Genomic DNA, 55,399 nt, shown 5'->3' with positions numbered 1-55,399 from the left:
ACGCCGGTTGCCCCGCCAGCTCCCGGCAGGTGCCGTTGAGGTGCGACACGGAAATGCCCAGGCGGTGGGCCAGGTCTTCGACCTTGACGTGCTCGCGATAGGTTTCTTCCACCAACTGAATGAAGCCGTTGAGGTATTCCCGGGCCCGTTGCGGGCGCTGGGCCTGGGTGTGTCGCTGCATCACCTGGCGGCTGACCCAGACCATGATCACGCTGACCAGCGCGTGCATCAGCATTTCCCGCGCCGGTTGATGCCCCACGTACTCATTCTGCAAGGCGCTGAACAGGCTGTTGAGGTACTCGGCATTCTCAAGGGCGGGGTAGCTTTCGGCCTGGGCCAGGACGTTGACCGAATGCCCCAGTTGCGCTTGCAGGTGCGTGACCAGCGGCGCCGCCAGGGTCACCACGTAACCTTCCACATCCTCGGAAAAACGAAAGCCATGGACCGACAGCGGCGGCAGGATCTGCACGGCCGGCTCGGTGAGCAGCGTGTGCCGGCCCTCGATTTCCAGTTCCGCCTGGCCCTTGAAGACAAACAACAACTGGCACAGATCAGCATGCCGATGAGGCTTGATTTCCCATTGATGCTCGCGGCTGCGCTTGGAGATGGTCTCGCAGTGCAACAAGTCCGGCGTCGGCCATTCCTGGCTCTCGCCATAGAGCTTGAACACCGGGATCGGAGGCAGGTCAGGTTTTTTCATAACGTGGATCCGGGCCTGGGGTTGCGGGCGATAATCGCACCAATTGGCGAAAAGAACAGGTATCGGCTCAGTTTTCCCCTTCAACTGACAGCTCCGCAAGCGAAAAATGTAGGCACTCGATTTCTAATAATCAACACCGACCCTGGTCGCGTGCTTCGTGCGAGTCATAACAACAATGAAAACCCTCAAGACCCAAGTCGCTATTATCGGTGCCGGCCCCTCTGGCCTGCTGCTCGGCCAGTTACTGCACAACGCCGGGATCGACACTGTCATCCTCGAACGCCAGACCCCGGAATACGTCCTGAGCCGCATCCGCGCCGGTGTGCTGGAGCAAGGCATGGTCGAACTGCTGCGTCAGGCCGGCGTTGGCCGGCGCATGGACGCCGAAGGCCTGCCCCATGATGGTTTTGAACTGGTGCTCAACGATCGACGGGTGCACATCGACCTCAAGGGCCTGACCGGTGGTAAAAATGTCATGGTCTACGGCCAGACCGAAGTGACCCGTGACTTGATGGCCGCCCGCGAAGCCGCCGGCGCCCGGACCCTGTACCTGGCCAGCAACGCCCAACCCCACGACATGCAAACCGAAACCCCTTTCGTGACCTTCGAGCATGAAGGGGAAACCTGGCGCCTGGACTGCGACTACATTGCCGGTTGCGACGGTTTCCACGGCGTGGCGCGACAGTCCATTCCTGCGGAAAAACTCAAGGTCTTCGAACGCGTCTACCCGTTTGGCTGGCTCGGCGTGCTGGCCGACACCCCGCCGGTCCACGAAGAACTGGTCTACGCTCGCCATGCACGCGGTTTTGCCTTGTGCAGCATGCGCTCCAAGACCCGCACCCGTTATTACCTGCAAGTGCCCGCCGAGGAACAAGTGGCCGACTGGCCGGACGAGCGCTTCTGGGATGAACTGAAAAACCGCCTGCCCGCCGACCTGGCCGCAGCCCTGGTGACCGGCCCGTCCATCGAGAAAAGCATCGCCCCGCTGCGCAGCTTCGTGGTCGAGCCGATGCAGTACGGGCGGATGTTCCTGGTGGGCGATGCGGCCCACATCGTCCCGCCCACCGGCGCCAAGGGGCTGAACCTGGCGGCCAGCGATGTCAGCACGCTGTTCAACATCCTGCTCAAGGTCTATCGCGACGGCCGTGTGGATCTGCTGGAGAAGTATTCGGCCATCTGCCTGCGGCGCGTCTGGAAAGCCGAACGGTTCTCCTGGTGGATGACCTCGATGCTGCACCGCTTCGACGACGACGCCTTCAACCAGCGTATCAGCGAAGCCGAGCTGGAATATTTCGTCGACTCCGAGGCCGGTCGCAAGACCATCGCGGAAAATTACGTCGGACTTCCTTACGAGGCTATCGAATAGTCGCCTATCGACTTAAACTGCGGGTTTCGTCCATTTTGCCTCTCCGGCGCGATGCCCGCAGGTTCTGCCTTGACTCAGTTCAATACGCTCCACGCCCCAAAACCGGCCATCCGTAGCGTGCTGGCAGCCCTGATGCTGGCGATTTTCCTGGGTGCGCTGGACCAGACCATCGTCGCCGTCTCGATACCGGCCATTTCCGCACAATTCGCCGACGTCAGCCTGCTGGCCTGGGTGATTGCCGGCTACATGGTCGCCATGACCGTGGCGGTGCCGATCTACGGCAAGCTTGGTGACCTCTACGGTCGCCGGCCGCTGATGCTGTTCGGCATGGGCCTGTTCACCCTGGCCTCGCTGTTCTGCGGCCTGGCCCAAAACATGGAGCAACTGGTGCTGGCGCGGATTTTCCAGGGCATCGGCGCCGGCGGGATGATTTCGGTGAGCCAGGCGATCATCGGCGACATCATCGCGCCCCGCGAACGCGGTCGCTACCAGGGTTATTTCAGCAGCATGTACGCGGTGGCCAGCGTGGCGGGACCGGTGCTCGGCGGCTACATGACCGAGTACCTGTCGTGGCGCTGGGTGTTCTGGATCAACCTGCCACTGGGCCTGGTGGCCTGGTGGGTCGCCCGACGCAGCCTGGTCGGGCTGCCGGTGCCGCAACGCACGCCGATCATCGATTACCTGGGCACCGTGTTGCTGATCATCGGCCTGACGGCGCTGCTGCTGGGGATCACCCAGGTCGGCCAGGGTCATGCCTGGCACAGCCGTGAAGTGCTGGGGTTGCTGGGTTGCGCAGGAGCAGCGCTGGGGGTGTTCGCCTGGCACGAGCGCCGGGCGCGGGAGCCGTTGTTGCCGATGCACCTGTTCGCCAACCGCGATGCGGTGCTGTGTTGGTGCACGGTGTTCTTCACCAGCTTCCAGGCGATTTCCCTGACAGTGCTGGTGCCGTTGCGCTTCCAGAGCGTGACCGGCGCCGGTGCCGACAGTGCGGCGTTGCACTTGTTGCCGCTGGCGATAGGGCTGCCGATCGGCGCGTATTTCGCCGGACGCCGGACCTCGGTCACGGGGCGCTACAAGCCGATGATCCTGAGCGGCGCCCTGCTCTTCCCGTTCGCTATCCTCGGCATGGCTTTCACCCCGCCCGCCGCGCTCTGGCTGAGCAGCCTGTTCATGCTGCTCAGCGGCATCGCCTCCGGCATGCAGTTTCCCACTTCGCTGGTGGGTGCGCAGAACGCCGTACACCAACAGGACATCGGCGTCGCCACCAGCACCACCAACCTGTTCCGCTCCCTTGGCGGCGCGGTGGGCGTGGCACTGATGTCAGCGTTGCTGCTGGCCTTGCTGCAAGATTCAAGCTTCGCCCAGCTCGCCAGCTCGTCACTGATCGGTGAAGGGCATTCCGGCAGCGTCTTGCTGGACGGCCTGAACGCCGCCCCGGGCGAGGCGCAGAACGCCTTGCGCCAGGAACTGCAGGCGACGTTCCGGCATTTGCTGATGATCAGCGCAGCAGTGTCGTTGTTGGGACTGGCGGCCGCGGTGGCGATGCCCAATCGCCTGTTGCGTGGGCGAGATGACAAGGCTGGATAACCTGTAACACACGGCCTTTGTGGCGAGGGAGCTTGCTCCCTCGCCACAAAAGCATCATTGCCACAAAATTTCTTTAGGCCGTCGCCACGACACCTTCGGGCAGCACCACCGCGCTCATCCCGTCCTTCATGCGCTTGGCATCGCGCACAAAACAACGTGACGCCAAAAACAGGAACACCATGGTCAGGAACAGCGCCACCGGGATCAGGTACATCGCGTCATGCAGGCCGATGGCCTTGAACGCTTCGGTCATCTGGTCGACTCCGGCTGCGGCCATGGCCGTGCGGGCGAAGTAGTCGGACAAGCCGCCCACCACCACCGGCCCCAGGCCGCCACCGAGCAAGTACAGGCCGGCGAAGAACAGCGCCATCGCCGTAGCCCGCAGGCGCGGCTCGACCACGTCCTGGATCGCCGTGTACACGCAGGTATAAAAGGTATAGGCGAACAACCAGCCGACACTGAACACCGCGACGAACACGCCGATTTCAATTCGCCCGGCGTGCAATGCCCAGGCGGTGGTGAGCGTCGAGATCACCAGGCTGAACGCGGCGAACAGCAAGCGACCGCTGGGCACGCGCTGGTGAATCTTGTCGGCGATCCAACCGCCGAGGGTCAAGCCGAATAACCCGGTCACGCCCACCATGATCCCGGTGGCCACCGCCGCCTCGTGCAACGGCATCAGGAAATAGCGTTGCAGCATCGGCACCAGGAAGGAGTTGCAGGCATAGGTGGCGAAGTTGAAGCACAACCCGGCCAGCACCAGCCACAGGAAAGTGGGAATCGCCAATACTCGACGGATCGGTCGGTCGACCTTTTCCTGGGACACCTGCACGGTTTCCGCCGCGCCGCGCTTGGGTTCCTTGATGAAGAACATGAATAGCGCCAGCACCAAGCCTGGCACCGCCGCGATAAAGAACGGCGCGCGCCAGCTGTCGAAGGCCTTGACCATCGCGCCGATGGTGAAGAACGCCAGCAACAAGCCAATCGGCAGGCCCAGCATGAAGATGCCCATGGCCCGCGCCCGGCGATGGGCCGGGAACAGATCGCCAATCAGTGAGTTGGCAGCCGGCGCGTAGCTGGCCTCGCCGATCCCGACGCCCATGCGCACCAGCAGGAACGCCCAGAAACTGCCCACCAGGCCGTTGACCGCCGTCAGCGCGCTCCAGGTCGCCAGGCCCCAGCCCATCAACTTGCTGCGCGAACCGGTATCGGCCATGCGTCCCAATGGCAACCCGGCAATGGCGTAGACGATAGTGAAAGCGGTGCCGATGATGCCGATCTGGAAATCGCTGAGGCTCCACTCCATGCGAATCGGCTCGATGATGATCGCCGGGATGGTGCGGTCGAAGAAGTTGAACAGGTTGGCCAGGAACAACAGGAACAGAATGCGCCAGGCATTCGCCGCTTGGGTCGAGTTCTGCATGGGTCCGTCTCTTTTATTGTTATGGAGCATTAGCGGAATCTGCAATCTAGACAGCGGCGCGCGGGCTGTCTCCAATCATTCGCAAGGCTGATACCCATCCATGGCGAGCGGCGCGTTTCTTGATAACGGTCAATTTCCTGTAACAATTGCCATCATTTCGCCCATTCTTGATTAAAGATCGTCTCCCGGTGGCCGATTCAACCTATCAGGAAAGAATCTCTCGAGCGGCGCCCAGGCCATAGCCTTGGACGCTCGGGCCGACCTTCGCGCCATCCAGGACGCGAGCTCCCATCCGCGATGGTTCGATGACAGCGCTCGTCGAGCCAACCAGTTCAGGCACATGGCGCACAATGACTTCCAAAAAAACAGCCACTGCGGTATCCGATCTGACCCTGAGCCCGGCCGCCAACGGCCCTGAAGCCTCGAAACCATCGAGCAGCTCGAGCTCGCGTCCCCTGTCGACTCAGCAGTATCTGTATTTCACCGAAACCAACACCGACCGGATCCTCGACAACCTCGATGGCCTGCGCGACGCGGTGTTCCCGCGACCGCCCCATCTGGTAGAAGACGAGAACGACCGCGCCCAACAGGAATTCCCGTCGGTATGCCTGATCGGCCTGGGGCGCTGCGGTTCCAACATCGCCCTGGACGTGGCGGAGCTGGTGTACAACGCCCGCAAGTTCTACCTCAACGAATTCAACGCCGAAGACAAGGCTTACAGCGACAAGGGCTACAGCCCCGCGCAGTGGATCCGCAACAACCTGCGCCTGGGCAACAGCAAGGCCAGCAAACCGGTGTTCCTGGTGGAACCGCTGGTGATGCTCGGCGACCTGGACAAGGACATCGCCGGGCGCATCCGTTTCTCGCGCAAGGGCGAGAAAAGCGGCTTTTTGCGCGACTACAGCAAAATGAAGATCATGGACTTGTCGGAAGTCCACGCCGGTGGCGCCGGTAACGCGCCGATCCTGGGCCAGTACCTGGCCAAGATCATCCTGAACAAGGACACCCAGCGCTTCTCCAGCCCCGACTGGAAAATGATCCACTCGTACCTGATCGACAGCTGCGGCATCAAGGCCAACCAGTCGCGCCTGTACTTCTCGATCTTCAGTGCCGGCGGCGGTACCGGTTCGGGCATGGCCTCGGAGTTCGGCCTGGCCCAGCAATACTCGTACATGAACAAGACGTTCGACACCAAGCCGATGGACGAACACGACAGCAAGAGCGGTCACTCCTTCGTCTTCGAACCGATTTTCACCAGCGGCATCTGCGTATTGCCGAACATTTCCGACCACCGCAGTGAAATGTCCGAGGCCTTGCACATCAACGCCGGACGCCTGCTGTGCAAGTACCTGTCGGAAGAATGGGATTTCTCGTACAACTTCGCCAACGAAGACAGCAGCGAAGCCAGCGTGATGGGCCGTATCCGCCCCTGGAACGCGATGATGCTGATCTCCAACGACATCATGCGCTACGCCGAAGAAAGCGATGACGGCAACATCCAGAACATTGATGTCAATGCCATGGAGAAGCACGCCAACCAGTACATCTCCCAGCAGATCTTCAACATCCTGACGGCCCAGGCGGTTACCACCGACTACGACCAGAACTACTTCCGCCGTGCCGGCATCGACATTGGCGAAACCATTCGCCTGGACGCCAACGACCTGTTCATGAGCCTGGCCGGCCCGGTGGCGATTGCCTACGCCGAGTCCGTCGTTCCGGAAACCCCGGCGCCAAGCGGCGACAAGTTCAAGGTGTTCGAGAAAGAGCCGCCGCGCCTGAACATCGACGACCTGTTCTTCCGCTCCATCGACCTGCCGCACTTCAACAAAGTCACCCAGGCCATCGAAGGCATCAGCCTGTTGCCGATCGAATCCAAGCGCTACCGGGCGTCGCTGGAGCAGTACAAGAATTCCGGCTACGACGCAGCCGCCCTGCATGACCTGCACTTCTTCAAGAATTGTTCGTCGGTGGTGTCCATCGTCTCCCTGCCCAAGGACTACAAGCTGTCCTACATGGACCTGAACCGGCTCAAGACCCACCTCAACAGCCTGTTCCCCAACACCACCCTCAAGCGTTACGCGTTGGTGATCGGTGCGTCGGCCAACCTGTCGCTCACCACCCTGATCGCCAAGAGCCCGTGCCTGTCGGACGATTTCCTGACCCTGATCGTGGCCTTCATCAAACGCTGCTTCGCCCGCACCCCGTACCGCTTCGACGACACCCTGGACAACTCGATCCTGGACTTCATCATCAATGAAGACTTCGACGAAGAACGCATCGACGATCTGCTCAACGAATTCGAAAACCCGGCGAAGATCCTCGACACCAACTGGTACGCGATCAAGCCGATGTACGAGAAGAAATACCGCGAGCTGATCAACGACAAGGACAAGTTCGTCTCGATCAACGACATCCGCCTGTCCCGCGACTGCGTGAAGAAATCCATCAAGTACCTGCGCGAGATCTACCGTCACCGCATTGGCAAGACCAAGGTTATTTCCCTTAATAACCATACTGGCAAGAGTTACTGAGGCTGGCGCAGCAGCGTGTTGCCCCTTTCGCGAGCAAGCTCGCTCCCACAGGGTTTTGTGTACACAGACCCACTGTGGGAGCGAGCTTGCTCGCGATAGCGGCCCTGAATCCTGCACCTGAACAACATCCAGAAACAATTGAGCAGCCCAAAGGCTGCTCCATAAACTGTTCCCGTTACGTATACGTCACCCTCCCCTGTGGCGTTTCGCCACGGCAGGACGCCATCACGCTACTCACCTACACACTTTCTTGCCCACCCGAACGCGAACCAACTTGGTGCATCGATCAGTTCGACGCCCTTTCCTGGATCATAATCCAGGGCGAAACCACCACCGCCCAAAGCTGCGGATCACGCTCCAGAAAATCCAGCGCCCGCGTTTCAGACAGCTTGGCGAGCTGGTCGGCGGCCAGCCAGGCGGCGACTTTGTCGCCTTCGTCCTGGGCGACGGCTTCGGCGGCGGCGATCAAATCCAGTGCCGGATCGACCCACAATAGGGCACCCCTGGCAAAGAACGGCTCCAGCTCTTTCCAGGTGATGGATGCGGTTTCACCAAGCAGTTTGGCATAGAGGGTGCTAGGTTCTTGATTCATGGGACCTGTCCGGAAAAGAAATCGGCGCGAATGATAACGTCGGTGGTCTGGCAGAAAAACCCGGTAGCAATTGCAGTACCGATTGAAAAGCGCAGGAAAGCCAAGGATTGCCGATATGACCGGACAACCCCCGCCGCAATTCTGTCTTTTTCTTTCAATTAAGCGACACCCTCAGGTTTTGCCCCCAAGCGCCAGCTTCCCTTGCCAACAATCGGCGCTCTACACTGTACCGGTACAGTTGCCGGGGGCATTTTCCGCGAGGGTATCCAAGATATCTGACCCGGTTCTGCTGCTACGGCGCCAGGACTATAAAAACTACAACAGCATGAGTGGAGCACTATGACTAAGGCTACTAAGCAGATTTCCAAACTGTTTGCCGCTATGGTTCTGGCCGGGGTTGCCAGCCATTCGTTCGCCGCCGACACCATCAAGATCGGCATCGCCGGCCCAAAAACCGGCCCTGTAGCCCAATACGGCGACATGCAGTTCAGTGGCTCCAAAATGGCCATCGAACAGATCAACGCCAAGGGTGGCGTCAACGGCAAGCAACTCGTCGCCGTTGAATACGATGACGCCTGCGATCCAAAACAAGCGGTAGCGGTCGCAAACAAAGTCGTCAACGATGGCGTCAAGTTCGTGGTCGGCCACCTGTGCTCCAGCTCCACCCAGCCGGCTTCGGACATCTATGAAGACGAAGGCGTGGTCATGATCACCCCGGCCGCTACCAGCCCGGACATCACCGCTCGCGGCTACAAGATGATCTTCCGCACCATCGGCCTGGACAGCGCCCAAGGCCCTGCGGCCGGCAACTACATCGCCGACCACGTCAAGCCGAAGATCGTTGCGGTCCTGCACGACAAGCAGCAGTACGGTGAAGGCATCGCCAGCGCCGTGAAGAAAACCCTCGAAGGCAAAGGCGTCAAGGTTGCCGTCTTCGAAGGCGTGAACGCCGGCGACAAAGACTTCTCCTCGATGATCGCCAAGCTCAAGCAAGCCAACGTCGACTTCGTCTACTACGGCGGCTACCACCCGGAGCTGGGCCTGATCCTGCGTCAATCCCAGGAAAAAGGCCTGAAGGCCAAGTTCATGGGTCCGGAAGGCGTGGGTAACGACTCCATCTCGCAAATCGCCAAGGACGCTTCCGAAGGCCTGCTGGTGACCCTGCCGAAATCCTTCGACCAGGATCCGGCCAACGTCGCCCTGGCTGACGCGTTCAAGGCCAAGAAAGAAGACCCAAGCGGTCCGTTCGTGTTCCCGTCCTACTCCGCTGTCCAGGTGATTGCCCAGGCCATCACCGCAGCCAAGAGCGAAGACGCGGCCAAAGTGGCTGAAGCCATCCACGCCGGCACCTTCAAGACCCCAACCGGTGACCTGAGCTTCGACGCGAAGGGCGACCTGAAGGACTTCAAGTTCGTGGTCTACGAGTGGCACTTCGGCAAACCTAAAACCGAAGCTTCGCCTCAGTAAGGCCTGGCCTGACTGACTGCCAATAAAGCCCACGGCGTGCCGTGGGCTTTGTTTTAAATGTATTGGGCCGCGCTGGCGTGATCCGCCAGTCTCCCCACCTGAAAATCTCAAAACCGTCATCAGCGGTTCGCTGGCAAACCTCGTGTTCGAAGTGGATGCAGATCCACGGGACCCGGGCGGGAAAATGACTCCACCAGTGAAATGCGTATCAGGTTTTTAGGAGCGCTGTAATGCCTGACATCTATCACTTCTTCCAGCAGCTGGTTAACGGCCTGACCGTTGGCAGCACGTATGCCCTGATCGCCATCGGCTATACGATGGTTTACGGCATCATTGGAATGATCAACTTCGCCCACGGCGAGGTGTACATGATCGGCTCCTACGTGGCGTTCATCGCCATCGCCGGGCTGAGCATGATGGGACTCGACAGTGTCCCGCTGTTGATGACCGCGGCTTTCATCGCGAGCATCGTCGTCACCAGCTCCTATGGCTACAGCATCGAACGGATCGCCTACCGCCCCCTGCGCGGCAGCAACCGTCTGATCCCGCTGATTTCCGCCATCGGCATGTCGATCTTCCTGCAGAACACGGTACTGCTTTCGCAAGACTCCAAGGACAAATCCATACCCAACCTGATTCCGGGCAACTTTGCCATCGGGCCAGGCGGGGCACATGAAGTGCTGATTTCCTACATGCAAATCGTGGTGTTCGTGGTGACCCTGGTCGCCATGCTCGGCCTGACGCTGTTCATCTCCCGTTCCCGCCTGGGCCGCGCCTGCCGCGCCTGTGCCGAGGACATCAAGATGGCCAACCTGCTGGGCATCAACACCAACAACATCATCGCCCTGACCTTCGTCATCGGTGCGGCCCTGGCGGCCATCGCCGCGGTGCTGTTGAGCATGCAATACGGCGTGATCAACCCCAACGCCGGTTTTCTCGTCGGCCTGAAAGCCTTCACCGCCGCAGTACTGGGCGGCATCGGCAGCATTCCCGGCGCGATGCTCGGCGGGCTGGTGCTGGGCGTGGCGGAAGCCTTTGGCGCCGACATCTTCGGCGACCAGTACAAGGACGTCGTGGCATTCGGCTTGTTGGTTCTGGTTCTGTTATTCCGGCCGACCGGCATCCTGGGCCGCCCGGAGGTTGAGAAAGTATGACTAGGCATCTCAAATCGGCGCTCTTCAGCGCCCTGCTGGTCTGGGCCGTGGCCTACCCGGTACTGGGTCTTAAACTGACCATCGTCGGCATCGACCTGGAAGTGCATGGCACCAGCCCGGCCATCCTGGCAACCATCGCCGTGTGTTCGCTGCTGATGTTCCTGCGGGTGCTGTTCAGCACGCAGATCAGCGCCATGTGGAAGTCGTCGCCCGGCCTGCCGGTGATCCCGGCCAAGGCCAGCAACTTCCTTACCCTGCCATCGACCCAGCGCTGGATCGTGCTGGGCCTGATCGTCGTGGCACTGGTCTGGCCGTTCTTCGGCTCCCGCGGCGCGGTGGACATCGCCACGCTGATCCTGATCTACGTGATGCTCGGCCTTGGCCTGAACATCGTGGTAGGCCTGGCCGGCCTGCTGGACCTGGGTTATGTCGGCTTCTACGCCGTCGGTGCCTACAGCTATGCGCTGCTGTCCCACTACTTCGGCCTGAGCTTCTGGATCTGCCTGCCGATCGCCGGGATGATGGCCGCCACCTTCGGTTTCCTGCTGGGGTTCCCGGTCCTGCGCTTGCGCGGTGACTACCTGGCCATCGTAACCCTGGGTTTTGGCGAGATCATCCGTCTGTTCCTGCGCAACCTGACCGACATCACCGGTGGCCCGAACGGCATCAGCAACATCGAGAAACCGACGTTCTTCGGCCTGACCTTCGAACGTAAGGCCGCCGAAGGCCTGCAGACCTTCCACGAGTACTTCGGCCTGGAATACAACTCGATCAACAAGGTGATCTTCCTCTACCTGGTTGCCCTGTTGCTGGCCCTGGCCGCGCTGTTCGTCATCAACCGCCTGCTGCGCATGCCGATCGGTCGCGCCTGGGAGGCATTGCGTGAAGACGAAATCGCCTGCCGCGCCCTGGGACTCAACCCGACGATCATCAAGCTGTCGGCCTTCACCCTCGGTGCTGCGTTCGCCGGTTTTGCCGGCAGCTTCTTCGCCGCCCGCCAGGGCCTGGTGACGCCGGAATCCTTTACCTTCATCGAGTCGGCGATCATCCTCGCCATCGTGGTGCTGGGCGGGATGGGCTCGCAGTTGGGCGTGATCCTGGCGGCCATCGTGATGATCCTGCTGCCTGAAATGATGCGTGAATTCAGCGAATACCGCATGTTGATGTTCGGCGCCTTGATGGTGCTGATGATGATCTGGCGTCCTCAAGGTCTGCTGCCTATGCAACGCCCCCACATGGAGCTGCGCAAATGAGCCGCGAGATCCTCAAAGTCGAAAACTTGAGCATGCGCTTCGGCGGCTTGCTGGCGGTCAACGGCGTGGCCCTGACCGTGAAAGAAAAACAGGTGGTTGCGCTGATCGGGCCGAACGGCGCGGGCAAGACCACCGTGTTCAACTGCCTGACCGGCTTCTACCAGCCCACCGGCGGCACCATCGTGCTGGACGGCGAGCCGATCCAGGGCCTGCCCGGCCACCAGATCGCCCGCAAGGGTGTGGTGCGCACCTTCCAGAACGTGCGGCTGTTCAAGGACATGACGGCGGTCGAAAACCTGCTGATCGCCCAGCACCGTCACCTGAACACCAACTTCTTTGCCGGCCTGTTCAAGACCCCGGCGTTCCGCAAAAGCGAACGCGAGGCCATGGAGTACGCCGAGTACTGGCTGGACAAGGTCAACCTCAAGGAGTTTGCCAACCGTACCGCCGGGACCCTGGCCTACGGTCAGCAACGACGCCTGGAAATCGCCCGCTGCATGATGACCCGTCCGCGGATCCTCATGCTCGACGAACCGGCCGCCGGCCTGAACCCCAAGGAAACCGAAGACCTGAAAGCGCTGATCGGCGTGCTGCGCGAGGAGCACAACGTCACTGTGCTGCTGATCGAGCACGACATGAAGCTGGTCATGAGCATTTCCGACCACATCGTCGTGATCAACCAGGGCACCCCCCTGGCCAACGGCTCGCCGGAACAGATCCGCGACAATCCTGAAGTGATCAAAGCCTACCTGGGGGAAGCGTAAATGCTGCAATTCGAAAACGTTTCCACCTTCTACGGCAAGATCCAGGCCTTGCACAGCGTCAACGTCGAAGTCCGCCAGGGCGAAATCGTGACGCTGATCGGTGCCAACGGCGCCGGCAAATCCACCCTGCTGATGACGCTTTGCGGTTCGCCCCAGGCCCACAGCGGCAGCATCTGCTACATGGGTGAGGAACTGGTGGGCCAGGACTCGTCACGGATCATGCGCAAGAGCATCGCGGTGGTGCCGGAAGGTCGTCGGGTATTTGCCCGGCTGACCGTGGAAGAAAACCTCGCCATGGGCGGATTCTTCACCGACAAGGGCGACTATCAGGAACAGATGGACAAGGTCCTGCACCTTTTCCCACGCCTGAAAGAACGCTTCACCCAGCGCGGTGGCACCATGTCCGGCGGTGAACAGCAAATGCTCGCCATCGGCCGTGCGCTGATGAGCAAGCCCAAGCTGCTGCTGCTCGACGAGCCTTCCCTGGGCCTGGCACCGATCATCATCCAGCAGATCTTCGACATCATCGAACAACTGCGCAAGGACGGCGTGACGGTGTTCCTGGTGGAGCAGAACGCCAACCAGGCGCTGAAAATCGCCGACCGGGCGTACGTGCTGGAGAACGGTCGCGTGGTGATGCAAGGCACCGGTGAAGCCCTGCTGACCGACCCGAAAGTGCGCGAGGCGTACCTGGGCGGTTGAGTCTGCAGCAATAAAAAAACGGCCTTCGGGCCGTTTTTTTTGCCCAATGTAGGAGCTGTCGAGCGAAGCGAGGCTGCGATCTTGTCCCGGACAATTGAGTCTAAAGCGAAAGATCAAGATCAAAAGATCGCAGGCTTCGCCAGCTCCTACAGGTCTCAGCGCGAGCTTGCTCCCTCGCCACAGGTTCCAGGATCACTAAAAAAAATCATGCGCCCGCTGTAACGCTTTCCCACCTCCCCTCTCTAGTTCAGCAGACCGGCGCTAACGCCGGTTCATTTCCCTGAATGACTGGAGAATCATCATGACTGCTTCGACCCGCACCCTGTCCGCCACCGCCCTGATCCTGGCCCTGGGTTCTGCCCTGAGCATGACAGCCGTCTCGACCGTCCACGCAGCCGACGACACCATGGAAAAATGCTTCGGTGTCGCCCTCAAAGGCATGAACAACTGCGCCGCTGGCGCCGGCACCACCTGCGCCGGCACGGCGAAAATGGACTATCAGGGCAACGCCTGGAAATCGGTACCCAAAGGCACTTGCACCACAATGGAAAGCAAGACCTCCCCAACTGGTTTCGGCCAGCTCGAAGCGTTCAAAGCCAAGTCCTGATCGCATCTGCCTGAGGCCCGCCACCATGTTGAATAGCCCTTTCCTCGCCACTGATACCCGACTGCCACCAAGGGTGGGGCTGGGGCTCAAGGCCGAGCATTTTCGTGAGGTGCTCCAGACCCGACCGGACCTGGGCTTTTTCGAAGTGCACGCGGAAAACTACATGGTGGCCGGCGGGCCGCTTCATCACTTCCTGGGGCGGATACGCGAACAGTACCCGCTGTCGCTGCACGGCGTCGGCCTGTCGATCGGTGCGGAGGGGCCGCTGGATATCGCGCATTTGCAGCGCCTGGCCGCATTGATCGACCGCTATCAGCCCCAATCCTTTTCCGAACACCTGGCCTGGTCCAGCCACGGCCCGGTGTTTCTCAATGACCTGCTCCCCCTGGCCTACGACGAAGCAACCCTCGACCGTGTCTGCGAACACGTCGACCAGGTGCAGTCCAGCCTCAAACGCACGCTGTTGCTGGAGAACCCGGCGACCTACCTGGCGTTCGAAGCCTCGACCCTCGACGAGCCACACTTCATCAGCGAAGTGATCCGGCGCACCGGCTGCGGCCTGCTGCTGGATGTGAACAACGTCTACGTTTCGTGCATCAACCACTGCCGCGATCCACTGGCCTACCTCGACGCCCTGCCCCTGCAAGCGACCGGTGAAATTCACCTGGCCGGCTTTGCCGAAGACACCGACAGCCTTGGCGAGCGCCTGTTGATAGACGACCACGGCGCGCCAATCGACAACGCAGTCTGGCAACTGTACCTCAAGGTTCTGGCGCAGACCGGGCCGGTAGCCACCTTGATCGAGCGCGACAACCACATCCCCCCATGGGAGGTGCTGCTGGCCGAAGCGCGCCAGGCCGATCAACTTTTAAACGCCGTTGGAGCCCGATCATGAGCGACCAGCGCACATTCGCCGCCGCCCTGCTCGACCCGCGCAAGGCTTGTCCGCCCGGCCTGGTCAGTGCCAACGGCGCCGACCCGCAGAGCCGCTTCGCGGTGTACCGCAACAACGTGCTCAGTTCATTGATCAACGCCCTGGCCGACAATTACCCGGTGGTGGCGCAACTGGTGGGCGAGAAATTCTTCCGAGGCATGGCTGGGGTCTACGTTCAGTCGGCGCCACCGCAAAGCCCGTTGATGAGCGACTATGGGGATGATTTTGCCGGGTTCATCGAACGCTTCGAACCCGCCGCCTGCGTGCCGTACCTGGCGGACGTCGCCCGGCTGGAGCGACTGCACGTGCAAGCCTGGCATGCCGCCGACGCCGAGCCCATGGCCGCAGAACAGATTGTCGAGGCGCTGTCATCACCCACACAGACAAGGCACCAGAAGGTCGGTCTGCACCCGTCACTGCGGCTGCTGCAATCGCCCTTCGCCGTGGTGACGATCTGGGCCGCCCATCAGCACGAGCCCCCCGTGCCGTTCGAGGCATTTTCTGCGCAAAACGCCTTGGTGCTGCGCAACGGCCTCGACGTGCAAGTGTTCGCGATCAATCACGCGGCCCATGGGTTCATCACCGCCCTGCAACAGGGGCTGTCCCTGACCGCTGCCATTGAAGCCTCAATCGACCTCGACCTGGAACAGACCCTGGCGGGGCTCATTCGCCACAGAGCTATCACTCACCTCCTAGCTGAACAGGTATCCCCATGAACGCCCTGATTGCCGGTTCCATTCAATGGCTGGAGAAAATTCCCCACAGCCTGATCGCCTTCATCGCGCGTTTCTCGATTGCCGCGGTGTTCTGGAAATCCGGCCAGACCAAAATCGAAGGCCTGGCCATCGACTTGTTCGACGGCACCTTCCAGATCGGTCTGCCACGGCTGGCGGACTCGACCATTCCCCTGTTCAAAAGCGAATACGCCCTGCCGTTGCTGTCGCCGGAACTGGCCGCACACCTGGCGGCCTCTGCCGAGCATGTGTTCCCGGTCCTGATCCTGCTTGGCCTGGCGACACGCTTTTCAGCGTTGGCCTTGCTGGGCATGACCTTGACCATCCAGCTGTTCGTCTACCCGGACGCCTACCCGACCCATGGCACCTGGGCGGCGGTATTGCTCTACTTGATGGCCCGTGGGCCGGGGATACTGTCCATCGACCACCTGATTGCCAAGCGTTACGCCCACTGACTGCGACTAGAAACTCCTGTGGGAGCGAGCCTGCTCGCGATAGCAATACCCGCTCCAATACAGTTGTTGACTGACCCACTGCTATCGCGAGCAGGCTCGCTCCCACAAGGGCTATCCAATGGGTTGAGCCCCTTATTACTTGAGCCGATCCAACGCCTCGCCGCTGCGCTTGAACCAGTCGATCAGATAGTCAGCCAGCACCTGGGTGCGCTTGGGCAATCCACCCTGGTACGGGTGCACCAGGTACATCGGCATGCGCCGAGTCTGGTAGCCGCGTAGCAGCCAGTGCAGGCGTCCGTCGGCCAACTCCTCATGCAGCAGGTATGACGGCAGCCGGGCGATTCCGGCGCCGGCCAGGGCGGCTTTTTTCAGCAGGCTGTAGTGATTACTGGCGAACGGCCCGGACACCCGGACCCGCAGCAGTTCGTGTTGCTGGTGATAAAGCCATTCTTCCCGGCCGCTGTAGTGGCTGTTGAGCAGGCAGCGATGTTCGGCCAGGGCTTGGGGTGTCTCGGGTTCGCCATAGTGTTCGAGGTAGGCCGGGCTGGCGCAGGTCATTTCGTGCCATGCCAGCAATGGCCGGGCCACCAGCCGCTCATCGATGGCGGCGTCGGAACGGATCGCCAGGTCGAAGCCATCGCGGGTCAGGTCACGGTAACCGTTGTTGAGCTCCAGTTCGATCTGCACATTGGGATACGTACGAGCGAACTCCATCAGCAAGCCTTCGAAGAACGTTTCGCCCAACGAAACCGGCACCGTCATACGCACCGGCCCGGAAATATCGTCCTTCAGCCGAGCCAATGCCTGACGCGCCCGTTCCACCTGCACCAACAGCGCCTGGGCCTGGGGCAACAACGCCGCCCCTGCCGCCGTAAGGCTCAAGCGCCGCGTGGTGCGTTGCAGCAACACCACCGAAAACCGCCTCTCCAACAGACTGATGCGCTTGGACAACTGGCCCTTGCTGCACCCCAACTGCTGGGCCGCCTGGGTGAAGCTGCCGGCCTCCATCAACACGGCAAACGCCGCCAGGTCATCCATTTCGCTCATTGGATTGTTTCCAATTGAAAACCAAAGGTTGCCTATTAGCATGATTATCAATGGAAAGAACCCCTCTAGACTGAAAACTCATTCAACCCATTGGGAAACAACTCATGAAAATCCTGTTGATCGGCGCCAACGGCACTATCGGTTCGGCCATTGATAACGAACTGTCGCCGCGTCACGAGATCATTCGGATCGGCCGCCACAGCGGTGACCTGCAGGTGGATATCAGCGACAGCGCTTCAATCCGCGCGCTGTTCGCAAAGACCGGCCGCTTTGATGCCCTGGTTTGCGCCGCCGGTAACGTCACCTTTGCACCCCTGGCCGACATGACCGATGACAGCTTTGCCCTGGGCTTGAAAGACAAGCTGATGGGCCAGGTCAACCTGCTGCTGATCGGTCGCGAATTCGCCAACGACGGTGCATCCTTCACCTTCACCACCGGCGTGCTCAGCCACGATCCGATCAAGAGTGGTGCTTCGGCGGCCCTGGTCAATGGCGCCCTGGACAGTTTCGTGCGCGCCGCGGCAATCGAGTTGCCACGGGGCTTGCGGGTCAACTCGGTGAGCCCGAACGTGTTGCTGGAAGCCATGGACAAATACGCCCCGTACTTCCGCGGCTACAAACCGGTCCCGGCCGTCGATGTTGCATTGGCCTACGCCAAGAGTGTCGAAGGCCTACAAACCGGTCAGACCTTTCACGTGGGCTAACACCCCTTGTGATGCAGGATCAGTCTGAGTAACGTGGCGGCACTTGTCTGGAGACCCAATGATGCGTGCCGCCCGCTCCCTGCTGTTTGTCGCCCTCCTGCCGCTCTTCACCGGCTGCCAATTGCTCGACGCCCCTCGTCAGAGCGCCTCCCACGCCGGCCAGACGCGCATGCAAGGCGAGCTCACGGCAGCCGATGGCAAGCTGGTGTTCCAGCCGTGCCAGGAACAGCGCCGCTACATCGTCAATGACAGCGGTGGCACCAGCGTGCTGCAGCAGGCCGCCAGCCTGGCCGATGACCAGGGCAAGCTGTTTGCCGATGTGCGCGGCCGTATCGTCTCCAGCGCAGCGGCCGGCAGCGACAGCCAGTTGGACCTGGAGCAGTTGTATCGCCTGGAGCACTCGGGCAGCGCTTGCGATGACGGCAATTTCAAACTGCTGGTGTTGCGTGCCGCCGGTCATGGCCCGCAATGGAACCTCAAGGCCAGCGGCAAGGGCATGGTGCTTGAGCGTGAAGGCCAACCGACACTGGCGGTGCCTTACCTTGAAGAACAACTGGGCGATGGTCGCTTCAATCTCAGCACCGAAGCCAACGGCCAGAAGGTCGAACTCTGGCTGGCCGCCCAGCGCTGCGTCGACAGCACCACCGGCAGTGTGCAACACATGAGCGCCGAACTGCGGGTCAACGGTCAGGTCCAGCGTGGCTGCGCCTACTTCGGTGGTGCGCGCAACGACTGATTCGCCGTTTTTTGGCTTATAATCGCCGGTTCACGCCCTGGTGCAGTTGTGCATCCCGCGAACCGGATCCCACCATGTTACGAATCACCGAACTCAAGCTGCCGATCGACCACCCCGAAGAAGACCTGCGCCCTGCCATCGTGCAGCGCCTGGGCATCGCCAGCGATGACCTGCTCGACTTCACCTTGTTCAAGCGCAGCTACGATGCGCGCAAGAAATCCTCCGAATTGTGCTTCATCTACACCATCGACCTGACGGTGCGCGACGAAGCCAGCCTGCTGCGCAAGTTCGCCGATGACCGTAACGTCAACGAGGCGCCGGATGTCAGCTACAAAGTTGTGGGCCAGGCACCGGCCGACCTGGGCGAGCGGCCGATCGTGGTCGGTTTCGGCCCGTGCGGGATCTTCGCCGCCCTGCTGCTGGCACAGATGGGCTTCAAGCCAATCATTCTCGAGCGTGGCCCGGAAGTGCGCCAGCGCACCAAGGACACCTGGGGCCTGTGGCGCAAAAGCGTGCTCAACCCCGAATCCAACGTGCAATTTGGTGAAGGCGGCGCCGGGACGTTTTCCGACGGCAAGCTCTACAGCCAGATCAAGGATCCGAAATTCCTTGGCCGCAAGGTTTTGCACGAATTCGTCAAGGCCGGGGCGCCGGAAGAAATCCTCTACGTCAGCAAGCCGCACATCGGCACGTTCCGTCTGACCGGTGTGGTGGAAACCATGCGTGAGCAGATTCGCGCCCTGGGTGGCGAAGTACGCTTCCAGCAGCGGGTCACCGATGTGCTGATCGAAGACGGCCAACTGGTCGGCGTCGAACTGGCCAGCGGCGAGCAGATTCATTCGAAACATGTGATCCTGGCCCTGGGCCACAGCGCCCGGGACACCTTCCGCATGCTCCACAGCCGGGGCGTGTACATGGAAGCCAAGCCGTTCTCGGTGGGTTTCCGTATCGAACACCCGCAATCGCTGATCGACAGCGCGCGCCTGGGCAAGTACGCCGGTCACCCGAAACTTGGCGCCGCCGACTACAAACTGGTGCACCACGCCAAGAATGGTCGGTCGGTGTACAGCTTCTGCATGTGCCCGGGCGGCACCGTGGTAGCCGCGACGTCCGAGCCGAACCGCGTCGTGACCAACGGCATGAGCCAGTATTCGCGCAACGAGCGCAACGCCAACTCCGGCATCGTCGTCGGGATTACCCCGGAAGTGGATTATCCCGGCGGCCCGCTGGCCGGGATCGAGTTGCAGGAACGCCTGGAATCCCACGCGTACATACTCGGTGGCAGCAACTACGAGGCCCCGGCGCAACTGGTGGGTGATTTCATCGCCGGCAAGCCGTCTACGGCACTGGGCAGCGTCGAACCTTCCTACAAGCCAGGGGTGTCCCTGGGCGACTTGGCCCTGGCCCTGCCGGACTTTGCCATCGAAGCCATCCGCGAAGCCCTGCCGGCGTTCGAGAAACAGATTCGCGGCTACTCGCTGCACGACGCCGTGCTGACCGGCATCGAAACCCGCACCTCATCGCCCCTGCGCATTACCCGCAACGAATCGCTGCAGAGCCTGAACGTCAAGGGCCTGTTCCCGGCAGGTGAAGGTGCCGGTTATGCCGGCGGGATCCTGTCGGCGGGCGTGGACGGGATCCGGATTGCCGAGGCGGTGGCTCGGGATATCCTCGGCCTCGAGGCCTGAGGGGCCGATGCTGTTCACCCAAGGCAGGATTTGCCCGAGTGAACAGCATGACCCTGTGGGAGCGAGCTTGCTCGCGATGGCGGCCTGGCATCAACACAGATGTTGACTGATCCACCGCTATCGCGAGCAAGCTCGCTCCCACAAGGGACCTCAATGATTCAGATATTGGCCCGCAACACGCTCTCCGGCAGCGCCTCGCCCCGTTCCACACACGCCGCCACGATGCCCATCAGCCCACTCAACTCATACCCCTGGGCCTTGAGCCACGCCGGGTCGTAATAGGTCGTGGCGTAGCGCTCGCCACCGTCACATAAAATCGCCACGATCGACCCCGACTCACCCGCATCCGCCATCTGCCGGGCCGCCATGAGTGCGCCGATCAGATTGGTGCCGCTGGACCCGCCGACCCGTCGCCCCAAGCGCTGGGCCAGGTAATGCATGGCCGCCAATGACAAGGCGTCCGGGACCTTGACCATCGCATCGATGACTTTCGGCAAGAACGACGCCTCGACCCGTGGCCGGCCGATGCCTTCGATGCGTGAACCGCAATCCAGGCGCAGGCTGGCATCACCGCTGCGGTAATAGTCGAAGAACACTGAACGCTCGGCGTCGGCACACAGCACGCGGGTGCCGTGCTGGCGATAACGCACGTAGCGCCCCAGGGTGGCGGTGGTGCCGCCGGTGCCGGGGCTTGAAATCAACCAACTCGGCTCCGGGTGCCGCTCGAAGCGCATCTGCTGGAAGATCGATTCGGCAATGTTGTTATTGGCCCGCCAGTCCGTGGCGCGCTCGGCATAGGTGAATTGGTCGATGAAGTGCCCATCATGCTCGTGGGCCAGGCGTTCGGATTCGGCGTAGATCTGCGTAGGATCGTCCACCAGGTGACTCTGGCCGCCATAGAAAGCGATCTGTGCGATTTTTTCCCGGGAGGTGGTCGCCGGCATCACCGCAATAAACGGCAGGCCCAGCAATCTGGCGAAATAAGCCTCGGAAATCGCCGTCGAGCCGCTGGAGGCCTCGATCACCGGCGCACCGGGCTTGAGCCAGCCGTTACACAACGCGTAGAGAAACAGCGAACGGGCCAGCCGATGCTTGAGGCTGCCGGTGGGATGGCTGGACTCATCCTTGAAATACAGCTCGATACCCGGCAGGCCAGGCAGCGGCAACGGAATCAGGTGGGTATCGGCGCTGCGCTGGAAGTCAGCCTCGATGATGCGGATCGCTTCGCGCGCCCACTGGCGGTGGTCGTTCATGGTGTTTTCTCACTGGCTCGGTTCGACGCGGGGAAACCTGGTGGTCATGCAGGCGCAACGTGGTCTCGGAAAAACCAGTCGCAAGCTTAGGAAAAAACCTACATCACGCACAGGTACAGCTAAGGTCCAATATGGCCCATAACTGCCCGACTGCGTGGAGCATGCGTTGTAACGACATATAACAAAAAAGAATATAACTTTTGTTTTAACAACTAACAGTACGAGTTAGGGTGTGCCATCTTTTTGATTCAATGAATGGAGAGCGATCGTGGCTCTACGCAATTCTCTGACACGTTTTTTCCAACTGGAGGCTGCCAGCGGCCTGCTGCTGATCGCCGCCGCCGTATTGGCCCTGGCCATCAATAACTCGCCCCTTTCCTGGCTGTACAACGGCCTGCTGGACACGCCGGTGGTCGCCCAGATCGGCGCGTTGAAGATCGCCAAACCCTTGTTGCTGTGGATCAACGACGGCCTGATGGCGATGTTTTTCCTGCTCATCGGCCTCGAGGTCAAGCGAGAGGTCCTCGATGGGCAACTGTCGAAACCTTCGCAAATCGTCCTACCGGGTGCGGCGGCGATTGGCGGCATGGTGGTGCCGGCGCTGATCTACTGGTTCCTCAACCGCGACAATCCTCCCGCCCTCGCCGGCTGGGCGATTCCGACGGCCACCGACATTGCATTCGCCCTCGGCGTGCTCGCCTTGCTGGGCAAGCGGGTGCCGGTGTCGCTCAAGCTGTTCCTGATGACCCTGGCGATCATCGACGACCTGGGCGCCATTATCATCATCGCGATCTTTTACTCCGGTGCTCTGTCCAGCCTGTCGCTCATACTGGCGGCAACCTGCATCGCCGCGCTGGTGGCGATGAACCGGATGGGCGTGGTCAAGCTCGGACCCTACATGGTTGTCGGGCTGATTCTGTGGGTCTGCGTGCTCAAGAGCGGTGTCCATGCCACCCTGGCCGGGGTGACCCTGGCGTTCTGCATCCCGCTGCGCACGAAAAATGCCGAGACTTCGCCGCTGCTAACCCTGGAACATGCCCTGCATCCCTGGGTGGCCTATGGCATTCTGCCGCTGTTCGCCTTCGCCAATGCCGGCCTGTCCCTAAGTGGCATCACTGTCGAGAGTTTCACCCATGACGTGCCGATGGGCATCGCCATTGGCCTGCTGCTGGGCAAGACCGTCGGCGTCTTCGGCCTGACCTGGCTGGCCGTGAAAATCGGCATTGCCAGCTTGCCCGCTGGCGCCAATTGGGGCCAGATATTGGGGGTGGCGATTCTGTGCGGTATCGGGTTCACCATGAGCCTGTTCGTTGGCTCCCTCGCGTTCGAGCCGGGTGTGAGTGACTACGCCGGTATGGACCGGATGGGGATTCTCACTGGTTCGATTCTGGCGGCGTTGCTCGGTTATGCGGTGACGGCGGCGGCCAGTCGCAAGCAGCCTGCATTGCCTGGCTGATCCTTGCTTCTGCGTTAGCGTCTTGAGAGCCGTGGGAGGTTAAGGAATGGTGTGTATATCCGTTTCTGCGGTAACGGCTACTTAGGGTTCCGCTCTTACAGCGGGTCACTTTTGGAAGAGCGCCAAAAGTAACCAAAAACGCTCATGCCCCACCACTCGGTGCCTCGCCTAGGCTCGGCATGCCTGAACGAAGGCATTGCTCCGTGGGCCCGCCGCGAAGGGCCATCCATGGCCCAGCGCGGCTATCCCGGCATCCATGCCGGGATACCCACTCCACAATGCCCGCGTTCGGCCAGCGTGGTTAACGGGGCGCCGAGATCAACGTCCGCCACGAGGCGGCCTAACAGCCGACCTGGTTCTGGGTGGGACCGCGTTTCTCCTGTGGGAGCGAGCTTGCTCGCGATGAGGCCAGCAAGCCCAACATCCATGTGACTGGACCATCGCCATCGCGAGCAAGCTCGCTCCCACATTCAATCTTCAGCGGACACAAAATTCATATCCAACACAGAACCACTGTGGGAGCGAGCCTGCTCGCGATGACCCCGGCACATCCAACATCACCGCAAACTGACACACCGCCTTCGCGAGCAAGCTCGCTCCCACAGGAGAAACGCAGTCTCACCAAGAACCAGGTCGGCTGTTAGGCCGCCTCGTAGTGGACGTTGATCTCGGCGCCCCGTTAACCACGCTGGCTGAACGAAGGTATTGCGCAGTGGGTAACCCGGCATGGATGCCGAGCCTAGGCGAGGCACCGAGTGGTGGGGCATGTAGCGTTTTGGTTACTTTTGCGCTTTTCAAAAGTGACCCGCTGTAAGAGCGGAACCATAAGCCGCCGTTACGCAAAAAACGGATATACACCCCGTCCCCCGAAACGAAGCCATAAAAAAACGACGCCTTCCCGTTCAGGAACAAGCGCCGTTTTTTCTCTTACCTAACCAAGCTTAGTGCGATACGCGACTCGTACCATCCACAGTGGAAATACGAACCCGCTCACCCACACGGAATACCTCGTTCTCCTGAACCTGCTGCACATAGGCACGCATGCTACCGTCATCTTCACGAACGGTGATTTCCACACCCTGGGTACGGGTCAGGCCTTCTTCAGTCGCAGAACCAATCAGGCCACCGGCCACCGCACCGATCACAGCGGCGACGATGCTGCCACGGCCACCACCGATGGCGCTGCCACCGACACCACCGACCACCGCACCAGCCGCACCGCCGATCGGGGTCTTGGTGCCTTCGATCTTGACCGGACGCAAGGACTCGATAGTCCCCATGCGAATCGTCTGCACGCGACGCGCTTCGTCACGAGAGTAGGAGTCACCGGTCAGGCTCGACTGACAGCCAGTGAGCAACATCGCCATCGTGGAAAAGGAAGCAACCAGCAAAACAGACTTACGCATAGCATCAACTCCAAAAGACAGGGATTCATTAAACTCCGCAGCTTGACGCCTGTCACGGCCTCGCCGGGATAAAATTGTTTTCATTCAGGTGGGATACAGGCGCACCCGAAAAATTCACCAAACAGTAGCGCCAATTTCCGAAACCTGCGTCATCAACCCGGGGATTTTCATGGATTATTTCATCATCGTCGCGGTCACCGTGGCCGGTTTGTACTTCCACTGGTGGCTGTACGTACGAATCAAACGCTGGATGGACCGCGACCTGGCGCTGTCCCTGGCGGGGCAGGATGAGCAGAAAAAGACCTACATGCTGCAACAATTGGCCCGCGCCCGGGAGCAAGGGGTCAAGCGCCGGGACTTGCCGCAATGGCTTAAAACCGCTGCGGCAGGTTACCCCGATGCTAAGGCGCCAGACGCTCGCGCGTCCAGTTCGCCCCTTGCAGGCGGTAGTTGAGGCGATCGTGCAGGCGGCTCGGACGCCCCTGCCAGAACTCGATGCGCTCAGGCAGCAAACGATAACCGCCCCAATGCTCCGGGCAGTGCGGTTGGCTGTCGCTGAAGCGTTGTTCGGTGGCCTTGAGCAGGTCGTCCAGCTCACCACGCCCTGCAATTACCCGGCTCTGGGGTGAAGCCCAGGCGCCGAGACGGCTGCCCAGCGGGCGAACCTGGTAATAGGCGTCCGACTCCTGCGCGGTGACCTTCACCACTTTGCCCTCGATGCGCACCTGGCGCTCCAGGGCCGGCCAGAAAAACGTCATGGCCGCAAATGGATTCGCGGCCAGTTGCTGGCCCTTGGCGCTGTCGTAGTTGGTGAAGAACGTGAACCCCAGGGCATCCAGGCCCTTGAGCAGCAGGATCCGGCAGTGCGGGCGCCCTTCTGCATCCACCGTCGCCAGGGTCATGGCGTTGGCCTCCACCGGGGCCTGCTCGGTTTTCACCGCGTCGGCGAACCATTGGTGGAACAGTGCAAACGGCTCGGCCGGGGCTTGTGCCTCGGTCAAGCCATCGCGGGTGTAGTCGCGGCGCATATCAGCCAGAGGTTGGGTCATGGCGCGTTCCTTGTGGTTAGCCCATCACTGCTTGGGGGTATCGGCGGCCGCGACTTTCTTGGTATCGGTGGCGGCTTTGGCCGGTTGGGTTTTCTTCGCCGGGGTAGTGGCCTTGGCAGGGACCTTCTTGGCAGGCGCCTTGGCCACGGTTTTTTTGGCCGGTGCTTTTTTGCTGGTCGGGGTCACGGCTTTTTTCGCCGCAGGCACTGGGGCCGGGGCCACGGGTTTCACGTCCTGGGCCGCCACCAGCGTCACTGGCGCAGGGGCCGGCATGTTGTATTTGCTCAGCAGCGCAACCATGGTGTTGGCCGGCGTGACCAGCAGTTCCACACGACGGTTCAAGGCACGCCCTTCCACGCTATCGTTGGCCGCACGTGGCGCCACTGCGCCCATGCCGCGCAGCATCAGGCGATCACGTTGCAGGCCGCTGAGACGGAAAATCGCCGCCACGGACTGGGCTCGCTCCTGGCTGAGCTTCAAGTTGGCCGGTGCGGCGCCCGAGGTGTCGGCGTGGCCGAGGATCAGCACCGCGGTCTTCGGGTCGGCTTCAAGGATCTTCGCCACGCGGGTGAACGGCCCTAGGGTCACGGGCAGCAGCATGGCCGGACGGTCCGGGTTGAAGGAGCCGTCCACGGGCGCGGTGACCACCAGCACGTTGTCGCGGCGCTCGAGTTGGAGCTTGCTGTCCTGGATGGCTGTGCGCAGCTTCGGCTCGTAGTCGTCGAGCCAGGCCTGGGTGACTTTAGGATCGGGCATCGGCACCGCCTTGGCGGTTTCCTGATCCTTGCCGCCAAACGGCCACCACCACTTGCCGTTACTTTCGGCTTCGGCCTTGGCAACGGCCGGCGCCTTGGCTTCAGGCTTGTCCTGGGGTTTGACGTCATCTTTCTTCGCAACGTCGGCCGCATCATCGGAAGAGAACGGCCACCACCAGTGGGTGGCGCTCTCGGCCTTGGCTTGCGGTGCGACGGCGGCCGGTTTCAGAGGCGCAGCTGGCGCCGTGTCCTTGGCTACGACCTTGTCGGAAGAGCCGAACGACCACCAGCTACCGCCGCCCTCGGCATCATTTTGTGGGTTTTGTGCGCAACCGGTGATAGCGAAGCACAGCGCCAGAGCGAGGGTTTTATTCGATGACATTGGATATCCACAAAATGATGTAAATGGAAAATAAAGGCCATGTTTTGGCCACATAAACAGTCGCTTGGAAACTGAAAAGGCCACGAGGTTCCGGTGCCCGCCGCCTTCAATGGCGTTTTATAGACAAGTGGCAAGTACCCTCGCAAGGTTCTGCGCGCGCGGGTCCATCAATACGTAAGGCCCGAGCGTGTTGGTTACGAAGCCAAAAGCCACATCATGCTCCGGGTCGGCGAACCCCATGGAGCCCCCGGCCCCCGGATGACCGAACGCCCGTGGGCCGAGGCCATAGGTCGCATTCGGTACATCCGGCTGGTCGAGCATGCAACCCAGGCCGAAACGGGTCTGGGTCAACAAAGTCTTGTCCTCGCCGAAGCTGTGCTGGCGAGTCAGTTCGTCGAGCATTTCACCTTCCAGCAGGCTGCCATCCAGCAGCCCCGCATAGAATCCAGCCAGGCTGCGGGCGTTACCGTGGCCGTTGGCCGCCGGTTGCTGCATGCGCCGCCACTCCGGTTTGTTGGTACTGGTCATGATCGACGGCGGATTGGTGAAGGCCCGGGTGGTCATGGCCGTCGGCTCGCGCATCGTCACCTGCAGCAGACGTTGGGCCGCGGCATCGCCGACGTTGCCTTTGCCACGGGCGATGTGGGCCACGCGATGAAACTCCTCGTCGGCCAGGCCAACGTGAAAATCCAGGCCCAACGGCTTGGCAATACGGGCCACGATGGACTCCCCCGGGCCACGCCCATCGGCCCTGCGCAACAGCTCGCCAATCAGCCAGCCGTAGGTGATCGCGGCATAACCATGACCCTCACCCGGCGTCCACCAAGGTGTTTCGGCGGCCAGGGCATCGACCATGGCTTGCCAGTCATAAAGCGCTTCGGGCGGTAGCAATTCACGTAGCGCCGGCAACCCGGCCTGATGACAGAGCAATTGGCGCAGGGTAATGGATTGCTTGCCGGCTGCGGCAAACTCGGGCCAATAGCGGGCTACCGGGACATCCAACTGCAACTTGCCTTCGGCCACCAATTGCAGGGCAGTGACGGCGGTGAAGGTCTTGGTGCAGGAAAACAGGTTGGCAATGGTGTCGCTGTGCCAGGCTTCATGGCCATCCTTGTCGGCGGTACCGGCCCACAGATCGATCACCGTGCGACCACCCACCTGGATGCACAACGCCGCGCCGCGCTCCTGGGGATTATCGAACAGCGCCGCGAACGCTTCACGCACCGCCTCGAACTGAAGTTCATAATGGCCTTGAATCTGCACCCGTAACTCCCTTGAAACAAACACTTTTAAGGTGGCTGGCATTGTTTCAGCCATTAGGGTTTTTGGGAACCGTCGCAAGACGGCTGGCTAAGCACGCCCATGGCAAGAAGAACCTGTGGGAGCAAGGCTTGCCCGCGATGAGGCCTGTGAGGTCTTTCTGAGACCGAGGTACCTTCATCGCGGGCAAGCCTTGCTCCCACAAATACATTGCTTCACCGTGAAGTTGCAGCAGCCTCAGGAAATCTCCCGCCGAAACGGCGGCAGCGCGTTGAGGATCGCCTTGCCATAGCGCTGGGTTACCAGCCTGCGGTCGAGCAAGGTGATGGTGCCGCGGTCTTCTTCGGTGCGCAGCAACCGGCCACACGCCTGGACCAGCTTCAGCGAAGCGTCCGGTACGGAGATCTCCATGAACGGGTTGCCGCCTCGGGCTTCGATCCACTCGGCCAGCGCGGCTTCCACCGGGTCATCGGGGACCGAGAACGGAATCTTGGCAATCACCACGTGCTCGCAATAGGCACCGGGCAAGTCCACGCCTTCGGCAAAACTCGCCAGGCCGAACAGCACGCTGGAATCCCCACCATCGACCCGCGCCTTGTGTTTGTTCAGGGTTTCCTGCTTCGACAGGTTGCCCTGGATGAACACCTGCTTGCGCCAGTCACGGTCAAGGCCGTCGAATACGTCCTGCATCTGTTTGCGCGAGGAAAACAGCACCAGGGTGCCCCGCGAGCCTTCCACCAGTTCTGGCAGGTCGCGGATGATCGCGGCGGTGTGAGCGGCAGCGTCCCGCGGGTCGGCCTTGAGGTCCGGCACCCGCAGCACGCCGGCATCGGCGTGGTGGAAGGGGCTCGGGACCACGGCGGTCACGGCTTTCTTCGGCAGGCCGGCGCGCATGCGGAAGCGGTCGAACGTGCCCAGGGCGGTCAGCGTGGCGGACGTCACCAGCGCGCCATAGGCCACGTTCCACAGGTTGCGACGCAGCATTTCCGCCGCCAGGATCGGGCTGGCATTGACCTCGATATCGAACAGCGAACCGCTTTCGGCCAGGGTCAGCCACCGCGCCATCGGCGGGTTGTCTTCCGGGTCTTCGGCGGTGAAGGCCGTCCACAGCTCCCAGTTGCCCTGTGAGCGGGACAACAGGCTGCCAAACAGCGGGTACCACTCCTCGGCCTGGTTGCTGGCGATACCGATGTTGACCTCGCCATCCATGCCTTCCTTGAGCAGGTCGGTCAGGCGCGTGAACAGGTCGGTCAGGCGCGAGAAACCTTTCTTGAGCTCGATGCCCATTTCGCGCATGTGCTCGGGGACCACCCCGCCAACAAACCGGTGGCGTGGCCGATCGCGGCCCTCGACGTCTTCACCAGGCTTGAAGTCGGCCACTTGTTCACAAGCGGTGAACATGAACTGCTGGTTCGTCTTGATTTCCCGCGCCAGCTCCGGCACTTGCTCGATGAACTTGCCCAGGTCACCCGGCAATGGATGCTGGGCCAACAGTTTGGTGAGGTTCTTGGCGGTGGTTTCCAGCCAGTCGGCAGTGGAACGCAGCCGGGTGTAATGGGCGAAATGACCGATGGCCTTGTCCGGCAGGTGATGGCCTTCGTCGAACACGTAGATCGTGTCGCGCGGGTCCGGCAGCACCGCACCACCGCCCAGGGCCAGGTCAGCCAGGACCATGTCGTGGTTGGTGACGATGACATCGACCTTGCCCATGCCTTCGCGGGCCTTGTAGAAGGCGCACTGGCCAAAGTTCGGGCAATGCCGGTTGGTGCACTGGCTATGGTCGGTCGTCAGGCGGGACCAGTCGGCGTCTTCCAGGGCCGTGGACCAGCTGTCGCGGTCGCCGTCCCATTTATTGCCGGCCAGCTTCTCGATCATGCTGGTGAACAGCTTCTGGCTGGCCTCGTCGACTTCGATCTTGAAGCCTTCTTCTTCGAACAACTGGGCCGTGGCGGTCTGCGCGTGGCCTTCCTGGAGCAACATGTCGAGCTTGGACAGGCACATGTAGCGCCCACGGCCCTTGGCCAGCGCGAACGTGAAGTTCAAGCCGCTGTTGCGCATCAGGTCGGGCAGGTCCTTGTAGACGATCTGCTCCTGCAGGGCGACGGTGGCCGTGGCGATCACCAGGCGTTTGCCGGCGGCCTTGGCCGTGGGAATCGCCGCCAGGCTGTAGGCCACGGTCTTGCCGGTACCGGTGCCGGCCTCCACCGCCACGATGGCGGGCTCGCCACTGCGCCGGCCTTCGTCGTCGGTGTCGATGTCACCCAGGACTTTTGCCACTTCGGCAATCATCAGGCGCTGGCCATATCGCGGCTTGAGGCTCTTGGCTTCGAGAAAACGCGAATAGGCGCCCTGGATCGTGGTTTTGAGTTCGGTGCTGATCATGAATGGTCGGGCGCAAAAAACGCTGGATAAATTTTCAGTGGTTCGGATCGGCGGCTATCATACCCCGCTAATGAATCCTGCGCAGAACGGAGTAACCCAATGACATCCTTTGCCCTCGTCTACACCCTGCATTTACTGGCGGCCCTGGTCTGGGTCGGCGGCATGTTCTTCGCCTGGATGATCCTGCGCCCCGCCGCAATGACGGCGCTTGAGGGCCCTGCCCGGCTCAAGTTGTGGGTAGAAGTGTTTCAGCGTTTTTTCGTCTGGGTCTGGGTCGCCGTGGTGCTTTTGCCGATCAGCGGTGTAGGCCTGATCCATGTGCGCTTCGCCGGTTTCGAAACCGCGCCGCGGTATGTGCAGGTGATGATGGGGTTGTACGTGGTGATGACAGCACTGTTTATCCGCATCCAGGGTCTGCAACTGCCGGCATTGCGTAGCGCCGTGACGGCGCAGGACTGGCCGACGGGTGCGGCGGTGCTGGGGAAGATTCGGCGGTTGGTGGGGATCAACCTGTTGATCGGGTTGCTGGTGGTGGCGATTGGCGCGGCGCGGCCGATGTTCTGAACATCACATAAAACCCTGTGGGAGCGAGCTTGCTCGCGATGACGGTGTATCAGGCAACACTTCATCGACTGACACAACGCCATCGCGAGCAAGCTCGCTCCCACAGTTTCAGATCAGGTTTTTCTTCAGAACCGCTGCACCGTCACCGTCCCCGCCGCTCCGGCAGGCCCTGGCTGGCCATCGGCGCCAGGACGGCCGCTTTTGCCGCCGTCAGCCGTATAGACCAGGCAGCCCTTGGCCTTGCCACCGGCCCCGGGCTTGCCGCCGCGCCCTGCCGCGCCACCGGCACCGCCGTCCACCGTCACTTTGATCTGCTCGGCAGGATAGCCGCGGGGCAGCTCAAGGCGTACCAGCGCACCGGCCGCACCCGGCTGGCCATCGCTGCCATTGCTGCCGTCGGCCCCGCGACCGGCCGAACCCCAGGTGCAACCCGGCGCCTGGCCATTGGCACCGTCAAGACCGACGAAACCCGGTGCACCGGTGCCGCCACGGGCATCCACCGACAACAGCGGCGCATTCAAGGCATTGAAACGCAGGTTGAGATCGCGCCCCGACCGCGCGGCCTTGGTGTAGGTACCTGGTGCGCCGCGTGAAGTGATCTGGCTGCCCTCGGCCAGCTCAGCCTGGGCCACTTTCATTTCCAATACCTGCTGCGCCGGCACGATGGCAATCCGTGCTTCACGCCCCAGGTGCAATTGGTCGATGGTCAGTTCCGTGACATTGGAAGGCACCAGCAACGTGCCGTAGTCGGCCACGTCCAGCCGCTCAAGGACCAGCGCGCTGGTGGTGTTGGGCAGGCGCATCAACGAATGGCTTTCGACCTGGACCACCTGGGCCGAAGCCCACGGGCATACGAGTGCGGCGAGCAGACACAATTTACGCATGGGAAGCCTCTGGCGCGGTCGGGAGGGTTTGCAAATGGAAGATACCGAACAGCAGCACTCTGAGGCGATCACGACCAGGCGCGGGGCGGCCACGGAAACTGGCCCTGAACAACAGCAGTTCCAGCAGATGGAGCACCAGCAAAAACGCGCCGGCGACATTGACCAGCAGATGCAGCGGATGGACGAACGGCACGACCAGATTGACCAGCACCACCAGCCAGAACAGCAGGGTCAGCAAGCGCCCCAGCCCCCAAAACACCTTCATACGCCCCCCTGATCGGGAATTATTCTTTGCGCGCACAGTAACGGCTTGCGCGCAGGATAAGCCAGAGGGCCAGGCAAATTTAATCTGACCCGAGCCCCGGATCGCCTTCCCGACGACCCGGCAGCCCTGGCCCGCGCTTCAACGCTGGATATGCAGCTCGACCCGACGGTTCTGCGCCCGCCCTTCGTCGGTCTCATTGTCAGCCACCGGCTCGCTTTCGCCTTTGCCTTCGCTGGTGAGTTTGCCGGGGGCCAGCCCCTGGGTCAGCAAATACTCCACGACGCTGCTGGCCCGACGTTCAGACAGCCCCTGGTTATAGGCATCACTGCCGACGCTGTCGGTGTGACCCACGACCCGGATGCTGGCGACATTGGCATGGCTGAGCTTGCCCATCAGCCCATCGAGCTGGCTTCGAGCATCTGCGGTGAGGTCGGATTTGTCGAAATCGAACAGTACCTTGCCGGCGTCGTTGAGGGTGATGACCTCGCTAGCCGGTGCTTCAGGCTCCACGGGCGGGGCGCTGGCCGGGTATTGCGGCACCGGGCAACCGTGATGCTCGACGGGGGTATTGGCCGGCGTATCGGGACAACGGTCGCGACGGTCGAACACCCCGTCGTCGTCTTCATCGCCATCCTGGGCGTAGCAGATCAAACCACCGCCCAGCAGTCCCAGTGCGGCGCCGCCGGCGGCCCAGCCACTACTTTCAATGGCCCCCAACCCACCGCCAACCAAGCCGCCGATCAGGCTACAGATTGGCCAGGTGCGTTGATTGAGAGGTGCGCTACCGTCGCTGTGAGTGGCGCAACCGGACAACAAACTGCTCGCCAGCAGTACCGGTAAGGCGGCCCTGATTAGAACGTTCATGATGAATGCTCCTGTGTCACCGGCCCATACCGGTCACACAGGAGTAAAGACCCGCATCCGCAACTCTACAAGCCGCGAATGGCAAGGGTTTCAGCGGTTTATCTTGATTTCCGTGCGACGGTTCAGCGCGCGGCCGTCGGCAGTCTTGTTATCGGCCACCGGCTGGCTCTCACCGGCACCGGACACCGAGACAAAACTGGACTGCGGCACGCCGTTGTCGACCAGGTACTTCACCACCGAGTTGGCCCGTTTCTCCGACAGTTTCCGATTGTAGGCATCGCTGCCAACGCTGTCGGTGTGGCCGGTGACCCGCAGTTGCGTGGTGGACGTTTCCTGTTTCAGCCGGGTCGCAACGCCGCTCAGGACATCTTTGTCGGCCGGGGTCAGCGTGGCTTTGTTGAACTCGAAGTGCACATCGCGGATCACGATGGTTTCTTCCTTGACCACTGGAGGTACGTCAGCCACCGGTGGCGGTGGAGGTGGTGGGCAACCGTCGGCATCGACCTGTACGCCCTTCGGCGTACCCGGGCACTTGTCGCGGCTGTCCGGCACGCCATCGCCGTCTTCGTCGCCGTCACCATGGGCCCAGCACCAGCCCGCCGCCACAGTGCCGGCCACCAGCGCTCCCGGGCCGATCCAGGAACTGCTTTCGATCGCGCCCAATCCCGCGCCGACGACACCACCAGTGGCCGCACAGATCGGCCAGTCGGTTTTCTGCAAACCTGCGCAACCAGTCAACACACTGGTTAGCAGAACCAGGGGTAACGCTGTCCGAACTATGCTCATCGGTTTTCTCCTTGAGGGATCGGCTTGTCGCCGATTGAGGGGAGTAAAGACCCGTCTTCGAATCTGCGCCAGCCTGAGCAATCGCGGGTTTTCGCCCCGTGTTTGCGAAGATTTCGCACGTTCAGGGACAAACCGCTCTAGGCCACGATGTCCGGGCAGGCTATCGTTGTGGTTCTGACTGAGGAACTTCGATGACCGTTGCCATTTCTGCGCGTACGCCCCAGCAAGCCCTGGCGGCCGTGCTTGACCGTTATGCCCCGCAAAAACTGCTGTTGATCGGTGCCAGCGGCTTTCCCGCGCTCGAAGCATTCCAGCAGGCCCATCCCGACACCGAAGTGGTCCACGCCGGCCCCGGCGCGCTGCCGGCGGACGTGGCGGCGCGGCGTTTCGACCTGGCCCTGGCGCTCGATTGCCTGGAGCATTTGCCCAAGCGCGAGGGTCTGAACCTGTTGGGCGGCATCCGCAATCTCAATGCCAGCCGCATCGCCGTGCTGGCAGACCTCAACGCCTGCGGCTGGCAAGAGACAGACTTTTTTTCCCTGGCCCTGCAAGCCAGCGAGCGATTCCAGCGCGAAGATCAGGTGCTGACTCTGTTTACCTACGATCTGCTTGAATACAAACAAGTCCCCGACTGGCTCAACTCGCGCTTTTGGGCCAACCCGGAAAATTTTGGAAAATATTGGTGGTAACCGTGAACACAAGCCTACACACACCCATTTGCCCCTGTGGCAGTGGCAACCCACTGGACGCCTGCTGCGGCCATTACCACGACGGTCACCCGGCGCCCTGCGCCGAAGCCTTGATGCGCTCGCGCTATAGCGCCTATGTGTTGGGCCTGGTGGACTATCTGGTCGCCACCACCCTGCCCGCCCAGCAGCCAGGCCTTGATCGCCAGTCGATCAGCGAGTGGAGCGCCAACAGCACCTGGTTGGGGCTGGAAGTGGAAAGCAGCGAAGTGCTCGGTGGTCAGCCGGAACACGCCTTTGTCACGTTCACGGCACGCTGGCACGACGGCCAGGGCGAGCACAGCCACCGCGAGCAGTCCTCGTTCGTGCAGAACAGCGGGCGCTGGTACTTCATCGACCCGACCGTACCGGTCAAGACGGGCCGCAACGACGGCTGTCCGTGCGGTAGCGGGCATAAATTCAAAAAGTGCTGCGCCGGCTACTTCAATCGTTGAATTCAGAAACGTCCGACACTCGTCCATCGGCCCATAGGGCTAGACTGGGGGTAAACCAGAGGCTCGGACATGACCGCCACATCACTCCTGCTGCGCATCACCTGCCTGCTGCTGTTCGTCGGGCTCGGCGGTTGCGCGTCCTGGCAAGGTGAAGAAGCCCCTGAGCCACAGGTGCACCTGGTCAAGGTCGAGGTGGTGCGGGCCCGGCTGCTGGAACAGAAGTTCATACTGCACTTTCGCGTCGATAACCCCGGCGACAGCGACCTGACCGTCCGCGGCCTGACGTACCGCATCCACCTGGGCGACCTGTTGCTGACCGAAGGTGAGCATGAACACTGGTTCACCGTGAGCCCCCGGCACAGCGCCTACTTCAAGGTGCCGATCCGCACCAACCTGTGGCCGCAGGTGCGGCACGTGGTGAAGTTGCTGGAGAAACCCCGGGAACAGATCCCCTATCGTCTGGAAGGTGAGCTGGAAACCGGATTATTCATCGCTCACTACGTGCACCTGGAACGCAATGGCGTGATAATCGCCGCCGATTTTATTGCGGAGTAACCCCGATGACCCAACAACCCCACGTCCATGGCCCTGATTGCAACCACGATCACGACCATCATCACGATCATGACCACGGCCATGTCCACGGTCCGAACTGCGGCCACGCCCACCAGGAACCGGTGCGCAACACCCTGAAGGATGTCGGCCGCAACGATCCTTGCCCGTGCGGCAATGGCAAGAAATTCAAGAAGTGCCACGGGGCTTGAGGGTCCGGGCGAAAAACTTTTTCGCCTGTTAGACCGTCATCGCGAGCAAGCTCGCTCCCACAGGGGATTTGCGGTGAGGCGATATTTAATGATCGCCGAAGAATCAATGTGGGAGCGAGCTCGCTCGCGATGAGGTCAGTACATTCACTGCTTATGTATCAGCCCGCCTCCAGAATCCGCTTCACAGCGACCACCGTCGCATACTCGCCATGCAAATTGCCCAGGGACATGGCATGCACGTCGGCAGCCGAACGGGCGTTGCCGAAGTAATCGCTCTTGTCGAAGGTAAAGCAGGCATCCTCGGCCACCCACGTGTCGAATCCCAGGTTGCCGGCCGTACGCGCCGTGGACTCCACCGAGTTGTGCGTCGCCACACCGACGATCACCAGTTGCCCGATACCCACCCTGCGCAGGTCTTCCTCCAGGCGCGTGCCACTGAACGCATCCGGTACCTGTTTCTGCACCAGCCATTCCCCCGCCCGCGGCTCGAACCGTGGCTGGACCTCTACGCCCGTCTGCCCCGGCCAGAACACCGAGTCCGGCGAGCGGGACAAGTGGTGGACGTGAATCACCGGTCGCGCCGTGCGTCGCCATAACGCCAGTAGCTCCAGCATGCGCAGCTCTGCCTCGGGGTTGTTGCGAGGACCGAGCCTGGGGTGAAGGATGCCTTTTTGTTGATCGATGAGGATCAGCGCTGCGTTGTTTTGGAGCTCCATGCCGGTTTTCTCCTCTCGGTCATTGAATCGTCCACACTTGATCATCACCTCTTCCTACAGGCAAGCCTTCGAGCAAAAGCGATGACCCGGCCCCGGAGTTTCATCGCCAAACCAACAAATAACCCTCGCCCCGCTTGCGCGGCCCCCTCCTGCTCACTAACGTAGCGCCTTTATTGGTGCCACCCCCCTCCCGCAGGAGCTTTGCCATGGCCTCGCCAGCCTCGATTTCCCTTATCCCCCGGCTCGGCGTTGCCGCCGCAGTGGCCAGTGTGCTCGGTTTGAGCGGATGCCAGGCCTGGAATGCCCAGGACACTGTCCCGCCGACTTCCGGTGTGCAACCGCTCAAGGGGCTGGCGCAGAACGTCTCGGTCCGGCGCAATGCCACGGGCATGCCGCTGATCGAAAGCAACAGCTTCCATGATGCCCTGTTCACCCTCGGCTACGTCCACGCCAGCGATCGCATCACCCAGATGGTCACCCTGCGCCTGCTGGCCCAGGGGCGGCTGGCAGAGATGTCCGGCGCCGAACGGCTGGACGTCGACCGCTACATGCGCGCCGTCAACCTGAAGAAAAACGCCGACGAGCTGTACAAGGCGTCTTCGCCACGGCTCAAGCGTTTCTTCGAAGTCTATGCCCGCGGCGTCAACGCCTACCTGTTCCGCTACCGCGACAAGTTGCCGTCGGACCTGGCCGCCACCGGCTACAAACCCGAATACTGGAAACCGGAAGACTCGGCGCTGATGTTCTGCCTGCTGAATTTCAGCCAGTCAGCCAACCTGCCGGAAGAAATCGCCGGCCTGGTTCTGGCCCAGACCGTCACCAACGAAAAACTCGCCTGGCTGAGCCCGTCCTACCCAGACGAACCACTGCCCGTGGCCGAGGCTGACAAACTCCAGGGCTTGCGACTCAACGGCCAGATTCCGGGCCTGAACGAGATCAGCAAGGCCACCAGCCAGTTGGCCGAGCTGAACCTTTTGAGCGCTGCGTCTTCGAGTAACTGGGCCATCGCGCCGCAACGCAGCCGCAGCGGCAAGAGCCTGCTGGCCAGTGACAGCCATGGGCCGCTGGGCATGCCGGGGCTGTGGAGCCCCGTACAGATCCGCGCGCCCAAGTACCAGGCGGCCGGGATTTCCGTGGCGGGCATCCCGATGATCCTGGCCGGGTTCAACGGCAAAGTGGCCTGGAGCATGACCAGCGTACTGGGGGACAACCAGGACCTGTTCCTGGAGAAAATCCGACGCCAGGGCAACGGCCTGTCCTATGAGGTCAACGGCAAATGGCAGCCAGCGATCGTGCGCAACGAAACCTATTTCATCAAAGGCCAGCGGCCGATTCGTGAAGCGGTGTTCGAGACCCGTCACGGCCCGCTGCTCAACAGCGCCCAGGGTCCGGCCATGACCAACGGCTTTGGCCTGGCCTTGCAGACGCCGAGCTTGAGCGACGACAAGACCCTGGATGCTTTCTTCGACCTGTCCCGGGCGCAGAACGTCGAGAAAGCCTCCGACGCCAGCCGGGAAATCCGCGCCATGGCGGTGAACCTGGTATTTGCCGACGCCAGCCATATCGGCTGGCAAGTCACCGGTCGCTATCCAAACCGCCGTGAAGGCGAAGGCCTGTTGCCGTCGCCGGGCTGGGACGGTCGCTACGATTGGGACGGTTACGCCGACCCCATGCTACACCCCTACGATCAGGACCCGGCCCAGGGCTGGCTTGGCACGGCCAACCAACGGGTCATTCCCCACGGCTACGGCATGCAACTGTCCAACTCGTGGGCCGCACCGGAGCGTGGCGAACGCATGGCCGAACTGGCCGGCGCGGGCAAGCACGACACCCGCAGCCTGACCGCCATGCAATATGACCAGGGCACAACGTTCGCGGCCAAGCTCAAGAAAGTCTTCGAAGCGCCGGGCATGGCCCAGCCGCTCAAACAGGCGATCGAAGCCCTGCCGGTGGCTGACCGGGCCAAGGCCCGCGAGGCCTACACGCGCTTGATGGCATTCGATGGCCGGCTCAGCCCGACCTCCGCCGACGCGGCGATCTATGAGCTGTTCCTGCAGGAAAGCATGAAGCAGATTTTCCTCGACGAGCTGGGCCCGGACAGCAGCCCGGCGTGGAAGGCACTGGTCGCCAACGGCCAATTGTCCTACTCGGCCCAGGCCGATCATCTGCTGGGGCGTGAAGACAGCCCGTTCTGGGACGATGTGCGCACACCTCAGAAAGAAGACAAGGCCGTCATCCTCGCCCGCAGCCTGGCCACCACCATCAGCGCCGGTGAAAGCCAGTTGGGCGGTGACCGCAAGGCTTGGCAGTGGGGCCAGTTGCATCGCTACGCGTGGAAGAACAGCAACGGCCAGATCGTACGTGGCCCGCTGCCGGCCGGTGGCGACGCCAGCACGCTCAACACCGCAGCGTTCGCTGGGGGGCAGGATTTCAACACCAACCTGGCGCCAGCCATGCGTTTTATCGTCGACTTCGGCCAGCCTGAACCGATGATGATCCAGGATGGCGCCGGACAGTCCGGCAACCCGGTCAGCCCGAACTATGCCAATGGCATCGATCCGTGGATCAAGGGGCAGTACCAGAGCCTGCCGTTGCAATCGCAGAATTTCGATCGGGGCTATGGCAAGACGCGATTGACCCTGGTGCCTGGCAAATAACTGCAACCTGGGGCTGGAGATAGGTTTTTTTGTGGCGAGGGAGCTTGCTCCCGCTGGACTGCGAAGCAGGCCCCTGCGTGTCTTCAGGCAGAATGCATCAGCCGGTTTACGACTGCTGCGCAGCCGAGCGGGAGCAAGCTCCCTCGCCACGGTTCTGGGTCTGGACTGACGCCATCGCGAGCAAGCTCGCTCCCACATTGGCTTTGTGTCGAATCGCCATACCGAATTCAACACCGCCCCCCTGTGGGAGCGAGCTTGCTCCGGGCGGCGATCCGACGATGGCGCCAGCCCATCCACCCCGAAAACCCGATAGAACTTCTCCCCCCGCCCTCGCCTCTACCTGACAAGCCCATCGCTCCGGTGACTGCATGGATCTTGTCATTGCCCGCCCCGAAGGCTTGTACTGTCCGCCCGGGGATTTCTACATCGACCCGTGGCGTGCAGTGGAACGTTCGGTCATCACCCACGCCCACGGCGACCATGCCCGCAGCGGCAACCAACACTACCTGGCAGCGGCACCCGGTGAAGGCATTCTGCGTTCACGCCTGGGCCAGGACATCAACCTGCAAACCCTGCCCTATGGCGAACGCCTGTCGCATCATGGCGTGACCTTGAGCTTTCACCCCGCCGGCCATGTGCTGGGCTCGGCCCAGGTGCGGCTGGAATATCAAGGCGAGGTCTGGGTGGCGTCGGGGGATTACAAAGTCGAGCCTGACGGCACCTGCACCCCGTTCGAGCCGGTGAAATGCCATACCTTCATCACTGAATCGACCTTCGGCCTACCGATCTACCGCTGGCAACCCCAGGCGCAGATCTTTGAAGAGATCAACCAGTGGTGGCGCGGGAACATCGCCGCCGGCCGAGCCAGCGTGTTGTTCTGCTATTCCTTCGGCAAGGCCCAGCGGATTCTCCACGGCATCGATGAAAGCCTCGGCCCGATCCTGGCCCATGGCGCGGTGGAGCCACTGAACCGGGTCTACCGCGAGGCCGGCGTTCACCTGCCGCCGACAATTTATGCCAGCGACATCGACAAGCATGACCCGATCATGGGCCAGGCGCTGGTCATCGCCCCGCCCTCTGCCGGGGGCAGCAGCTGGATGCGCCGCTTTGGCGACTACAGCGACGCCTTCGCCAGCGGCTGGATGCGCCTGCGCGGTACGCGGCGGCGCCGCGGCGTGGACCGGGGTTTTGTGCTGTCCGACCACGCCGACTGGCCTGGCCTGCTCTGGGCCATCGAACAGACCGGCGCCGAACGGGTGATGGTCACGCACGGTTCGGTAAGCGTGCTGGTGCGCCATCTCTGCGAGCAAGGCCTCGACGCCCAGGGGTTCAGCACCGAATACGGCGATGACGAAGAAGACCTCGCCACGGCCACCGACAGCGGTGTGGAGGCGTCATGAAAGCCTTCGCCGAGCTGTACGCCGAACTGGACGCCACCACCTCCAGCAATGCCAAGCTTGCCGCCATGCAAGCCTATTTCACCAAGGCTGCGCCTCAAGACGCGGCGTGGGCCGTGTATTTCCTGTCCGGCGGGCGTCCACGGCAACTGGTGCCGGTAAAAATCCTGCGGGAGTTGGCCGTGCAGGTGTCCGGGCTGTCCGCGTGGCTGTTCGAAGAGAGCTACCAGGCCGTGGGGGATTTGGCCGAAACCATCTCGTTGGTGTTGCCGGAATCGCCCCACCGTTCCGACGAGGGCCTGGCGTCGTGGATCGAGGAAAAACTGCTGCCATTGCGTGGCGAGTCGCCCGAGGTACTGGCGCTGCGCTTGCCCACGTTGTGGGCACAATTGGACCGGCCGAGCCTGATGCTGTGCATCAAGCTCATCACCGGCAGCTTTCGCGTCGGCGTGTCCAAATTGCTGGTCACCCGGGCCCTGGCCGGCATGGCCAACCTGGACAGCAAGCGGGTGGCCCAGCGTCTGGTGGGCTACACCGACCTGTCCCATCGTCCCACGGCCGCCAGTTACCTCAAGCTGATCGCGGCCGAATCCGACGATGAACATGCCCAGCGCGGCGGCCAGCCTTATCCGTTTTTCCTGGCCCACGCCTTGTCTGCCCCGGTGGAGCAACTCGACACCCTGCTGGGGCCGGCCAGCGACTGGCAGGTGGAATGGAAATGGGACGGCATCCGCTCCCAAGTGATCAAGCGCGACGGCCATTTATGGATCTGGTCCCGAGGCGAAGAACTGGTGACCGAGCGCTTCCCCGAACTGCACGCCCTGGCGCAGGCACTGCCCGACGGTACCGTGATCGATGGCGAAATCGTGGTGTGGAAAACCGCCCGGCCGGTGACCGAGGACGCCTTCGACCCGGAGGCGCCGCTGCAACCGGCGGTGCAACCCTTCGCCCTGTTGCAGCAGCGCATCGGTCGCAAGACCCTGGGCAAGAAAATCCTCGACGATGCGCCGGTGGTGGTGATGGCCTACGACCTGCTGGAATGGCAGGGCGAGGACTGGCGCAGCCGTCCCCAGGCCGAGCGCCGCGAACGGCTGGAGGCACTGATCGCCCATGTTCACAGTCCGGTGTTGTTGCCATCGCCGACGGTCACCGGCCAGGACTGGTTCGACCTCGCCCGGCAACGCGAAACCTCTCGCCACCTCGGTGTTGAAGGCATGATGCTCAAGGCCCGCAACGCGCTGTACGGAGTTGGTCGCACCAAGGACATGGGCGTGTGGTGGAAATGGAAGATCGACCCCTTCAGCGTCGACGCGGTGCTGATCTATGCCCAGCGCGGCCATGGTCGGCGCGCCAGCCTGTACAGCGACTACACCTTCGCCGTATGGGACAACCCGCCGGACAGTCGCGAGCGCACACTGGTGCCATTTGCCAAGGCTTATTCAGGGCTGACCGATGCAGAAATGCGCCAGGTCGACAACATCGTGCGCAAGACCACCGTGGAGAAGTTCGGCCCGGTGAGCAGCGTCACGCCCACCCTGGTGTTCGAACTGGGTTTCGAAGGCATCGCCCTGTCCAATCGCCACAAGAGTGGGATCGCGGTGCGCTTTCCACGGATGTTGCGCTGGCGCCAGGACAAGCACGTCGACGAGGCCGACACACTGGCGACGCTGCAAGACCTGCTGAAATAGCAGGCACTCCCTTTGTGGCGAGGGAGCTTGCTCCCGCTGGGGCGCGAAGCGGCCCCCTGGTTCTGTCTGACACACCGCGAGGGGAGGCTGCGCCTCCAGCGGGAGCAAGCTCCCTCGCCACAAAGACCAAACCCAACACAACGCACGCTCCATCCCGGTGCGCTTTTTGATGTACGCTCGTCCTCGCGCACCAACGCGTTCCGTCTCCCGCCGCCAGTGCTTTTAAAACACTTGTTCGGCACTCTGGTTCGGAAATTGCTACCTTTATGCCGTCATACCGTTCTCGCCTTCACCGGTAACAATACTTACGCGCCACAAGCGCTCATATTGGTTTTAGGGATTGAATAATGAAAAAAGCACTGCTGACCCTTTCTGCACTGGCGTTGTGCATGGCTGCTGGCGTCGCCACGGCCAAGGAATACAAGGAACTGCGTTTTGGTGTCGACCCTTCCTACGCCCCATTTGAGTCCAAAGCCGCCGACGGCAGCCTGGTCGGTTTCGACATCGACCTGGGCAACGCGATCTGCGCAGAGCTGAAGGTCAAATGCAAATGGGTCGAAAGCGATTTCGACGGCATGATCCCGGGCCTCAAGGCCAATAAATTCGACGGCGTGATCTCCTCCATGACCGTTACCCCGGCTCGTGAAAAAGCCATCGACTTCTCCAGCGAGCTGTTCTCCGGCCCAACGGCCTATGTCTTCAAGAAAGGCTCGGGCCTGAGCGAAGACGTTGCCTCGCTCAAAGGCAAGACCGTCGGCTACGAGCAAGGCACCATCCAGGAAGCCTACGCCAAGGCCGTGCTGGACAAGGCCGGTGTGAAGACCCAGGCCTACCAGAACCAGGACCAGGTTTATTCCGACCTGACCTCCGGCCGCCTCGATGCGGCGATCCAGGACATGCTCCAGGCTGAGCTGGGCTTCCTGAAGTCGCCAAAAGGCGAAGGCTATGAAATCAGCAAGCCAGTGGACAGCGAACTGCTGCCAGCCAAGACCGCCATCGGTATCAAGAAAGGTAACAGTGAGCTGAAGGCGCTTTTGGATAAAGGTATCAAAGCGTTACACGACGACGGCAAGTACGCCGAGATCCAGAAAAAACACTTTGGCGATCTGAATCTGTACAGCGGCAAATAATGCGCGGCGCCCATCCGGTCTCGGATGGGCGCTTTTCTCCTGCCAAAGGCTTTCTTCCATGTTCGAACAACTCCTACAAAATCTGGGGCTCTCCGCCTTCAGCCTGCAGGGCTTTGGCCCGCTGCTGATGCAAGGCACCTGGATGACCATCAAGCTGTCGGCCCTGTCCTTGCTGTTGAGCGTCTTGCTCGGCCTGCTGGGCGCCAGCGCCAAGCTTTCCAGCGTCAAACTGCTGCGAATCCCTGCCCAGCTCTACACCACGCTGATCCGCGGCGTGCCGGACCTGGTGCTGATGCTGCTGATCTTCTACAGCCTGCAAACCTGGCTGACCTCGCTTACCGACTTCATGGAATGGGAATACATCGAGATCGACCCATTCGGCGCCGGGGTGATCACCCTGGGCTTCATCTATGGCGCGTACTTCACCGAAACCTTTCGCGGCGCGATCCTCGCGGTCCCCCGAGGCCAGGTCGAAGCCGCCACCGCGTATGGCCTCAAGCGTGGCCAGCGCTTTCGCGTCGTGGTGTTCCCACAAATGATGCGCTTTGCCCTGCCGGGTATCGGCAACAACTGGATGGTGATACTCAAGGCCACCGCGCTGGTATCGATCATCGGCCTGGCCGACCTGGTCAAGGCGGCCCAGGATGCGGGCAAGAGCACCTACCAGCTGTTTTACTTCCTGGTACTGGCGGCACTGATCTATCTGCTGATCACCAGCGCGTCCAACGTCATCCTGCGCTGGCTTGAACGCCGCTACGCCGCCGGAGCCCGGGAGGCGGTGCGATGATCGAACTTCTGCAAGAATACTGGCGGCCATTCCTTTACAGCGATGGCGTCAACGTCACGGGCCTGGCCATGACCCTGTGGCTGCTCAGCGCCTCGCTGCTGATCGGTTTCCTGGTGTCGATCCCGCTGTCCATCGCCCGGGTTTCACCCAAGTTCTACGTCCGCTGGCCGGTGCAGTTCTACACCTACCTGTTCCGTGGCACACCGCTCTATATCCAACTGCTGATCTGCTACACCGGCATCTACAGCATCGCGGCGGTGCGCGCCCAGCCCCTGCTCGACAGTTTCTTTCGCGACGCAATGAACTGCACGATCCTGGCCTTCGCCTTGAACACCTGCGCCTACACCACGGAAATTTTCGCCGGGGCGATTCGCAGCATGAACCATGGCGAAGTCGAGGCGGCCAAGGCCTACGGCCTGACCGGTTGGAGGCTGTACACCTACGTGATCATGCCGTCGGCGCTGCGCCGCTCGCTGCCGTATTACAGCAACGAAGTCATCCTGATGCTGCACTCGACGACCGTGGCGTTCACCGCTACCGTTCCAGACGTGCTGAAAGTGGCCCGGGACGCCAACTCGGCGACGTTCCTGACGTTCCAGTCGTTCGGGATCGCCGCGTTGATCTACCTGACCGTCACCTTTGCACTGGTGGGCCTCTTCCGCCTCGCCGAACGCCGCTGGCTGGCCTTTCTCGGGCCGACCCACTAGGGCTTTTGTTCCAGGACACACACGCACATGCGCCACCAGATCCATGACCTGCTGGCCCCAGTACCGGGGACCGCACGCAAGATCCACAGCTTCCACTTCGGCCCGGAAAAAGCCGTCGGCAAAATCTATATCCAGTCGTCCCTGCACGCCGATGAACTGCCGGGCATGCTGGTCGCCTGGCACCTCAAGCAGCGCCTGGCCGAACTCGAAGCGTCGGGCCACCTGCGGCACGAGATCGTGCTGGTGCCCGTCGCCAACCCCATCGGCCTCGAACAAGTGCTGATGGACGTGCCCCTGGGCCGCTACGAAACCGAGAGCGGGCAGAACTTCAACCGCCGCTTCGTCGACCTGAGCGAAGAGATCGGCAACGAAATCCAGGACCTGCTCACCGACGATCCGCAGCACAACCTGATGCTGATCCGCACCAGCCTGCGCGACGCCCTCGCCCGGCAGACCCCAGGCACGCAACTGCAATCCCTGCGCCTGGCCCTGCAACGGCTGGCCTGCGACGCCGACATGGTGCTGGACCTGCATTGCGACTTCGAAGCCGTGGCCCACCTCTACACCACGCCCGAAGCCTGGCCACAGGTCGAACCACTGGCCCGCTACATCGGTGCCGAAGCCTGCCTGCTGGCGACCGATTCGGGCGGCCAGTCGTTCGACGAATGCTTCACCCTGCTCTGGTGGCAACTCAAGGAACGCTTCGGCGAACGCTTCGAGATTCCCCTGGGCAGTTTTTCGGTCACCGTGGAGTTGCGTGGCCAGGGTGACGTCAACCACGGGCTGGCGAGCCTGGACTGCCAGGCCTTGATCGAATACCTGATCCGTTTCGGGGCCATCGACGGCGAACCGATGCCCATGCCCGAGTTGCCCTACCCGGCCACGCCACTGGCCGCTGTCGAGCCGGTGGCGACGCCCGTGGGTGGGTTGCTGGTCTACAGCGCCCTGCCCGGCGAATACCTGGAGGCGGGGCAGTTGATCGCGGAAGTCATCGACCCGGTCAACGACACCGTCACCCCCGTTCATTGCCGTAACGCCGGGCTGCTGTACGCCCGTTCGCTGCGCCGCATGGCCACGGCCGGCATGGTGATCGCCCATGTCGCCGGCACCGAAGCCTATCGCAGCGGCTACCTACTTTCGCCTTGAGGATGCATGCTCCATGTACAAACTGACCATCGAAGGCCTGCATAAAAGCTATGGCGAACATGAAGTGCTCAAGGGCGTTTCGCTCAAGGCCAAGACCGGCGACGTCATCAGCCTCATTGGCGCCAGCGGCTCAGGCAAAAGTACCTTTTTGCGCTGCATCAATTTCCTGGAACAACCCAACGACGGCGCCATGAGCCTGGACGGCCAGCCGATCCAGATGATCAAGGACCGCCACGGCATGCACGTGGCCGACGCCGACGAACTGCAACGCATCCGCACGCGCTTGGCCATGGTGTTCCAGCACTTCAACCTGTGGAGCCACATGACCGTACTGGAAAACATCACCATGGCACCGCGCCGGGTGCTGGGGGTCAGCAAGCAGGAAGCCGACGACCGCGCCCGTCGTTATCTCGACAAGGTCGGCCTGCCGGCACGGGTCGCCGAGCAATACCCGGCGTTCCTCTCCGGCGGCCAGCAACAGCGCGTGGCCATTGCCCGCGCCCTGGCGATGGAGCCGGAGGTGATGCTGTTCGACGAACCCACCTCGGCCCTGGACCCGGAGCTGGTGGGTGAAGTGCTGAAGGTGATCCAGGGCCTGGCTGAGGAAGGCCGGACCATGATCATGGTGACCCACGAAATGAGTTTCGCCCGCAAAGTCTCGAACCAGGTGCTGTTCCTGCACCAGGGCCTGGTGGAAGAAGAAGGCGCGCCGGAAGACGTGCTGGGCAATCCCACCAGTGAACGGCTCAAGCAGTTTCTCAGTGGCAACCTGAAATAAATTTCGGACTCCCCTGAAAAGGAGGCGCCAGGCGCCAATGCCTGTCAGTTAGGAGCAAACGGCATAAATCCTGGGGGAGCAAAGCTTGCTCGCGATAGCGGCAGAGTCGCCAATATCTTAGTCGGCTGGCTTACCGTAATCGCGAGCAAGCTTTGCTCCCACAGGTTTGCTGCTTAACTGACTGGCATTCGGCGCCAGGCGCTGCTTTTGTGGCGAGGGAGCTTGCTCCCGCTGGAGGCGCAGCCTCCCCTTGCAGCGTGTCATCCAGATCCAGGGGGCCATGATTCATCAGGCAACAGGCGCAGGAGGCGGCTCGTCCGGCAGGGTAGGTTCGCCGGGCTCGGTAGGTTGTTCGTTGGGGGTATCGGGATCAGGCTGGCCAGGGATGCCGCCCGCCGCTTCGACAGGATGGGCCAGCAATGACCAGGCCATGACGCCGATCTGATTGGGCTCAAGCCTTGCCAGTTCGGCACTGATTCGCGGATCGATCTTCATAGAGCAGCTCCTGAGCGAAGGCCCGCTGCGCTGACGCACAAAAACGGGCAGTACACGCAATAGAGTGTCTGCCCGCCCAGGAATTCCAACAGCTCGTCAGATTCAGGTACGCGGCAGCGTCACGCCGCGCTGGCCCTGGTACTTGCCGCCACGATCCTTGTAGGAAACCTCACATTCTTCATCGGATTCCAGGAACAGCATCTGCGCCACACCCTCGTTGGCGTAGATTTTCGCCGGCAGGGTCGTGGTGTTGGAGAATTCCAGGGTCACGTGGCCTTCCCACTCGGGTTCCAGCGGCGTGACGTTGACGATGATGCCGCAACGGGCGTAGGTGCTCTTGCCCAGGCAGATGGTCAGTACGTTGCGCGGAATGCGGAAGTACTCGACGGTACGGGCCAGGGCGAAGGAGTTCGGCGGGATGATGCACACGTCGCTCTTGACGTCGACGAAGCTCTTCTCGTCGAAATTCTTCGGGTCGACGGTGGCCGAATTGATATTGGTGAACACCTTGAATTCGTCGGCGCAGCGCACGTCGTAGCCGTAGCTGGAGACACCGAAGGAGATCAGCCGGTCGGCGCCTTCGCCACGCATCTGGCGTTCGACGAAGGGCTCGATCATGCCGTGCTCTTGCGCCATGCGGCGAATCCACTTGTCCGATTTGATGCTCATGGCGGTTTCCTGAAATAGCGAGGTGGAAAAAATACGTCCGGCATCTTACCGGGGCGCGGGGCAGGGTTCAAAGCACGGCGCGTAAATCTCGCCGATCCGCCTTGATTTCCGGGTCCTGCCGGCCATCGCCCGCGCCGTCAGTCACCAAATAAGAGAAACCTTCGCAAAGACCATTGGCACATTCTGGAAAAAGGGTTAAGGTGGCGCCACTGTGTTGCTTGTGTCACTGAGAATCTCTACACGATATGTTGAATTTCGATCCAACCATCTACAAGAATTTTTCCTGCTCTTTGCACTCAGTCTCGGCCAGGGTTCTTCCTGAGTCGCAGTTATCTTTGTTCAAGGAGTTACACCATGTCTAATCGCCAAACCGGTACCGTTAAGTGGTTCAACGATGAAAAAGGCTTCGGCTTCATCACCCCACAATCCGGTGACGACCTGTTCGTTCACTTCAAAGCTATCCAATCCGACGGCTTCAAAAGCCTGAAAGAAGGCCAACAGGTTTCTTTCATCGCTACCCGCGGTCAGAAAGGCATGCAAGCTGAAGAAGTTCAAGTTATCTAACTTGTCCTTGCTTTAGTAAAAGGCCCCGCCCTCAAAAGCGGGGCTTTTTTGTGCCTGTCTGTTTTTGCCGGCGCACAAAAAAACTGTGGGAGCGAGCTTGCTCGCGATAGCGGTGGACCAGCAACATCAACGCTGACTGATAGACCGCTATCGCGAGCAAGCTCGCTCCCACAGGATTTGTTAATCGCCTGGGATTACCAGGTCACGCCAAATCCAGCCGTGTAGCGCGTCTTGCTCAAGTCGCTGTCCTCGGTGCCTTCAATGACATCCTTCTCAGCCTTGAGGTTGAGCGACGCCCAATCGGTAACCTTGTAGCGTAACCCCACTTCAGCGTCGTAGGCGTAATCCGCCACGTCGGACAGTGGCTTGCCCACTTCACCATTGGTGAAGAACTCGACGCGCTTGCCAATCAGGTAGCGGTTGTAGTCCCACTTCATGGCGACGGAATAGAAGTTGTCCTTGCCGCCGTCGCGGTATTCATAGTCGGTGCGGTTCAACAGCGACCCCAGCGAGAACGCGCCCAGTTCGTCATCCCAGAACTGATAGCCCGGACCGGTACCCACCACGCGCTGGCGCGCCAGGTCTTCGACTTTGTCGCGCTTGTAGTTCAGGCGACCTTGCCAGAACCACTTGTCGGTGATGAACCGGTCGAGGGAATACTCCAGGCGCCAGTTATCGGCGGAAACCACATCGTCCTGGAATTCACGGTTGTATTCGCCTTCGGCGGTGTGCCGCCATCTGCCGTGGCGCGCCGAAGTCTTGAAGTCGATGTCGTAATCGTCGGTATCGTTTTCCGCACGCTGGTAATCCAGCGCGGCATCGATATTGCCCTTCCACACCAGGTCCTCGACCACCGGCTTGGGCTTGAGGATCTGCTGGATACTGGCCAGATCGACAGTCTTGGGCGCATCACCGTTGGCCAAGGTGACCTTGCCATCCTCGGCCGCATGCAGCGCCTTGGCTTTCTCGCCGGTATAAGCATCCTGCTTGACCAAAAGTTGCTGATCACTCTCCAGCGTCTTGACCTGTTTCCAGTCGACGGGAATCGCCCCGGCGTAATCGGTCTGGATCAGCAACTTGCCGCCATCAAAAACGGTAATCTTGCCGCTGAGTTTGTCCCCATTCTTCAACCAGACGGTGTCGGCAAGCAAGGGCATGGAGGCACTGGCAACAGCCAGGCAAAGCAGGGTTCTAGACAACATAAGCGATAAAGGGCTCAAGTTTGCGGTGAAAAGGCGGCATTATCCCCCAGGATGACACCTCAGCAAGGACTGACCCGCGTAAGGGTGATGAGTTCATTTCTCAATCAGCGCTGTAGGAATTAATCTACAGACGGACGTCCCCATTTCAGGAACCCTTTACGTGACCGATACCCCAGCGGGCACCGAGAACGCCGCCCAAATCCGCCGCACCACCCTTTACCTGACCCTGGCACAGGTGCCAGCGGGCAAGGTGGTCACCTATGGCCAACTGGCTGAAATGGCCGGCCTGGGCCGCGCGGCGCGCTGGGTCGGGCGGACCCTCAGCCAATTGCCGAACGACACGAAGCTGCCCTGGCATCGGGTATTGGGTGCCGGCGGTCGGATCAGCCTGCCGGCGGGCAGCGCTTCAGGGGATGAACAGCGCGCACGCCTGCGCATGGAAGGGATCAGTGTCCTGAACAATCGTGTTGATATTCAGCGCCATGGCTGGCGCCCGGTAGAGCACAGCGGTTAGAGTGCGCGCTTTGTTTTCGCAATTTTTGAGGCAGACTCCAGCCCATGCCCCGTAAAACCTGGCGCGCCGCCCTCGCCGCCTATGCCAGTCCCTCGACGCTCGTGCTGTTGCTGCTTGGCTTCGCCGCCGGCTTGCCGTACATGCTGGTGTTCTCTACGCTTTCGGTCTGGTTGCGCGAAGCCGGTGTGGCCCGCGAGACCATTGGCTACGCGAGCCTGATCGGCCTGGCATACGCCTTTAAATGGGTCTGGTCGCCGCTGCTCGACCAATGGCGCCTGCCGCTGCTGGGTAAACTCGGGCGTCGGCGTTCATGGCTGGTGCTCTCTCAGGGCCTGGTAATCCTCGGGCTGATCGGCATGGGTTTCTGCGACCCACAGAAACACCTGTCATGGTTGATCGCCATCGCCGTCATCGTGGCCTTCGCCTCTGCGACGCAGGACATCGCCGTCGACGCCTATCGCCTGGAGATCGCCGACGACACCCGCCAGGCCGCCCTCGCCGCCAGCTACATGTCCGGCTACCGCGTCGCGGCACTGCTGGCCACCGCCGGCGCCCTGTTTTTCGCCGAAGGGTTTGGCTCCACCGGCTTCAACTACAAACACTCGGCCTGGACCGGCACTTACCTGCTGTTCGGCGTATTAATGGTCCCGGCGTTGCTTACCTCGCTGTTCATGCGCGAACCGCCGGTGCCGCTGCGCACCCAACTGCAGGCCGGACGCTACTCGTTCGCCCATCAACTGGCATCGGTGTTCGTGCTGATCGTGCTGCTGGTGTCTGTCCCGGCGATGTTCACCCAGCTCTACAACACCGACTTCGCCAGCGTGCTGTTCGAGGGCGTCAGCCTGCTTGACCTGCTGCTCGAAGACCGCGCGTTCCTGCGGGCCATCCTCTATATCATCCTGACCGCCCTGTGCCTGTCGGCCGTGGGCCGCCGCGGATTGGCGCCGGTGCTGACGCCGGTCAACGATTTCATCCTGCGTTACCGCTGGCAGGCCCTGCTGTTGCTCGGGCTGATCGCGACCTATCGCATGTCTGACACCGTCATGGGCGTCATGGCCAACGTGTTCTACATCGACCAGGGGTTCACCAAGGACCAGATCGCCAGCGTCAGCAAGATTTTCGGGTTGATCATGACCCTCGTCGGTGCCGGCATGGGCGGCCTGCTGATCGTACGTTTCGGCATCCTGCCCATCCTGTTCATCGGTGGCGTCGCCTCGGCCAGCACCAACATCCTCTTCCTGATGCTCACCGACATGGGCGCCGACCTGAAGATGTTGATTGTCACCATATCCCTGGATAACTTCAGCTCCGGCCTGGCCACTTCGGCGTTCGTCGCCTACCTGTCGAGCCTGACCAACCTGAAATTCTCCGCCACTCAATACGCCCTGCTCAGCTCGATCATGCTGTTGCTGCCGCGCCTGATCGGTGGTTATTCAGGGGTGATGGTGGAGAAGTTCGGCTATCACAACTTCTTCCTGATCACCGCGTTGCTGGGCGTTCCGACCCTGCTGCTGATCGCCTTGCACTGGTTCCAGGAGAACCGTCGCCAGGGCTCGACGCCCACCGCGGAACCGACGCCCACCCGGCCTGCGGAAGAGTCGTAGGAAACTTCAGAAAACGCCGGGGAAACCGGCGTTCGCATCGGGCGACCGGCCACGCGCCTGTACGCCAGGGCATCTCGCCCGTACAATGCTCCGTCACTTCTCGTCATCAGCAACCGACAACGGCCAACCATGCGCACCAGTCAATATTTGCTCGCCACACAGAAAGAAACGCCTTCCGACGCCGTCGTGATCAGCCATCAGTTGATGCTGCGTGCCGGCATGATCCGCAAACTCGCCTCGGGCCTGTACACCTGGCTGCCGATGGGCCTGCGGGTCATGCGCAAGGTGGAAGCCATCGTTCGCGAAGAGATGGACGCTGCCGGTTGCCTGGAAGTGTTGATGCCGGGCACCCAACCGGCCGAGCTGTGGCAGGAATCGGGGCGCTGGGAAGAATACGGCCCTGAGCTGCTGCGCATCAAAGACCGTCACGGTCGCGACTTCTGTGCAGGCCCGACTCACGAAGAAGTGATCACCGACCTGATGCGCAACGAGTTGAGCAGCTACAAGCAGCTGCCGATCAACCTGTACCAGATCCAGACCAAATTCCGTGATGAAATCCGGCCACGCTTCGGCCTGATGCGCGGTCGCGAATTCATCATGAAGGACGCCTACTCGTTCCACACCGACCTGGCCTCGCTGCAAGTCACCTACGACCGCATGCACCAGGCATATTGCAACGTGTTCACCCGCCTGGGCCTGAAATTCCGTCCGGTTGAAGCCGACAACGGCTCCATCGGCGGTGCCGGCTCCCACGAGTTCCACGTACTGGCCGAGTCCGGCGAAGACGACATCGTCTTCAGCAATGGCTCCGACTACGCCGCCAACATCGAGAAAGCCGAAGCCGTGCCACGGGAAACCTCCCGCGCCGCGCCGACCGAAGAGTTGCGCCTGGTAGACACGCCGAACGCCAAGACCATTGCCCAGTTGGTGGAAGGCTACGACCTGCCGATCGAGCGCACCATCAAGACCCTGATCGTGCGGGCCGAAGAGGAAGGCAAGCTGATTGCCCTGATCGTCCGTGGTGACCACGAGCTCAATGAAATCAAGGCCGCCAACCAGCCTGGCGTCGCCAGCCCGCTGGTCATGGCCACCGAAGCCGACCTGCGCGACGCCATTGGCGCCGGTGCCGGCTCCCTCGGCCCATTGAACCTGCCACTGCCGATCATCATTGATCGCTCGGTGGAGTTGATGAGCGATTTCGCCATCGGCGCCAACGTCGACGACAAGCATTACTTTGGCGTGAACTGGGAACGCGACCTGCCGGTTCCAACCGTCGCGGACCTGCGCAACGTCGTGGCCGGCGACCCGAGCCCGGACGGCAAGGGCACCCTGGAAATCAAGCGAGGCATCGAAGTCGGGCACATCTTCCAGCTGGGCAACAAGTACAGCAAGGCGATGAAGTGCGAAGTGCTGGGCGAAAACGGCAAGCCGGTCACCCTGGAAATGGGTTGCTATGGCATCGGCGTTTCCCGCGTGGTGGCTGCCGCCATCGAGCAGAACAACGACGAGAAAGGCATCATCTGGAGCGACACGCTGGCGCCTTTCCAGATTGCCCTGGTGCCGCTGCGCTATGAAACCGACCTGGTGCGTGAAGCCACCGACAAGCTCTACGCCGAACTGACGGCCGCCGGCTTTGAAGTGCTGCTGGACGACCGCGACAAGAAAACCAGCCCCGGCATCAAGTTCGCGGACATGGAACTGATCGGCATCCCGCATCGGATCGTCGTCAGTGACCGTGGCCTGGCCGAAGGCAACCTGGAATACAAGAGCCGCACCGAGGCCGAGCCGCAAGCGCTGCCGGTCGCCGACGTGCTGTCGTTCCTCCAGGCCCGTATCCGCCGCTGACACCAGATAGAGACGTCATGTTCAAGCGAAACACCTTAGGCCTCGGTGGCGCCGCCCTGTGCGGCGCCCTGCTGGTCAGCGGCTGTGCCAACCAAATGTCACAACGCAGCGAGCACGAAGAGCGGGTCGAGCGCAAATTGCTCGACCACAGCCTGCAGATCGACGTGGGCGAACCCAAGGTGCTCGACCTGCCGCAGCGTCGGGTGCGAATCAATGAGCAGAAGACCTTCGAAGTCACTGAGTTCGAGGTCACTCGCCATTACGACCGCTACACGCCGTACCAACCCTGGCGGGAGATTTACGAGATCCCCCTGGGCGCAGTGGCCGTGGTGGCCGGTGTCGGCGCGAACGTGGTCAATGTGTTCGCCCTCGGAAACCTGCCGGACACCGTGACCCGTGACTGGATCAGCTACGGTTTCGCCGGGCTCAACCCGTTCATGAACGTCCCCTCCCATGGTCGTGCCCAGCAGAACCTGGCGGGCATCGACGAAGTCCAGCGCGACAAGCGTACGGAACACTCGAGCCTGCCTTGGAGCGAACGCCCGGTGGAGGTCAAGGCCGCCCGGCAGACCTTCGAGTTGAGCACCGACCGTAGCGGCGTGCTGCGCCTGAACCTGCTGGAAAGCCCGTTCGCCGAGCAGGACTTGAGCCAATTCGGCAAATTGCAGATCAGCGTGACCGATGCCCAGGACGAAGTGCACACCGACTCATCCCTGAGCATCAGCAGCAGCCTGCGCAGCAAGCTGGTGGAAGCACACGCGCTGATCTACGACGACCTGGAAGACGACGAGGTGAGCCAGTGGGTGCATCGAGTCAAGCGCCTGTCGGAGCTTGGACTTGAGGAAGAGGCCAGCGAACTGGAGCAGAGCCTGATCGAACTGACGCGTAATGATCCGGAGTTGCAGGCCGAATTCATGAAGGCCCTGACCAAGGATGGCGGGCGGTTGGTGGCGGATCCGGGCGTTAACTGAGTCCAGCTTGGATTGGTCAACCTCTCTTGTGGCGAGGGAGGTTGCTCCCGCTGGGCTGTAGGAGCTGCCGAAGGCTGCGATCTTTTGATCTTTCGCTTGAGATGCAAGCGTTAGGGGAGAGATCGCAGCCTCGCTTCGCTCGACAGCTCCTACAGGCCCAGCGGGAGCAAGCTCCCTCGCCACAAGAGCAAGGCAAGGCATTCAGCCCACCGACAGCCTCACCGCTCAAACAACTCCAACTGCTCAAACCCAACGCGCAAATCCTCCAGCCTCACTCCTATCCCCAATAACCGCACCGGCTTGCCGCCCCGGTTGAACGCCTGGGTCAGCAGCAACTGGTAGCTGCCCAGGTCCCGCCCTGCCCCGGCCTGTTCCAGTGTGGTTTGGGTGAAGTCGTGGAATTTCACTTTGACGAACGGCTTGCCCGGTCGATAACTGCTGTCGATCCGCGCCATGCGTCCGTTGAGGGTTTCCATCAGTTCCGGCAGTTTGGCGAGGCAGCTCACCAAGTCGGGCAGGTCGGCATCGTAGGTATTTTCCACACTGATGGACTGCCGTCGGCTGTCGTTGTGCACCAGCCGCTCATCGATCCCACGAGCCAGGCTCCAGAGCCGCTCACCGAAACTGCCAAATTCGCGCACCAGCGCCAACTTGTCCCATTGGCGCAACTGCAGGCAATCGACGATGCCGAGCCGGTTCAGCTTATCGGCGGTGACCTTTCCAACACCGTGGAGCTTGCTGACCGGCAGGGCCGAAACAAAGTCATCGACCTGGTCGGGGGTAATGACGAACAACCCGTTGGGCTTTTTCCAGTCACTGGCGATCTTGGCCA

The 55,399-nt window shown here is 61.6% G+C and carries 54 protein-coding genes (2 of these 54 cut by a window edge); 35 read left to right on the top strand and 19 right to left on the bottom strand.

Annotation, left to right across the window (positions count from 1 at the left end; all coding sequences use genetic code 11):
* Window positions 1-700: the 5' portion of a helix-turn-helix domain-containing protein gene (locus AB4Z20_RS14700; protein WP_253472042.1), read on the bottom strand. 194 nt of this gene lie to the left of the window's left edge; only the first 700 of its 894 coding nucleotides appear in the window; the start codon lies at window positions 698-700; its stop codon lies off the left edge, out of view.
* A gap of 175 nt (window positions 701-875) precedes the next feature.
* Between AB4Z20_RS14700 and pobA the strand changes: the two genes are divergently transcribed.
* Window positions 876-2,066, top strand: coding sequence for a 4-hydroxybenzoate 3-monooxygenase (pobA, locus tag AB4Z20_RS14695; protein ID WP_442090151.1), 1,191 nt, complete (start codon window positions 876-878; stop codon window positions 2,064-2,066).
* Window positions 2,067-2,117: 51 nt separating this feature from the next.
* Window positions 2,118-3,653, top strand: coding sequence for an MDR family MFS transporter (locus AB4Z20_RS14690; protein WP_442090150.1), 1,536 nt, complete (start codon window positions 2,118-2,120; stop codon window positions 3,651-3,653).
* Between the two features lie 73 nt (window positions 3,654-3,726).
* Here the strand turns inward: AB4Z20_RS14690 and AB4Z20_RS14685 are convergent, their stop codons facing one another.
* Complete coding sequence (locus AB4Z20_RS14685; protein WP_258690483.1) at window positions 3,727-5,076, bottom strand: spinster family MFS transporter; 1,350 nt, start codon at window positions 5,074-5,076, stop codon at window positions 3,727-3,729.
* Window positions 5,077-5,426: 350 nt separating this feature from the next.
* Here AB4Z20_RS14685 and AB4Z20_RS14680 point away from each other — a divergent pair, with 350 nt between their 5' ends.
* Window positions 5,427-7,610 (top strand): hypothetical protein, encoded by a 2,184-nt coding sequence (locus AB4Z20_RS14680; RefSeq protein ID WP_214511623.1) that lies wholly within the window; start codon window positions 5,427-5,429, stop codon window positions 7,608-7,610.
* A 286-nt stretch (window positions 7,611-7,896) separates the two neighbouring features.
* On the opposite strand, the gene AB4Z20_RS14675 is transcribed toward AB4Z20_RS14680, so the two are convergent.
* Entirely contained in the window at window positions 7,897-8,202 is a 306-nt protein-coding gene (locus tag AB4Z20_RS14675; RefSeq protein ID WP_253472034.1) for a DUF2288 domain-containing protein, read from the bottom strand.
* 339 nt (window positions 8,203-8,541) lie between these two features.
* On the opposite strand from AB4Z20_RS14675, the gene AB4Z20_RS14670 reads away from it, so the two are divergent.
* The 9 genes from AB4Z20_RS14670 (at window position 8,542) to AB4Z20_RS14630 (ending at window position 16,272) form a co-directional block, all read left to right on the top strand.
* Window positions 8,542-9,669 carry a branched-chain amino acid ABC transporter substrate-binding protein gene (locus AB4Z20_RS14670; RefSeq protein ID WP_253472032.1) on the top strand — a complete coding sequence of 376 codons (1,128 nt, stop codon included), beginning with the start codon at window positions 8,542-8,544 and terminating at the stop codon, window positions 9,667-9,669.
* A gap of 230 nt (window positions 9,670-9,899) precedes the next feature.
* Window positions 9,900-10,823, top strand: a complete 924-nt coding sequence (livH, locus tag AB4Z20_RS14665; protein ID WP_003198480.1) for a high-affinity branched-chain amino acid ABC transporter permease LivH — start codon at window positions 9,900-9,902, stop codon at window positions 10,821-10,823.
* Window positions 10,820-12,076: a high-affinity branched-chain amino acid ABC transporter permease LivM gene (locus AB4Z20_RS14660; protein WP_214511621.1), complete on the top strand. Its 1,257-nt coding sequence runs from the start codon at window positions 10,820-10,822 to the stop codon at window positions 12,074-12,076. The genes livH and AB4Z20_RS14660 overlap by 4 nt, the downstream gene beginning before the upstream one ends.
* Window positions 12,073-12,840: a high-affinity branched-chain amino acid ABC transporter ATP-binding protein LivG gene (gene livG / locus AB4Z20_RS14655; RefSeq protein WP_057448896.1), complete on the top strand. Its 768-nt coding sequence runs from the start codon at window positions 12,073-12,075 to the stop codon at window positions 12,838-12,840. The genes AB4Z20_RS14660 and livG overlap by 4 nt, the downstream gene beginning before the upstream one ends.
* Window positions 12,841-13,542: an ABC transporter ATP-binding protein gene (locus AB4Z20_RS14650; protein ID WP_442090149.1), complete on the top strand. Its 702-nt coding sequence runs from the start codon at window positions 12,841-12,843 to the stop codon at window positions 13,540-13,542.
* A 301-nt stretch (window positions 13,543-13,843) separates the two neighbouring features.
* A complete protein-coding gene (locus AB4Z20_RS14645) occupies window positions 13,844-14,149 on the top strand; it encodes a BufA1 family periplasmic bufferin-type metallophore (protein ID WP_214511620.1) in 306 nt (101 codons plus the stop codon).
* Window positions 14,150-14,174: 25 nt separating this feature from the next.
* Entirely contained in the window at window positions 14,175-15,044 is an 870-nt protein-coding gene (bufB, locus tag AB4Z20_RS14640; RefSeq protein WP_442090148.1) for an MNIO family bufferin maturase, read from the top strand.
* Window positions 15,041-15,799 (top strand): HvfC/BufC N-terminal domain-containing protein, encoded by a 759-nt coding sequence (locus AB4Z20_RS14635; protein WP_442090147.1) that lies wholly within the window; start codon window positions 15,041-15,043, stop codon window positions 15,797-15,799. The genes bufB and AB4Z20_RS14635 overlap by 4 nt, the downstream gene beginning before the upstream one ends.
* Window positions 15,796-16,272 (top strand): DoxX family protein, encoded by a 477-nt coding sequence (locus tag AB4Z20_RS14630; RefSeq protein WP_320389997.1) that lies wholly within the window; start codon window positions 15,796-15,798, stop codon window positions 16,270-16,272. Before AB4Z20_RS14635 ends, AB4Z20_RS14630 begins: the two co-directional genes overlap by 4 nt.
* Before the next feature lie 135 nt (window positions 16,273-16,407).
* On the opposite strand, the gene AB4Z20_RS14625 is transcribed toward AB4Z20_RS14630, so the two are convergent.
* Window positions 16,408-17,319: a LysR family transcriptional regulator gene (locus AB4Z20_RS14625; RefSeq protein ID WP_442090146.1), complete on the bottom strand. Its 912-nt coding sequence runs from the start codon at window positions 17,317-17,319 to the stop codon at window positions 16,408-16,410.
* A 104-nt stretch (window positions 17,320-17,423) separates the two neighbouring features.
* Between AB4Z20_RS14625 and AB4Z20_RS14620 the strand changes: the two genes are divergently transcribed.
* The 3 genes from AB4Z20_RS14620 (at window position 17,424) to AB4Z20_RS14610 (ending at window position 20,447) form a co-directional block, all read left to right on the top strand.
* Window positions 17,424-18,023 carry a short chain dehydrogenase gene (locus AB4Z20_RS14620; protein ID WP_253472022.1) on the top strand — a complete coding sequence of 200 codons (600 nt, stop codon included), beginning with the start codon at window positions 17,424-17,426 and terminating at the stop codon, window positions 18,021-18,023.
* A gap of 61 nt (window positions 18,024-18,084) precedes the next feature.
* The gene (locus tag AB4Z20_RS14615) at window positions 18,085-18,759 is read left to right on the top strand and encodes a COG3650 family protein (RefSeq protein ID WP_253472020.1); all 675 of its coding nucleotides are present in this window, start codon (window positions 18,085-18,087) and stop codon (window positions 18,757-18,759) included.
* Between the two features lie 74 nt (window positions 18,760-18,833).
* Entirely contained in the window at window positions 18,834-20,447 is a 1,614-nt protein-coding gene (locus AB4Z20_RS14610) for an NAD(P)/FAD-dependent oxidoreductase (RefSeq protein ID WP_258690479.1), read from the top strand.
* Window positions 20,448-20,605: 158 nt separating this feature from the next.
* On the opposite strand, the gene AB4Z20_RS14605 is transcribed toward AB4Z20_RS14610, so the two are convergent.
* Window positions 20,606-21,700: a PLP-dependent cysteine synthase family protein gene (locus AB4Z20_RS14605; protein WP_253472016.1), complete on the bottom strand. Its 1,095-nt coding sequence runs from the start codon at window positions 21,698-21,700 to the stop codon at window positions 20,606-20,608.
* A gap of 268 nt (window positions 21,701-21,968) precedes the next feature.
* On the opposite strand from AB4Z20_RS14605, the gene nhaA reads away from it, so the two are divergent.
* Complete coding sequence (nhaA, locus tag AB4Z20_RS14600; protein ID WP_253472014.1) at window positions 21,969-23,156, top strand: Na+/H+ antiporter NhaA; 1,188 nt, start codon at window positions 21,969-21,971, stop codon at window positions 23,154-23,156.
* 941 nt (window positions 23,157-24,097) lie between these two features.
* Here the strand turns inward: nhaA and AB4Z20_RS14595 are convergent.
* A complete protein-coding gene (locus AB4Z20_RS14595; RefSeq protein ID WP_003184697.1) occupies window positions 24,098-24,562 on the bottom strand; it encodes a glycine zipper 2TM domain-containing protein in 465 nt (154 codons plus the stop codon).
* A gap of 169 nt (window positions 24,563-24,731) precedes the next feature.
* Between AB4Z20_RS14595 and AB4Z20_RS14590 the strand changes: the two genes are divergently transcribed.
* Entirely contained in the window at window positions 24,732-25,016 is a 285-nt protein-coding gene (locus AB4Z20_RS14590) for a hypothetical protein (RefSeq protein WP_253472012.1), read from the top strand.
* Here AB4Z20_RS14590 and pdxH read toward each other — a convergent pair.
* The 4 genes from pdxH to dinG form a co-directional block, all read right to left on the bottom strand.
* Window positions 24,964-25,611 carry a pyridoxamine 5'-phosphate oxidase gene (gene pdxH, locus AB4Z20_RS14585; protein WP_072343206.1) on the bottom strand — a complete coding sequence of 216 codons (648 nt, stop codon included), beginning with the start codon at window positions 25,609-25,611 and terminating at the stop codon, window positions 24,964-24,966. The two genes, AB4Z20_RS14590 and pdxH, sit on opposite strands and share 53 nt — an antisense overlap.
* Before the next feature lie 24 nt (window positions 25,612-25,635).
* Window positions 25,636-26,748 (bottom strand): OmpA family protein, encoded by a 1,113-nt coding sequence (locus AB4Z20_RS14580; protein WP_253472010.1) that lies wholly within the window; start codon window positions 26,746-26,748, stop codon window positions 25,636-25,638.
* Between the two features lie 117 nt (window positions 26,749-26,865).
* Window positions 26,866-28,011, bottom strand: coding sequence for a serine hydrolase domain-containing protein (locus AB4Z20_RS14575; protein WP_253472008.1), 1,146 nt, complete (start codon window positions 28,009-28,011; stop codon window positions 26,866-26,868).
* A gap of 234 nt (window positions 28,012-28,245) precedes the next feature.
* Complete coding sequence (dinG, locus tag AB4Z20_RS14570; RefSeq protein WP_253472006.1) at window positions 28,246-30,390, bottom strand: ATP-dependent DNA helicase DinG; 2,145 nt, start codon at window positions 30,388-30,390, stop codon at window positions 28,246-28,248.
* A gap of 99 nt (window positions 30,391-30,489) precedes the next feature.
* On the opposite strand from dinG, the gene AB4Z20_RS14565 reads away from it, so the two are divergent.
* Entirely contained in the window at window positions 30,490-30,954 is a 465-nt protein-coding gene (locus AB4Z20_RS14565; RefSeq protein WP_214511608.1) for a CopD family protein, read from the top strand.
* Window positions 30,955-31,079: 125 nt separating this feature from the next.
* Here AB4Z20_RS14565 and AB4Z20_RS14560 read toward each other — a convergent pair whose 3' ends face one another.
* From AB4Z20_RS14560 to AB4Z20_RS14545, 4 genes are all read right to left on the bottom strand, one after another.
* Window positions 31,080-31,838 (bottom strand): collagen-like triple helix repeat-containing protein, encoded by a 759-nt coding sequence (locus AB4Z20_RS14560; RefSeq protein WP_442090145.1) that lies wholly within the window; start codon window positions 31,836-31,838, stop codon window positions 31,080-31,082.
* Window positions 31,831-32,103 carry a DUF1145 domain-containing protein gene (locus AB4Z20_RS14555; protein ID WP_063322681.1) on the bottom strand — a complete coding sequence of 91 codons (273 nt, stop codon included), beginning with the start codon at window positions 32,101-32,103 and terminating at the stop codon, window positions 31,831-31,833. Before AB4Z20_RS14555 ends, AB4Z20_RS14560 begins: the two co-directional genes overlap by 8 nt.
* 138 nt (window positions 32,104-32,241) lie before the next feature.
* Window positions 32,242-32,967: an OmpA family protein gene (locus tag AB4Z20_RS14550; RefSeq protein ID WP_253472002.1), complete on the bottom strand. Its 726-nt coding sequence runs from the start codon at window positions 32,965-32,967 to the stop codon at window positions 32,242-32,244.
* Between the two features lie 90 nt (window positions 32,968-33,057).
* The gene (locus AB4Z20_RS14545; protein ID WP_442090144.1) at window positions 33,058-33,753 is read right to left on the bottom strand and encodes an OmpA family protein; all 696 of its coding nucleotides are present in this window, start codon (window positions 33,751-33,753) and stop codon (window positions 33,058-33,060) included.
* A gap of 191 nt (window positions 33,754-33,944) precedes the next feature.
* Between AB4Z20_RS14545 and AB4Z20_RS14540 the strand changes: the two genes are divergently transcribed.
* From AB4Z20_RS14540 to AB4Z20_RS14525, 4 genes are all read left to right on the top strand, one after another.
* Entirely contained in the window at window positions 33,945-34,442 is a 498-nt protein-coding gene (locus AB4Z20_RS14540) for a DUF6231 family protein (RefSeq protein ID WP_214511604.1), read from the top strand.
* A gap of 2 nt (window positions 34,443-34,444) precedes the next feature.
* Entirely contained in the window at window positions 34,445-34,933 is a 489-nt protein-coding gene (locus AB4Z20_RS14535) for a YchJ family protein (RefSeq protein ID WP_214511603.1), read from the top strand.
* Between the two features lie 69 nt (window positions 34,934-35,002).
* Window positions 35,003-35,488, top strand: a complete 486-nt coding sequence (locus tag AB4Z20_RS14530; protein ID WP_253471981.1) for an LEA type 2 family protein — start codon at window positions 35,003-35,005, stop codon at window positions 35,486-35,488.
* A gap of 5 nt (window positions 35,489-35,493) precedes the next feature.
* Window positions 35,494-35,697, top strand: coding sequence for an SEC-C metal-binding domain-containing protein (locus AB4Z20_RS14525; RefSeq protein ID WP_047228413.1), 204 nt, complete (start codon window positions 35,494-35,496; stop codon window positions 35,695-35,697).
* Window positions 35,698-35,855: 158 nt separating this feature from the next.
* On the opposite strand, the gene AB4Z20_RS14520 is transcribed toward AB4Z20_RS14525, so the two are convergent.
* The gene (locus AB4Z20_RS14520; protein WP_442090143.1) at window positions 35,856-36,413 is read right to left on the bottom strand and encodes a cysteine hydrolase family protein; all 558 of its coding nucleotides are present in this window, start codon (window positions 36,411-36,413) and stop codon (window positions 35,856-35,858) included.
* Window positions 36,414-36,619: 206 nt separating this feature from the next.
* Here AB4Z20_RS14520 and AB4Z20_RS14515 point away from each other — a divergent pair, with 206 nt between their 5' ends.
* The 8 genes from AB4Z20_RS14515 to AB4Z20_RS14480 all read left to right on the top strand — a co-directional run bounded on the left by AB4Z20_RS14515 (window position 36,620) and on the right by AB4Z20_RS14480 (window position 46,703).
* On the top strand, window positions 36,620-39,070 hold the full coding sequence (locus AB4Z20_RS14515) for a penicillin acylase family protein (protein ID WP_442090142.1): 2,451 nt from the start codon (window positions 36,620-36,622) through the stop codon (window positions 39,068-39,070).
* A 368-nt stretch (window positions 39,071-39,438) separates the two neighbouring features.
* Window positions 39,439-40,470, top strand: a complete 1,032-nt coding sequence (locus AB4Z20_RS14510) for a ligase-associated DNA damage response exonuclease (RefSeq protein WP_442090141.1) — start codon at window positions 39,439-39,441, stop codon at window positions 40,468-40,470.
* Window positions 40,467-42,155 carry an ATP-dependent DNA ligase gene (locus tag AB4Z20_RS14505; RefSeq protein WP_442090140.1) on the top strand — a complete coding sequence of 563 codons (1,689 nt, stop codon included), beginning with the start codon at window positions 40,467-40,469 and terminating at the stop codon, window positions 42,153-42,155. Before AB4Z20_RS14510 ends, AB4Z20_RS14505 begins: the two co-directional genes overlap by 4 nt.
* A 347-nt stretch (window positions 42,156-42,502) precedes the next feature.
* Window positions 42,503-43,285 carry a transporter substrate-binding domain-containing protein gene (locus AB4Z20_RS14500; RefSeq protein WP_003198409.1) on the top strand — a complete coding sequence of 261 codons (783 nt, stop codon included), beginning with the start codon at window positions 42,503-42,505 and terminating at the stop codon, window positions 43,283-43,285.
* Between the two features lie 58 nt (window positions 43,286-43,343).
* On the top strand, window positions 43,344-44,072 hold the full coding sequence (locus AB4Z20_RS14495) for an ABC transporter permease (protein ID WP_253471968.1): 729 nt from the start codon (window positions 43,344-43,346) through the stop codon (window positions 44,070-44,072).
* Window positions 44,069-44,779 carry an ABC transporter permease gene (locus AB4Z20_RS14490; protein WP_063322691.1) on the top strand — a complete coding sequence of 237 codons (711 nt, stop codon included), beginning with the start codon at window positions 44,069-44,071 and terminating at the stop codon, window positions 44,777-44,779. Before AB4Z20_RS14495 ends, AB4Z20_RS14490 begins: the two co-directional genes overlap by 4 nt.
* A gap of 27 nt (window positions 44,780-44,806) precedes the next feature.
* Window positions 44,807-45,925, top strand: a complete 1,119-nt coding sequence (locus AB4Z20_RS14485) for a succinylglutamate desuccinylase/aspartoacylase family protein (RefSeq protein WP_003198402.1) — start codon at window positions 44,807-44,809, stop codon at window positions 45,923-45,925.
* Window positions 45,926-45,938: 13 nt separating this feature from the next.
* Window positions 45,939-46,703: an ABC transporter ATP-binding protein gene (locus tag AB4Z20_RS14480; RefSeq protein ID WP_053118987.1), complete on the top strand. Its 765-nt coding sequence runs from the start codon at window positions 45,939-45,941 to the stop codon at window positions 46,701-46,703.
* 288 nt (window positions 46,704-46,991) lie between these two features.
* Here the strand turns inward: AB4Z20_RS14480 and AB4Z20_RS14475 are convergent, their stop codons facing one another.
* Both AB4Z20_RS14475 and dcd read right to left on the bottom strand, forming a co-directional pair.
* A complete protein-coding gene (locus tag AB4Z20_RS14475; protein WP_003184748.1) occupies window positions 46,992-47,198 on the bottom strand; it encodes a hypothetical protein in 207 nt (68 codons plus the stop codon).
* Between the two features lie 102 nt (window positions 47,199-47,300).
* A complete protein-coding gene (gene dcd, locus AB4Z20_RS14470; protein ID WP_003184751.1) occupies window positions 47,301-47,867 on the bottom strand; it encodes a dCTP deaminase in 567 nt (188 codons plus the stop codon).
* A 354-nt stretch (window positions 47,868-48,221) separates the two neighbouring features.
* Here dcd and AB4Z20_RS14465 point away from each other — a divergent pair, with 354 nt between their 5' ends.
* Window positions 48,222-48,431, top strand: a complete 210-nt coding sequence (locus AB4Z20_RS14465; RefSeq protein WP_002554837.1) for a cold-shock protein — start codon at window positions 48,222-48,224, stop codon at window positions 48,429-48,431.
* A gap of 194 nt (window positions 48,432-48,625) precedes the next feature.
* On the opposite strand, the gene AB4Z20_RS14460 is transcribed toward AB4Z20_RS14465, so the two are convergent.
* Complete coding sequence (locus AB4Z20_RS14460) at window positions 48,626-49,633, bottom strand: DUF481 domain-containing protein (RefSeq protein ID WP_253471966.1); 1,008 nt, start codon at window positions 49,631-49,633, stop codon at window positions 48,626-48,628.
* A 142-nt stretch (window positions 49,634-49,775) separates the two neighbouring features.
* On the opposite strand from AB4Z20_RS14460, the gene AB4Z20_RS14455 reads away from it, so the two are divergent.
* From AB4Z20_RS14455 to AB4Z20_RS14440, 4 genes are all read left to right on the top strand, one after another.
* The gene (locus AB4Z20_RS14455) at window positions 49,776-50,147 is read left to right on the top strand and encodes an MGMT family protein (RefSeq protein WP_442090161.1); all 372 of its coding nucleotides are present in this window, start codon (window positions 49,776-49,778) and stop codon (window positions 50,145-50,147) included.
* Between the two features lie 44 nt (window positions 50,148-50,191).
* Window positions 50,192-51,751, top strand: a complete 1,560-nt coding sequence (locus AB4Z20_RS14450) for an AmpG family muropeptide MFS transporter (protein ID WP_214511592.1) — start codon at window positions 50,192-50,194, stop codon at window positions 51,749-51,751.
* Between the two features lie 129 nt (window positions 51,752-51,880).
* The gene (locus tag AB4Z20_RS14445) at window positions 51,881-53,596 is read left to right on the top strand and encodes a proline--tRNA ligase (RefSeq protein ID WP_214511591.1); all 1,716 of its coding nucleotides are present in this window, start codon (window positions 51,881-51,883) and stop codon (window positions 53,594-53,596) included.
* A 17-nt stretch (window positions 53,597-53,613) separates the two neighbouring features.
* Window positions 53,614-54,567, top strand: coding sequence for a hypothetical protein (locus tag AB4Z20_RS14440; RefSeq protein WP_253471964.1), 954 nt, complete (start codon window positions 53,614-53,616; stop codon window positions 54,565-54,567).
* Window positions 54,568-54,785: 218 nt separating this feature from the next.
* Here the strand turns inward: AB4Z20_RS14440 and dinB are convergent, their stop codons facing one another.
* On the bottom strand, window positions 54,786-55,399 hold the 3' portion of the coding sequence (gene dinB / locus AB4Z20_RS14435; protein ID WP_442090139.1) for a DNA polymerase IV. 448 nt of this gene lie beyond the right edge of the window; only the last 614 of its 1,062 coding nucleotides appear in the window; the start codon falls outside the window, past its right edge; the stop codon is at window positions 54,786-54,788.

The organism is Pseudomonas sp. KB_12, assembly GCF_052114545.1.
Taxonomy (GTDB): Bacteria; Pseudomonadota; Gammaproteobacteria; order Pseudomonadales; family Pseudomonadaceae; genus Aquipseudomonas; species Aquipseudomonas brassicacearum.
The sequence above is the reverse complement of the archived record's forward strand: the minus strand, read 5'-3'. Positions and strand labels throughout refer to the sequence as shown.

Coding starts and splice junctions, on each gene's coding strand:
- AB4Z20_RS14560 (WP_442090145.1), bottom strand. CDS start 31,838: ATGCGTAAATTGTGTCTGCTCGCCGCACTCGTATGCCCGTGGGCTTCG.
- AB4Z20_RS14530 (WP_253471981.1), top strand. CDS start 35,003: ATGACCGCCACATCACTCCTGCTGCGCATCACCTGCCTGCTGCTGTTC.
- AB4Z20_RS14625 (WP_442090146.1), bottom strand. CDS start 17,319: ATGAGCGAAATGGATGACCTGGCGGCGTTTGCCGTGTTGATGGAGGCC.
- AB4Z20_RS14525 (WP_047228413.1), top strand. CDS start 35,494: ATGACCCAACAACCCCACGTCCATGGCCCTGATTGCAACCACGATCAC.
- bufB (WP_442090148.1), top strand. CDS start 14,175: ATGTTGAATAGCCCTTTCCTCGCCACTGATACCCGACTGCCACCAAGG.
- pobA (WP_442090151.1), top strand. CDS start 876: ATGAAAACCCTCAAGACCCAAGTCGCTATTATCGGTGCCGGCCCCTCT.
- AB4Z20_RS14645 (WP_214511620.1), top strand. CDS start 13,844: ATGACTGCTTCGACCCGCACCCTGTCCGCCACCGCCCTGATCCTGGCC.
- AB4Z20_RS14505 (WP_442090140.1), top strand. CDS start 40,467: ATGAAAGCCTTCGCCGAGCTGTACGCCGAACTGGACGCCACCACCTCC.
- AB4Z20_RS14550 (WP_253472002.1), bottom strand. CDS start 32,967: ATGAACGTTCTAATCAGGGCCGCCTTACCGGTACTGCTGGCGAGCAGT.
- AB4Z20_RS14635 (WP_442090147.1), top strand. CDS start 15,041: ATGAGCGACCAGCGCACATTCGCCGCCGCCCTGCTCGACCCGCGCAAG.
- AB4Z20_RS14540 (WP_214511604.1), top strand. CDS start 33,945: ATGACCGTTGCCATTTCTGCGCGTACGCCCCAGCAAGCCCTGGCGGCC.
- AB4Z20_RS14440 (WP_253471964.1), top strand. CDS start 53,614: ATGTTCAAGCGAAACACCTTAGGCCTCGGTGGCGCCGCCCTGTGCGGC.
- AB4Z20_RS14610 (WP_258690479.1), top strand. CDS start 18,834: ATGTTACGAATCACCGAACTCAAGCTGCCGATCGACCACCCCGAAGAA.
- AB4Z20_RS14685 (WP_258690483.1), bottom strand. CDS start 5,076: ATGCAGAACTCGACCCAAGCGGCGAATGCCTGGCGCATTCTGTTCCTG.
- AB4Z20_RS14495 (WP_253471968.1), top strand. CDS start 43,344: ATGTTCGAACAACTCCTACAAAATCTGGGGCTCTCCGCCTTCAGCCTG.
- AB4Z20_RS14515 (WP_442090142.1), top strand. CDS start 36,620: ATGGCCTCGCCAGCCTCGATTTCCCTTATCCCCCGGCTCGGCGTTGCC.
- AB4Z20_RS14615 (WP_253472020.1), top strand. CDS start 18,085: ATGCGTGCCGCCCGCTCCCTGCTGTTTGTCGCCCTCCTGCCGCTCTTC.
- AB4Z20_RS14475 (WP_003184748.1), bottom strand. CDS start 47,198: ATGAAGATCGATCCGCGAATCAGTGCCGAACTGGCAAGGCTTGAGCCC.
- AB4Z20_RS14690 (WP_442090150.1), top strand. CDS start 2,118: ATGCCCGCAGGTTCTGCCTTGACTCAGTTCAATACGCTCCACGCCCCA.
- AB4Z20_RS14510 (WP_442090141.1), top strand. CDS start 39,439: ATGGATCTTGTCATTGCCCGCCCCGAAGGCTTGTACTGTCCGCCCGGG.
- AB4Z20_RS14605 (WP_253472016.1), bottom strand. CDS start 21,700: ATGAACGACCACCGCCAGTGGGCGCGCGAAGCGATCCGCATCATCGAG.
- AB4Z20_RS14630 (WP_320389997.1), top strand. CDS start 15,796: ATGAACGCCCTGATTGCCGGTTCCATTCAATGGCTGGAGAAAATTCCC.
- AB4Z20_RS14580 (WP_253472010.1), bottom strand. CDS start 26,748: ATGTCATCGAATAAAACCCTCGCTCTGGCGCTGTGCTTCGCTATCACC.
- livH (WP_003198480.1), top strand. CDS start 9,900: ATGCCTGACATCTATCACTTCTTCCAGCAGCTGGTTAACGGCCTGACC.
- AB4Z20_RS14620 (WP_253472022.1), top strand. CDS start 17,424: ATGAAAATCCTGTTGATCGGCGCCAACGGCACTATCGGTTCGGCCATT.
- AB4Z20_RS14660 (WP_214511621.1), top strand. CDS start 10,820: ATGACTAGGCATCTCAAATCGGCGCTCTTCAGCGCCCTGCTGGTCTGG.
- AB4Z20_RS14545 (WP_442090144.1), bottom strand. CDS start 33,753: ATGAGCATAGTTCGGACAGCGTTACCCCTGGTTCTGCTAACCAGTGTG.
- AB4Z20_RS14485 (WP_003198402.1), top strand. CDS start 44,807: ATGCGCCACCAGATCCATGACCTGCTGGCCCCAGTACCGGGGACCGCA.
- AB4Z20_RS14460 (WP_253471966.1), bottom strand. CDS start 49,633: ATGTTGTCTAGAACCCTGCTTTGCCTGGCTGTTGCCAGTGCCTCCATG.
- dcd (WP_003184751.1), bottom strand. CDS start 47,867: ATGAGCATCAAATCGGACAAGTGGATTCGCCGCATGGCGCAAGAGCAC.
- AB4Z20_RS14500 (WP_003198409.1), top strand. CDS start 42,503: ATGAAAAAAGCACTGCTGACCCTTTCTGCACTGGCGTTGTGCATGGCT.
- livG (WP_057448896.1), top strand. CDS start 12,073: ATGAGCCGCGAGATCCTCAAAGTCGAAAACTTGAGCATGCGCTTCGGC.
- AB4Z20_RS14465 (WP_002554837.1), top strand. CDS start 48,222: ATGTCTAATCGCCAAACCGGTACCGTTAAGTGGTTCAACGATGAAAAA.
- AB4Z20_RS14650 (WP_442090149.1), top strand. CDS start 12,841: ATGCTGCAATTCGAAAACGTTTCCACCTTCTACGGCAAGATCCAGGCC.
- AB4Z20_RS14590 (WP_253472012.1), top strand. CDS start 24,732: ATGGATTATTTCATCATCGTCGCGGTCACCGTGGCCGGTTTGTACTTC.
- AB4Z20_RS14445 (WP_214511591.1), top strand. CDS start 51,881: ATGCGCACCAGTCAATATTTGCTCGCCACACAGAAAGAAACGCCTTCC.
- AB4Z20_RS14490 (WP_063322691.1), top strand. CDS start 44,069: ATGATCGAACTTCTGCAAGAATACTGGCGGCCATTCCTTTACAGCGAT.
- AB4Z20_RS14555 (WP_063322681.1), bottom strand. CDS start 32,103: ATGAAGGTGTTTTGGGGGCTGGGGCGCTTGCTGACCCTGCTGTTCTGG.
- AB4Z20_RS14675 (WP_253472034.1), bottom strand. CDS start 8,202: ATGAATCAAGAACCTAGCACCCTCTATGCCAAACTGCTTGGTGAAACC.
- AB4Z20_RS14680 (WP_214511623.1), top strand. CDS start 5,427: ATGACTTCCAAAAAAACAGCCACTGCGGTATCCGATCTGACCCTGAGC.
- AB4Z20_RS14520 (WP_442090143.1), bottom strand. CDS start 36,413: ATGGAGCTCCAAAACAACGCAGCGCTGATCCTCATCGATCAACAAAAA.
- AB4Z20_RS14480 (WP_053118987.1), top strand. CDS start 45,939: ATGTACAAACTGACCATCGAAGGCCTGCATAAAAGCTATGGCGAACAT.
- dinG (WP_253472006.1), bottom strand. CDS start 30,390: ATGATCAGCACCGAACTCAAAACCACGATCCAGGGCGCCTATTCGCGT.
- AB4Z20_RS14670 (WP_253472032.1), top strand. CDS start 8,542: ATGACTAAGGCTACTAAGCAGATTTCCAAACTGTTTGCCGCTATGGTT.
- pdxH (WP_072343206.1), bottom strand. CDS start 25,611: ATGACCCAACCTCTGGCTGATATGCGCCGCGACTACACCCGCGATGGC.
- AB4Z20_RS14565 (WP_214511608.1), top strand. CDS start 30,490: ATGACATCCTTTGCCCTCGTCTACACCCTGCATTTACTGGCGGCCCTG.
- AB4Z20_RS14450 (WP_214511592.1), top strand. CDS start 50,192: ATGCCCCGTAAAACCTGGCGCGCCGCCCTCGCCGCCTATGCCAGTCCC.
- AB4Z20_RS14595 (WP_003184697.1), bottom strand. CDS start 24,562: ATGCGTAAGTCTGTTTTGCTGGTTGCTTCCTTTTCCACGATGGCGATG.